This window comes from Curtobacterium sp. MCLR17_058, from assembly GCF_003234705.2.
Taxonomy (GTDB): Bacteria; Actinomycetota; Actinomycetes; order Actinomycetales; family Microbacteriaceae; genus Curtobacterium; species Curtobacterium flaccumfaciens.
Window position 1 is genome coordinate 734178 of record NZ_CP126262.1, and the last position, 56392, is coordinate 790569.

General features: G+C 71.4%; 52 protein-coding genes (2 of these 52 only partly in view). 31 read left to right on the forward strand and 21 right to left on the reverse strand.

Features of this window, described 5'->3' with window-relative positions; translation table 11 throughout:
• The 3 genes from DEJ11_RS03600 to DEJ11_RS03610 all read right to left on the reverse strand — a co-directional run.
• A protein-coding gene (locus tag DEJ11_RS03600) for an FAD-binding oxidoreductase (protein ID WP_111054938.1) crosses the window boundary here: on the reverse strand, positions 1-1193 show its 5' portion. It extends 205 nt beyond the left edge of the window; 1193 of the gene's 1398 nt are visible here — the first part of the coding sequence; it begins with the start codon at positions 1191-1193; the stop codon falls past the left edge of the window.
• Positions 1194-1254: 61 nt separating this feature from the next.
• Positions 1255-1689 carry a VOC family protein gene (locus DEJ11_RS03605; protein ID WP_027464428.1) on the reverse strand — a complete coding sequence of 145 codons (435 nt, stop codon included), beginning with the start codon at positions 1687-1689 and terminating at the stop codon, positions 1255-1257.
• Between the two features lie 132 nt (positions 1690-1821).
• Positions 1822-2697 carry a DUF808 domain-containing protein gene (locus DEJ11_RS03610; RefSeq protein WP_111104251.1) on the reverse strand — a complete coding sequence of 292 codons (876 nt, stop codon included), beginning with the start codon at positions 2695-2697 and terminating at the stop codon, positions 1822-1824.
• Positions 2698-2791: 94 nt separating this feature from the next.
• Here DEJ11_RS03610 and DEJ11_RS03615 point away from each other — a divergent pair, with 94 nt between their 5' ends.
• Positions 2792-3061 (forward strand): hypothetical protein, encoded by a 270-nt coding sequence (locus DEJ11_RS03615; protein WP_111104181.1) that lies wholly within the window; start codon positions 2792-2794, stop codon positions 3059-3061.
• 19 nt (positions 3062-3080) lie between these two features.
• Here DEJ11_RS03615 and DEJ11_RS03620 read toward each other — a convergent pair whose 3' ends face one another.
• Together DEJ11_RS03620 and DEJ11_RS03625 are read right to left on the reverse strand one after the other, a co-directional pair.
• Positions 3081-3491: a VOC family protein gene (locus tag DEJ11_RS03620; RefSeq protein ID WP_111104183.1), complete on the reverse strand. Its 411-nt coding sequence runs from the start codon at positions 3489-3491 to the stop codon at positions 3081-3083.
• Between the two features lie 48 nt (positions 3492-3539).
• The gene (locus DEJ11_RS03625; RefSeq protein WP_111104184.1) at positions 3540-4118 is read right to left on the reverse strand and encodes a TetR family transcriptional regulator; all 579 of its coding nucleotides are present in this window, start codon (positions 4116-4118) and stop codon (positions 3540-3542) included.
• Between the two features lie 68 nt (positions 4119-4186).
• Between DEJ11_RS03625 and DEJ11_RS03630 the strand changes: the two genes are divergently transcribed.
• From DEJ11_RS03630 to DEJ11_RS03640, 3 genes are all read left to right on the forward strand, one after another.
• Positions 4187-4948: an SDR family NAD(P)-dependent oxidoreductase gene (locus DEJ11_RS03630; RefSeq protein WP_111029641.1), complete on the forward strand. Its 762-nt coding sequence runs from the start codon at positions 4187-4189 to the stop codon at positions 4946-4948.
• Positions 4949-5020: 72 nt separating this feature from the next.
• Positions 5021-5626 carry a nucleotidyltransferase domain-containing protein gene (locus tag DEJ11_RS03635; protein WP_111104185.1) on the forward strand — a complete coding sequence of 202 codons (606 nt, stop codon included), beginning with the start codon at positions 5021-5023 and terminating at the stop codon, positions 5624-5626.
• Positions 5623-6045, forward strand: a complete 423-nt coding sequence (locus tag DEJ11_RS03640; protein WP_111104186.1) for a hypothetical protein — start codon at positions 5623-5625, stop codon at positions 6043-6045. Before DEJ11_RS03635 ends, DEJ11_RS03640 begins: the two co-directional genes overlap by 4 nt.
• Positions 6046-6385: 340 nt before the next feature.
• Here the strand turns inward: DEJ11_RS03640 and DEJ11_RS03645 are convergent, their stop codons facing one another.
• The gene (locus DEJ11_RS03645) at positions 6386-6973 is read right to left on the reverse strand and encodes a TetR/AcrR family transcriptional regulator (RefSeq protein ID WP_111104187.1); all 588 of its coding nucleotides are present in this window, start codon (positions 6971-6973) and stop codon (positions 6386-6388) included.
• A 76-nt stretch (positions 6974-7049) separates the two neighbouring features.
• Positions 7050-9269 (reverse strand): MDR family MFS transporter, encoded by a 2220-nt coding sequence (locus tag DEJ11_RS03650; protein ID WP_258375474.1) that lies wholly within the window; start codon positions 9267-9269, stop codon positions 7050-7052.
• A gap of 96 nt (positions 9270-9365) precedes the next feature.
• On the opposite strand from DEJ11_RS03650, the gene DEJ11_RS03655 reads away from it, so the two are divergent.
• From DEJ11_RS03655 to DEJ11_RS03665, 3 genes are all read left to right on the forward strand, one after another.
• The gene (locus DEJ11_RS03655; RefSeq protein ID WP_163343313.1) at positions 9366-9830 is read left to right on the forward strand and encodes a MarR family winged helix-turn-helix transcriptional regulator; all 465 of its coding nucleotides are present in this window, start codon (positions 9366-9368) and stop codon (positions 9828-9830) included.
• Between the two features lie 91 nt (positions 9831-9921).
• Positions 9922-11730, forward strand: coding sequence for a DEAD/DEAH box helicase (locus tag DEJ11_RS03660; RefSeq protein ID WP_071245939.1), 1809 nt, complete (start codon positions 9922-9924; stop codon positions 11728-11730).
• A gap of 304 nt (positions 11731-12034) precedes the next feature.
• The gene (locus DEJ11_RS03665; RefSeq protein ID WP_181440869.1) at positions 12035-13375 is read left to right on the forward strand and encodes a fibronectin type III domain-containing protein; all 1341 of its coding nucleotides are present in this window, start codon (positions 12035-12037) and stop codon (positions 13373-13375) included.
• A 98-nt stretch (positions 13376-13473) separates the two neighbouring features.
• Here DEJ11_RS03665 and DEJ11_RS03670 read toward each other — a convergent pair whose 3' ends face one another.
• Positions 13474-14397: an NAD-dependent epimerase/dehydratase family protein gene (locus DEJ11_RS03670; protein WP_258375475.1), complete on the reverse strand. Its 924-nt coding sequence runs from the start codon at positions 14395-14397 to the stop codon at positions 13474-13476.
• Positions 14398-14519: 122 nt separating this feature from the next.
• Here DEJ11_RS03670 and DEJ11_RS03675 point away from each other — a divergent pair, with 122 nt between their 5' ends.
• From DEJ11_RS03675 to opgC, 4 genes are all read left to right on the forward strand, one after another.
• Positions 14520-15305: a TetR/AcrR family transcriptional regulator gene (locus DEJ11_RS03675; RefSeq protein WP_111104191.1), complete on the forward strand. Its 786-nt coding sequence runs from the start codon at positions 14520-14522 to the stop codon at positions 15303-15305.
• Between the two features lie 190 nt (positions 15306-15495).
• Positions 15496-17568, forward strand: a complete 2073-nt coding sequence (locus DEJ11_RS03680) for a glycosyltransferase (RefSeq protein ID WP_258375477.1) — start codon at positions 15496-15498, stop codon at positions 17566-17568.
• Positions 17565-17975 (forward strand): ATP-binding protein, encoded by a 411-nt coding sequence (locus DEJ11_RS03685; RefSeq protein WP_111047424.1) that lies wholly within the window; start codon positions 17565-17567, stop codon positions 17973-17975. Before DEJ11_RS03680 ends, DEJ11_RS03685 begins: the two co-directional genes overlap by 4 nt.
• Positions 17972-20461: an OpgC domain-containing protein gene (gene opgC, locus DEJ11_RS03690; protein ID WP_146250078.1), complete on the forward strand. Its 2490-nt coding sequence runs from the start codon at positions 17972-17974 to the stop codon at positions 20459-20461. Before DEJ11_RS03685 ends, opgC begins: the two co-directional genes overlap by 4 nt.
• A 139-nt stretch (positions 20462-20600) precedes the next feature.
• Here the strand turns inward: opgC and DEJ11_RS03695 are convergent, their stop codons facing one another.
• The 5 genes from DEJ11_RS03695 to DEJ11_RS03715 form a co-directional block, all read right to left on the reverse strand.
• Positions 20601-21704, reverse strand: coding sequence for a Gfo/Idh/MocA family protein (locus DEJ11_RS03695; protein ID WP_071405201.1), 1104 nt, complete (start codon positions 21702-21704; stop codon positions 20601-20603).
• Entirely contained in the window at positions 21701-22561 is an 861-nt protein-coding gene (locus tag DEJ11_RS03700) for a ThuA domain-containing protein (protein ID WP_111104194.1), read from the reverse strand. The genes DEJ11_RS03695 and DEJ11_RS03700 overlap by 4 nt, the downstream gene beginning before the upstream one ends.
• Before the next feature lie 44 nt (positions 22562-22605).
• The gene (locus DEJ11_RS03705) at positions 22606-23493 is read right to left on the reverse strand and encodes a carbohydrate ABC transporter permease (protein ID WP_111054922.1); all 888 of its coding nucleotides are present in this window, start codon (positions 23491-23493) and stop codon (positions 22606-22608) included.
• Positions 23490-24350, reverse strand: coding sequence for a carbohydrate ABC transporter permease (locus DEJ11_RS03710; RefSeq protein WP_017886802.1), 861 nt, complete (start codon positions 24348-24350; stop codon positions 23490-23492). Before DEJ11_RS03710 ends, DEJ11_RS03705 begins: the two co-directional genes overlap by 4 nt.
• A gap of 148 nt (positions 24351-24498) precedes the next feature.
• Positions 24499-25731, reverse strand: a complete 1233-nt coding sequence (locus DEJ11_RS03715; protein ID WP_111024619.1) for a sugar ABC transporter substrate-binding protein — start codon at positions 25729-25731, stop codon at positions 24499-24501.
• Between the two features lie 153 nt (positions 25732-25884).
• On the opposite strand from DEJ11_RS03715, the gene DEJ11_RS03720 reads away from it, so the two are divergent.
• From DEJ11_RS03720 to DEJ11_RS03735, 4 genes are all read left to right on the forward strand, one after another.
• Positions 25885-26901, forward strand: coding sequence for a LacI family DNA-binding transcriptional regulator (locus DEJ11_RS03720; RefSeq protein ID WP_181440698.1), 1017 nt, complete (start codon positions 25885-25887; stop codon positions 26899-26901).
• A gap of 237 nt (positions 26902-27138) precedes the next feature.
• Positions 27139-28458: an ABC transporter substrate-binding protein gene (locus DEJ11_RS03725; RefSeq protein ID WP_111104196.1), complete on the forward strand. Its 1320-nt coding sequence runs from the start codon at positions 27139-27141 to the stop codon at positions 28456-28458.
• Positions 28455-29423 (forward strand): carbohydrate ABC transporter permease, encoded by a 969-nt coding sequence (locus DEJ11_RS03730; protein WP_181440870.1) that lies wholly within the window; start codon positions 28455-28457, stop codon positions 29421-29423. Before DEJ11_RS03725 ends, DEJ11_RS03730 begins: the two co-directional genes overlap by 4 nt.
• Positions 29423-30271 carry a carbohydrate ABC transporter permease gene (locus DEJ11_RS03735; protein WP_027464448.1) on the forward strand — a complete coding sequence of 283 codons (849 nt, stop codon included), beginning with the start codon at positions 29423-29425 and terminating at the stop codon, positions 30269-30271. The genes DEJ11_RS03730 and DEJ11_RS03735 overlap by 1 nt, the downstream gene beginning before the upstream one ends.
• A gap of 95 nt (positions 30272-30366) precedes the next feature.
• On the opposite strand, the gene DEJ11_RS03740 is transcribed toward DEJ11_RS03735, so the two are convergent.
• Positions 30367-30813, reverse strand: a complete 447-nt coding sequence (locus DEJ11_RS03740) for a MarR family winged helix-turn-helix transcriptional regulator (protein WP_111029629.1) — start codon at positions 30811-30813, stop codon at positions 30367-30369.
• A gap of 121 nt (positions 30814-30934) precedes the next feature.
• Here DEJ11_RS03740 and DEJ11_RS03745 point away from each other — a divergent pair, with 121 nt between their 5' ends.
• A complete protein-coding gene (locus DEJ11_RS03745; protein WP_111029628.1) occupies positions 30935-31918 on the forward strand; it encodes an AraC family transcriptional regulator in 984 nt (327 codons plus the stop codon).
• A 13-nt stretch (positions 31919-31931) separates the two neighbouring features.
• Here the strand turns inward: DEJ11_RS03745 and DEJ11_RS03750 are convergent, their stop codons facing one another.
• Positions 31932-32975, reverse strand: a complete 1044-nt coding sequence (locus DEJ11_RS03750; protein WP_181433144.1) for a LacI family DNA-binding transcriptional regulator — start codon at positions 32973-32975, stop codon at positions 31932-31934.
• A gap of 146 nt (positions 32976-33121) precedes the next feature.
• On the opposite strand from DEJ11_RS03750, the gene DEJ11_RS03755 reads away from it, so the two are divergent.
• Genes DEJ11_RS03755 through DEJ11_RS03770 form a run of 4 tightly spaced genes read left to right on the forward strand, consistent with a single transcriptional unit; the run spans position 33122 to position 38812 of the window.
• The gene (locus tag DEJ11_RS03755) at positions 33122-34417 is read left to right on the forward strand and encodes an ABC transporter substrate-binding protein (RefSeq protein ID WP_071405208.1); all 1296 of its coding nucleotides are present in this window, start codon (positions 33122-33124) and stop codon (positions 34415-34417) included.
• A 2-nt stretch (positions 34418-34419) separates the two neighbouring features.
• Entirely contained in the window at positions 34420-35442 is a 1023-nt protein-coding gene (locus DEJ11_RS03760) for a carbohydrate ABC transporter permease (protein WP_027464452.1), read from the forward strand.
• Positions 35442-36323, forward strand: coding sequence for a carbohydrate ABC transporter permease (locus DEJ11_RS03765; RefSeq protein ID WP_017886791.1), 882 nt, complete (start codon positions 35442-35444; stop codon positions 36321-36323). Before DEJ11_RS03760 ends, DEJ11_RS03765 begins: the two co-directional genes overlap by 1 nt.
• 56 nt (positions 36324-36379) lie before the next feature.
• Positions 36380-38812, forward strand: a complete 2433-nt coding sequence (locus DEJ11_RS03770; protein ID WP_111104259.1) for a beta-xylosidase/alpha-l-arabinosidase — start codon at positions 36380-36382, stop codon at positions 38810-38812.
• A gap of 97 nt (positions 38813-38909) precedes the next feature.
• Here the strand turns inward: DEJ11_RS03770 and DEJ11_RS03775 are convergent, their stop codons facing one another.
• From DEJ11_RS03775 to DEJ11_RS03785, 3 genes are all read right to left on the reverse strand, one after another.
• Positions 38910-39935: a glycosyl hydrolase family 18 protein gene (locus DEJ11_RS03775; RefSeq protein ID WP_146250079.1), complete on the reverse strand. Its 1026-nt coding sequence runs from the start codon at positions 39933-39935 to the stop codon at positions 38910-38912.
• A 55-nt stretch (positions 39936-39990) separates the two neighbouring features.
• Positions 39991-40368 (reverse strand): DUF7882 family protein, encoded by a 378-nt coding sequence (locus DEJ11_RS03780; protein WP_071245963.1) that lies wholly within the window; start codon positions 40366-40368, stop codon positions 39991-39993.
• Positions 40369-40474: 106 nt separating this feature from the next.
• A complete protein-coding gene (locus DEJ11_RS03785; RefSeq protein WP_071405212.1) occupies positions 40475-41233 on the reverse strand; it encodes a helix-turn-helix domain-containing protein in 759 nt (252 codons plus the stop codon).
• Between the two features lie 196 nt (positions 41234-41429).
• On the opposite strand from DEJ11_RS03785, the gene DEJ11_RS03790 reads away from it, so the two are divergent.
• Genes DEJ11_RS03790 through DEJ11_RS03800 form a run of 3 tightly spaced genes read left to right on the forward strand, consistent with a single transcriptional unit; the run spans position 41430 to position 42761 of the window.
• Positions 41430-41597: a hypothetical protein gene (locus tag DEJ11_RS03790; protein WP_163343324.1), complete on the forward strand. Its 168-nt coding sequence runs from the start codon at positions 41430-41432 to the stop codon at positions 41595-41597.
• A complete protein-coding gene (locus tag DEJ11_RS03795) occupies positions 41594-42556 on the forward strand; it encodes a helix-turn-helix transcriptional regulator (protein ID WP_111104200.1) in 963 nt (320 codons plus the stop codon). Before DEJ11_RS03790 ends, DEJ11_RS03795 begins: the two co-directional genes overlap by 4 nt.
• Before the next feature lie 10 nt (positions 42557-42566).
• Positions 42567-42761: a hypothetical protein gene (locus DEJ11_RS03800; RefSeq protein WP_111054918.1), complete on the forward strand. Its 195-nt coding sequence runs from the start codon at positions 42567-42569 to the stop codon at positions 42759-42761.
• Here the strand turns inward: DEJ11_RS03800 and DEJ11_RS03805 are convergent.
• The 3 genes from DEJ11_RS03805 to xylA all read right to left on the reverse strand — a co-directional run bounded on the left by DEJ11_RS03805 (position 42754) and on the right by xylA (position 46556).
• Positions 42754-43755: an acetylxylan esterase gene (locus tag DEJ11_RS03805; protein WP_111104202.1), complete on the reverse strand. Its 1002-nt coding sequence runs from the start codon at positions 43753-43755 to the stop codon at positions 42754-42756. The genes DEJ11_RS03800 and DEJ11_RS03805 overlap by 8 nt on opposite strands.
• An 82-nt stretch (positions 43756-43837) precedes the next feature.
• Positions 43838-45301, reverse strand: a complete 1464-nt coding sequence (gene xylB, locus DEJ11_RS03810; protein WP_111104204.1) for a xylulokinase — start codon at positions 45299-45301, stop codon at positions 43838-43840.
• A gap of 61 nt (positions 45302-45362) precedes the next feature.
• Complete coding sequence (gene xylA, locus DEJ11_RS03815) at positions 45363-46556, reverse strand: xylose isomerase (RefSeq protein WP_111033642.1); 1194 nt, start codon at positions 46554-46556, stop codon at positions 45363-45365.
• A gap of 97 nt (positions 46557-46653) precedes the next feature.
• Between xylA and DEJ11_RS03820 the strand changes: the two genes are divergently transcribed.
• From DEJ11_RS03820 to glmU, 8 genes are all read left to right on the forward strand, one after another.
• Positions 46654-47850: a Gfo/Idh/MocA family protein gene (locus DEJ11_RS03820; RefSeq protein WP_258375481.1), complete on the forward strand. Its 1197-nt coding sequence runs from the start codon at positions 46654-46656 to the stop codon at positions 47848-47850.
• Positions 47847-48554, forward strand: a complete 708-nt coding sequence (locus DEJ11_RS03825; RefSeq protein WP_111104206.1) for a ThuA domain-containing protein — start codon at positions 47847-47849, stop codon at positions 48552-48554. The genes DEJ11_RS03820 and DEJ11_RS03825 overlap by 4 nt, the downstream gene beginning before the upstream one ends.
• Positions 48539-49651 (forward strand): Gfo/Idh/MocA family protein, encoded by a 1113-nt coding sequence (locus DEJ11_RS03830; RefSeq protein WP_111104207.1) that lies wholly within the window; start codon positions 48539-48541, stop codon positions 49649-49651. Before DEJ11_RS03825 ends, DEJ11_RS03830 begins: the two co-directional genes overlap by 16 nt.
• 34 nt (positions 49652-49685) lie before the next feature.
• The gene (locus tag DEJ11_RS03835; RefSeq protein WP_111104209.1) at positions 49686-50735 is read left to right on the forward strand and encodes a sugar phosphate isomerase/epimerase family protein; all 1050 of its coding nucleotides are present in this window, start codon (positions 49686-49688) and stop codon (positions 50733-50735) included.
• A gap of 39 nt (positions 50736-50774) precedes the next feature.
• Entirely contained in the window at positions 50775-52037 is a 1263-nt protein-coding gene (locus tag DEJ11_RS03840; RefSeq protein WP_111104216.1) for an ROK family transcriptional regulator, read from the forward strand.
• Positions 52034-53065: an NAD(P)-dependent alcohol dehydrogenase gene (locus DEJ11_RS03845; RefSeq protein ID WP_111088870.1), complete on the forward strand. Its 1032-nt coding sequence runs from the start codon at positions 52034-52036 to the stop codon at positions 53063-53065. The genes DEJ11_RS03840 and DEJ11_RS03845 overlap by 4 nt, the downstream gene beginning before the upstream one ends.
• Positions 53066-53580: 515 nt before the next feature.
• The gene (locus DEJ11_RS03850; protein WP_111101087.1) at positions 53581-54963 is read left to right on the forward strand and encodes an MFS transporter; all 1383 of its coding nucleotides are present in this window, start codon (positions 53581-53583) and stop codon (positions 54961-54963) included.
• 150 nt (positions 54964-55113) lie between these two features.
• A protein-coding gene (gene glmU / locus DEJ11_RS03855; protein ID WP_111104218.1) for a bifunctional UDP-N-acetylglucosamine diphosphorylase/glucosamine-1-phosphate N-acetyltransferase GlmU crosses the window boundary here: on the forward strand, positions 55114-56392 show its 5' portion. Its footprint extends 149 nt past the window's final position; 1279 of the gene's 1428 nt are visible here — the first part of the coding sequence; it begins with the start codon at positions 55114-55116; its stop codon lies beyond the right edge, outside the window.

The following is a 56392-nucleotide window of genomic DNA, read 5'->3' on the forward strand; positions in this document are numbered from 1 at the left end:
GCGGCGTCGTCGCCCTCGGGCGCGATGATCAGCGGGTGCAGGTTGCCGTCGCCGGCGTGCGCGATGTTGGCGATCGTGACGTCCTGTGCGTCCGCGGTCACCTGGATCCGCCGGAGCATCTCGGGCACCGCGCTCCGCGGCACGCAGATGTCCTCGGTCAGCACCGGACCGAGCCGTTCGAGCGCCGGGTAGGCGAGTCGGCGGGCCTGGAACAGCCGGTCGATGTCCCCGGGGTCGGTGGCCCGCTCGACGTCCGTGCCGCCGGCCTCGGCGAAGACGTCCGCGACGTGGTCGGCGATCGCGTCCCCGGCGGCACCGCGCTCGTCGACCCGGGCGAGCAGCAGGGTGTCGACGTCCGCCGGCAGCCCGAGGTGCATCCAGTCGTCGACGGCGCGCAGGCAGGTGCGGTCGACGATCTCGAGTGCTGCGGGGATGATCCCCGCCCGCGAGATCGCGGCCACGGCGTCGCCCGCGGCGGTCAGCGAGGGGAAGTACCCGATCACCGCCCGTTCGTCACGGCCGGCCAGGGGGAGCAGCTGCACGGTGACCGACACGACGATGCCGAGCGTGCCCTCGGAACCGACCATCAGCCCCGTGAGGTCGTACCCGGCGACGCCCTTCGCGGTCCGGCGGCCGAGCTCCACCACCGACCCGTCGGCAAGCACGACGGTCATGCCGAGCACGTAGTCGCGGGTGACCCCGTACTTGACGCAGCAGATGCCGCCGGCGTTCGTCGCGACGTTGCCGCCGATCGTCGAGATCGCCGAGCTCGCGGGGTCCGGCGGGTACCAGAGGCCGTGCTCGGCGACCGCGGCGCGGAGCGCGTCGTTGATGACGCCGGGTTCGGTGACCGCGTACCGCTCGTCGGTGTTCACCTCGAGCACCCGGTCCATCCGCTCGAGCGACACGACGATCGAGTCGGCCATCGCGTTGGCGCCGCCGGACAGGCCGGTACCGGCACCGCGGGGGACGACCCGGAGACCGGCGGCGGCTGCCCAGCGGACGGCGGTGACGACGTCGTCGGTGCTGCGTGCCAGGACGACGGCGAGCGGTGCCGTGGAGTCTGCCCACTCGGCGTCGTCGTGGCGGTAGCGCTCGAGCGACTCCGGGTCGCGGAGGACCTGGTCGGACCCCAGCAGGTGTTCGAGGGCGGTGGCGTCGGCTGCGGTGGCGGATGCGGCGGTGACGGTCATGCGGGGTGGGGGTCCTTCCGGGGCGCGGCGGTGCGGTTCGGGTCCGTCGACGATACGCCGGTCAGTCCAGGCAGAACTCGTTGCCCTCGACGTCCTGCATGACGATGCACGACTCGTTCACCTGGTCCGCCGTCATCCGACGGACCTGGGTGGCGCCGAGCCCGACCAGACGGGCGCTCTCGGCGTCGAGGGCCGCGAGCCGTTCGGCGCCGGTCATCCCGGTGCCGACCCGGACGTCCAGGTGCACGCGGTTCTTCACCGTCTTGCCCTCCGGGACGCGCTGGAAGAACAGGCGGGGGCCGGCGCCGGTCGGGTCGACGCACGCGAAGGCCGAGCCCTGGTGCTCCGGCGGCAGCGACCGGTCGAACGCGTCCCAGTCGGCGAACCCCGGTGGGGGCGGTGGCACCACGTACCCGAGGACCTCGCACCAGAACCGGGCGACACGCTCCGGCTCGGCGCAGTCGAACGTCACCTGGACCTGTCGCACCGTTGCCATGGCGCCGAGGATACGACGATGCACGACCGGCGTCCGCTCAGCGTCCGCCCCGTCAGCGGTGGGCGCACGGTGCGCCGGACGGGAGGCGCGGTGCCGGGCCGCCACGGGCCTCCCGTCCGTCGCGCAGCCGCGTCAGTGCTGCGTGCCGCGCAGGCGGCCGATGCCCAGCACGATGCCGACGACGACCATGCCCAGCGCGAGGCCGGCCACGGCCGAGACGGCGGTGTCGGCGATCCAGACGACGACGGCGCCTGCGGCCTCGAGCGCGTGCTCGATCACGTGCAGCAGGTCGTACGGTCCGTGCCAGACGGTCTCGGCGAGGTTCGCGATGACCAGGTGTCCGCCGACCCACAGCATCGCGACCGTGCCGATGACGCTGATGACCCGGAAGACCATCGGCATCGCGCGGACGATGCGGGCACCGATCCGACGGGTGCGGCGGACGGAGTTCTTCATCATCTGCAGGCCGATGTCGTCGACCTTCACGAGCAGTGCCACGGCGCCGTAGACGACGGCCGTCATGACCAGACCGATCACGATCAGGGCGCCGAGCGTCGGCCAGAGCCCCAGATCGGGGTCGAGGCCCGCCAGCGCGATGAGCATGATCTCGGTGCTCAGGATGAGGTCGGTGCGGATGGCGCCGAAGACGAGCTTCGGTTCGGTGACGGCCTCGTCGGACCCGCCCTCGTGGTGGACACCGAACCACTCGGTGACCTTCTCGGCGCCCTCGAAGCACAGGTACGTGCCACCGAGCAGCAGCAGCCACGGCAGCACCCCGGGTGCGAACGCCGTGAGCAGCAACGCCAGCGGGATAATGATGATGAACTTGTTGAACAGGCTGCCGAGGGCGATGCGCCCGACGACCGGGAGTTCACGAGCGGGCTCGAGGCCCTGCACGTACTGGGGCGTGACGGCGGCGTCGTCGATGACGACCCCGGCGGTCTTCGCGCTGGCCTTGAGGGCTGCGGAGAGGATGTCGTCCACCACGGCGAGCAATCCGACTGACAATGCGTTCTCCACTCGTCTGACCTGTGACCGTGCACAGCGTAGTGGCCGCGGGGCATCCTGAACGCCAGCCGCGGGGCGTCCGTAGGCTCGCGGCATGGCTGACTTCACCGCATCCCAGGCCGCCGTCGTCCGGATCGAGCGTTCCGAGCAGGGGCGCTGGGACCTCTCCGTCATCAGCGACGCCGGTGTCGCGATGGGGCACGGCGTGTACCTGTTCGACGCGGCCCACGACGACGCCGAGGACGAGCAGGCCGCGGCCCTCGACTTCGTGCGCGACTACGGGTTCCGGTTCGAGCGCGACGCCGTGCAGGCCGACGGGCCCGACGCCTTCTGGGCGCCGCTGCTGCCGTCCGACCAGCAGTAGGCGCTGCAGCGCGCGAGAGTCAGCGCGCGGAGTCCTCGAACCCGATCAGCCAGGTGACCCCGTGCGCGTCGCGGACGGTGCCGTCCCAGTCGCCCCACGGGCGCTGCTGCAGCGGGTCGATCACCATGCCGCCCTCGGCGAGCTGGTCGAACCACCGACGCAGGACGTCCGGTTCCGCAGCGCCGAGCAGTGAGAAGAGCAGCCCGGTCGCCGAGAACGGGGTGTCGCCCTCGCTCGCGTCCGCGGCGAACAGCTGCAGCTCGCCGGTGAGCTGGCCGTGCGCGACAGCGTCGGCCGGGCCGTCCGTGCGGGAGAAGTCCGCGTAGGTCGCGATCTGCACGTCGCCGCCGAACACCCGCTGCCAGTGCTCGAGGGCCTGCCTGGCGGTGCCGGCGAACTGGAAGTACGGCGCGGGTCCGGTCGTGTGCATGCCCGGCAAGGTACTCCGGAGTGCGGCGTGCGGGAACCCCGGGGCTCGTCAGTCGAGCAGCGCGAGTGCGCGCTCCAGGACGTCCTCCGGACGGCCGTCGCCGTGCAGTGCCCACCAGGTGAGTGCGGCGCTCGCGGCGGCGGCCAGCGTGTGGGCGCGCACGGCGACGGCGAGGTCGTCGGCGGTGACCCCGTCCCGCTCGGCCACGTACCGCAGGATCTCGTCGGTCAGGGCCGTGACCGTGGCGGCGCCGACGTGCTCGAGCGACGGGTTCGCGCGGATGACCCGGAGCCGGTGTCGTGTGACCTCGACCGCGTCGTCCGGGAACGTCGCACCGATCCGGTAGGCCGCCCGGAGCGCCACCGCCGAGGGCTCGTCGGCCGGCCGTGACCGCAAGGCTTCGCGGAACCGTGCGGCGAACTCTTCGAGACCGCCCCACACCAGCGCCGCCTTGTTCGGGAACAGCCGGAACAGCGATCGGCGACTCACCCCGGCCGCCGCGGCGACGTCGTTCATCGACACCGCGTCGAAGCCCTGGTCGTCGAACAGCCGGAGTGCGACGAGGGACACGGCGTCGGGGTCGATGGTGCGCGGGCGCCCCGTCGGACGGTCGTTCGTCGAGCTCATGGAGACCTTTCGGCACTGAGTGCTATAACCGGTGTGGCGCAGCGAGCGCCTCTCATCGAGGAGACGACATGACCGACACCACCACCGCCGGACGGTTCACCGGCAGGACCATCATCGTCACCGGAGCGGGTTCCGGCATCGGACGCGCCACGGCGACGCGCATCGCGAACGAGGGCGGCCGCGTCATCGCGACCGACGTCGTGGCCGAGCGACTCGACGCACTCCGCACGGAGCTCGAGGGCTTCGCCGTGGAGACCGTCGTCGGTGACGTCGCCGCGAGCGAGACCATCGACGCACTCATCGCCGCCGCCGGCGACCGGGTGGACGGGCTCGCCAACGTCGCCGGCATCATGGACGCGTTCCTGCCGCCGGACGAGGTCGACGACGCCACCTGGGAGCGTGTCTTCAGCGTCAACGTCACCGGCCCGATGCGCCTGACCCGGGCGGTGCTGCCGCTGATGATCGCCGCCGGCAAGGGCTCGGTCGTGAACGTCGCGTCCGAGGCCGCCTTGAAGGCCTCGGCCGCCGGTGCCGCCTACACCTCGTCGAAGCACGCCATCGCCGGGTACACCAAGAGCGTCGCGTTCTTCCACGGGCCGCAGGGCATCCGGGCGAACGCCGTGGCGCCGGGTGCGGTCGCCACGAACATCGAGGCACCGATGCGCAGCGAGTACGCGGCTCGCCGGGTCGGTCCGATCATGCAGACCACCATCCCGCCGGTGGCCCAGCCCGAGCAGCTCGCCGCCGCCATCACCTGGCTGCTGAGCGACGACTCGGCGAACGTCAACGGTGCGGTGCTGCCGAGCGACGGTGGCTGGTCAGTGGTCTGACGGATTTGCTCAGATACGAGTAGAAATCTACCTGGAGTGGTAGATTTCTACTCGATCTGATCGGACATCTCCATGCAGTTGCAATCTCCCCTCGCGACGGTCACCACCTCCGTGGACGGCGATGTCCTCGCGGTGTTGGCACTGGCCCCAGGGCCGTTGACTATCGCGGGCATCTGCAACCTGGTACCGGACCGGTCGTACGCCGGGGTCCGGAACAGTGCGGATCGGCTGGTCGAGCAGGGCCTCGTCGACGGGCATCGGACCGGACGGACGAAGTCCTTCACCCTGAACCGAGAGCACCTCGCCGCCGATGCGGTCACCGCCCTGGCCGACCTCCGGCGTGCCCTGCTCGAACGACTCAGATCCGGCTGTCGGTCGATCCCCCTCCGGTACGCCGCGCTCTTCGGATCCGGGGCCCGCGGTGCGATGCGCCCGGACAGCGATCTCGATCTCTGCTTCGTCGTCACTCGCGGCCGACGCCCGGACGCCGAGGACCAGATCCACGCCTTGTGCCGCGCAGCCGGTCGTTGGACCGGCAACGCCGTGCGGCCGGTCGTCTTCGACGAGGACGAGATCGAGGGCACCGATCCGCTCCTCGCGTCCGTTGCTCGGGACGGGATTCCCATCGCAGGTGACGGTCGTTGGCTGTCTCGGAAGCTCCGTACGCTGAACGGATGACCCCGCGAACCGGCACCACCGCACCGGGCGACGATTCGTTCCGGAGGGGCCGGCTCGCCAAGGCGACGGAATTCCTCGACGCCGCTGACGTCCTCCGCGCGTTGGGTGGTGACGGAGGGGTGTTCAGCGCCGGGTCACAGTTCGCGAACGCGTTCGTCACACAGTGCGTCCTCAGCGGCATCGCTGCGGCTGATGCGATCTGCGTGGCTCGGACCGGCAACTACTCGCGATCGGGAGCGCACCACGAGGCGGTGCCCGTGCTCCGCGCAGCTGCCGGGCCGGCGGTCGCGAAGCACCTCGAGGTGCTGTTGGCGGTGAAGACCAAGGCCGAGTACAACGCGAGGTCGGTCAGCGACGGTGACATCGTGCGCGCCGGCGAAGCCGCTGAGGCACTCGAGGCAGCCGCGCGGTCGGTCTGACGCGCTGGTCGAGCGGGCGACCACGACATCGTCGTACTGCGCGTGCTCCGGTTCGCCCGCGACCGCTCGCGTGACGCACTCGTGTGGCACCGACCGGCGCGGCGGCGTCAGGGCGTGACCACCTGACGGACGGGAGGCCCGTGGCGACGCCGCCACGGGCCTCCCGTCCGCCCCTCGGTCGCGTCGACGACGCGCGGTTCCTTCCCAGAGTGCGTGCGCTGGAAAGCGGAATCGGGCGTACCTGGCAGGAAGTTCCTGCCCGGTACGCCCGATTCGACCAGGTACGCCCGATTCGACCAGGTACGCCCGATTCGACCAGGTACGCCCGAAGGCCCCCGCGTCAGGAGACGAGCGCCGCCATCTCGCGCACGACGGCACGGAGCCGGTCCGCGAGCTCGTCGTTGCTCCGCACGGTCTCGCGGTGCGCCACCTCGCTGAGCGCGGACATCACCAGGGTCACCGCGGTGCGGGCGGTCTGCGCGTCCGTGCGGGTGCCGACGACACTGAGCAGGGACTGGCGTGACTCGGCCATCCACTGCATCACCATCGAGGACATCTCCGGCCGGAGCACGAGCAGCTCCTTCATGCGACGGCGGTCCTGCGAGAGCGGGACGGTGGCCGCGACCAGGGCGCACAGGTCGTCGACCAGGGCACCGTCGGCCTCGGCGAACCAGGCCGCTGAGCGCTCCGGGACCTCGACGGAGTCGAGCCCGAGCGCCGCGTGCGCCTTCGACGAGAAGTAGTTGAAGAAGGTGCGGGGGGAGACGTCGGCGTCGGCGCAGATCTGCTCGACCGTGACGCCGTCGAGCCCGTGCGCGGACACCAGCGTGAGCGCTGCGTTGTGCAGTGCCTGCCGGGTCTGCTGCTTCTTCCGTTCACGCAGCGTGCACGGCTCCGTTGCCGCAGCCGCTGCCGGGGTGGTGATCACGTGGACTCCTGCTGGGTTGGTGTGTGTGGGAGGGGCGCCCGCCCGGAAAGGGGGCACGGACGGACGCCCCGGTCGGTCACCGACGGTGCGTCGGCGTGGATCCGGTCGAACCCGAGCCGGTCGAACCCGAACCGGTCGGCACGGACCCGGTCGGCACGGACCCGGTCATCGGGCCCGTGAACGAGCCGGCCTCGGCTGCGGCGGCGCCCGCCTCGGCCTCGAGCTGCGCCTCGGCGGACATGTCGGCCTGCTCCTGCAGTGCGGACCGCTGGCGCAGCGGCGGCACCCGGAAGAACCAGGTCAGCACGAACGCGAGCAGGATGACGCCGAGACCGACCCAGTAGATCGTCACGGACGAGGCGTTGAAGCCCGCCATGAACGGCCGGGTCAGGCGGCTGTCCGCACCGGTCAGGAACGAGGTGTCGTTCGTGCTGGTGGCGCTGTCGCTCGTGGTGTTGCCGTCGTCGATCTTCTTCGCCAGCTCCGGGGTGAGCTCGTCGACCCAGTACGAGCGCTGCGAGGCATTCGACCAGTCGACGGACACGGTGTCGCCCTGCACGCTGGCGTGCGCCTGGTCGGCGACCTGCTCGAGTGCGGACTGCTCGGCGGCCGGCGTGGCCGCGGCGACCTGCTGGTCGATGACGGTCTGCGCTGCTGCGGCGGGCACGGCACCGGCGGTGACCTGCTGCTGCACGGCCGCGGTGACCTGCTCGGTGACCGCGGCGTCGGCGGCCTGCTTCGCCTTGGCCGAGGCTGCGTCGAGCTGCGACTGCACGGTCTTCGTCAGCGGGGTGACGACGGGCGTCCAGATCTTGTCCATGGCGCCCTGGTTCGCCTTCGCGCTGGCGACGGTCGGGTTGAGCGCGGCGTCGAGCGCCGGACCGAGGTCCTTCTGGTTCGCGGTCGCGGTCAGGATGTTCGCCGGCATCACCGAGAACAGGATGGACAGCAGGACGGCGGTGCCGAGCGTGCCACCGATCTGGCGGAAGAACGTGGCGGAGGACGTGGCGACGCCCATGTCACGAGCCTCGACGGAGCCCTGCGACGCCAGGGTCAGCGACTGCATGACCGAGCCGAGACCGAGACCGATGAGGAACATGCCGATCATCAGGAACCAGAGCGGCTTGTCGATCGACATGAAGGTCAGGACGACGTAGCCGGCGGAGACGAGCGCGGTGCCGATGACCGGGAAGATCCGGTACCGGCCGACGCGGGCGACGATCTGACCGCTCGTGATCGAGGCGATCATCAGACCGCCGACGAGCGGCAGGGTCGCGAAACCGGACTCGGTCGGGGTGAGCCCGACGACGATCTGCAGGTAGAGCGGGATCGTGAGCATCGCGCCGAACATCGCGAAGCCGACCAGGAACCCGATGACGGTCGCCATCGAGAACGTGCCCGAGCGGAACAGCTTGAGCGGGATGATCGCCGCGTCGCCCATCTTCGACTCGATGAGCAGCAGACCGATCAGGCCGACGACACCGACGACGTAGCAGGCGATGGCGGCGGGGGAGCCCCAGCCCCAGATGCGGCCCTGTTCGGCGACGAGCAGGAGCGGCACGAGGGTGACGATGACGGCGGTCGCGCCCCACCAGTCGACCTTCGGCTTCGCGTCGCCGGTGCCGTGCACCTTCGGCAGGTGCAGGAACACGATGACCATGAGGAGCGCCGCGACGCCGATCGGCACGTTGATCAGGAGCACCCAGCGCCAGCCCGTGATCCACAGGATCTCGGAGGAACCGGCGAGCAGACCGCCGATGAGCGGGCCGATCACGGACGAGATGCCGAACACGGCGAGGAAGTACCCCTGGTACTTGGCACGCTCACGCGGGGCGAGGATGTCGCCCATGATCGCGAGCGGCAGCGACATCAGCGCGCCGGCACCGATGCCCTGCACCGCGCGGAAGGCGGCGAGCATGAGCATCGAGGTGGACATCGACGACAGGACGGCGCCGAGGATGAAGACGACGATGCCGAAGATGTACAGCGGGCGGCGGCCGAAGATGTCGGACAGCTTGCCGTAGATCGGCGTCGCGATCGTCGAGGTGATGAGGTACGCGGTCGTCACCCAGGCCTGCTGGTCGAGCCCGTGCAGGTCGTCGCCGATCGTGCGGATCGCCGTGCCGAACACCGTCTGGCCGAGCGAGGACAGGAACATGCCCGCCATCAGGCCGTAGATCACCAGGAGGATCTGACGGTGGGTCATCAGCGGCTGCTGGCCGGCGCCTCCGGAGGCCGCGGGGGCCTCGGCGGTGTGCCGACCGTGCTGCACCGAGACGGGTGCGGTGGCGGTCATCGAACTCCTTTTTCTGGCTGTGAAACTTTGCAGACCGCGCAACGATACATCTGTTGCTTCCGGCAAGCAACTAAATGTGCCCGCTACGCTGAGCGCGTGACCGACGACCGGCGTGCCGCCGAGCGACTCCTGCGATCCCAGCTCGACCGGCTGTGGGTCCGGCAGACCCTGCGCTCCTCGCTCATCGAGTCCCGGGGCGGCCTCGACCCGACGGCCCGCGTGATCCTGCGCGCCGTCGCCGGGCACGGCCCCGTCCGGGCGACCGCGATCGCCGACGCGACGGGGCTGTCGCGCCCGGTGATCAGCCGCCGGGTCGCCTCGCTGATCGAGGCCGAACACCTGATCGGGTCGCCGGACCCCGCGGACGGCCGCGCCACGCTCGTCACGCTCGCCCCCGCCGGCCGACGGCTGCTCGACGAACTGGACGCCGCCGGTGCCGAGGTGTTCGACGACCTGACGGAGGAGTTCGCCTCGGACGAGCTGCGCTCGCTCGCCGAGATGCTGACGCGACTGAACGACCGGGCGGACGCGGTCCTGGGGATCGGCACCACGCGCTCCTGACGTGACCAACACGGCGGACGGGAGGCCCGTGGCGGCGCCGCCACGGGCCTCCCGTCCCTGCGGAGCGCGCATTCGAGATACCGTTGGTGGTATGAGCACGGACACCACCCCCACCACTGAGACCCTCGACGACGGGCCCGTGGTGACGTTCGCCGATCTCGGCCTGAGCGACGCTGTGCTCAAGGCCGTCAAGGACATCGGTTACGAGACCCCTTCCGCCATCCAGGAAGCCACCATCCCCACCCTCCTCGCCGGGCGCGACGTCGTCGGCCTGGCACAGACCGGTACCGGCAAGACCGCGGCCTTCGCGCTGCCGATCCTGTCCCGCATGGAGTCCGGCAGCAAGAAGCCCCAGGCGCTCGTGCTGTCCCCGACGCGCGAGCTCGCCCTGCAGGTGTGCGAGGCGTTCGAGCAGTTCGCGTCCCACATGAAGAACGTCCACGTCCTGCCGGTCTACGGCGGCCAGGCGTACGGCGTGCAGCTCTCCGCCCTGCGCCGCGGCGTCGACGTCATCGTCGGCACCCCCGGTCGCATCATGGACCACCTGGCGAAGGGCACGCTCGACCTGTCCGAGCTGAAGTACCTGGTGCTCGACGAGGCCGACGAGATGCTCAAGATGGGCTTCGCCGAGGACGTCGAGACGATCCTCGCCGACACTCCGGACGACAAGCAGGTCGCGCTCTTCTCGGCGACCATGCCCGCGCAGATCCGCCGCATCTCGCAGCAGTACCTGACCGACCCGGCCGAGATCACCGTCAAGACCAAGACGAAGACCGCCGCGAACATCACGCAGCGCTACCTGATGGTCTCGTACCCGCAGAAGGTCGACGCGCTCACCCGCATCCTCGAGGTCGAGGACTTCGAGGGCATGATCATCTTCGTCCGCACCAAGAGCGAGACCGAGACCCTGGCCGAGAAGCTCCGTGCCCGCGGGTACGCCGCCGCCGCGATCAGCGGTGACGTCGCCCAGGCCCAGCGTGAGCGCACGGTCAACCAGCTGAAGTCGGGCAAGCTCGACATCCTGGTCGCCACCGACGTCGCCGCCCGTGGCCTCGACGTCGACCGCATCACGCACGTCGTGAACTTCGACATCCCGGTCGACATCGAGTCCTACGTGCACCGCATCGGTCGGACCGGCCGCGCCGGTCGTTCGGGTGACTCGATCAGCTTCGTCACCCCGCGTGAGCGTCGCCTGCTGTCCGCGATCGAGCGCCACACCAAGCAGCCGCTCACGCAGATGCAGCTGCCGACCATCGACGACGTCAACGAGACGCGCCTGACCCGCTTCGACGACGCCATCACCGCGGCGCTCGAGGACCAGGGCCGGATCGCCGCCTTCCGCGACGTCATCGCGCACTACGTCGAGCACCACGACGTCCCCTCGGACGACGTCGCCGCCGCCCTGGCCGTCGTGGCGCAGGGCGACTCGCCGCTGCTCCTCACCGCAGCCGACGACGCCCTCCGCAGCCAGATGGAGCGCGACGCCCGCCGCAGCGAGCGTGACGAGCGTGGTGCCCGCGACGACCGTGGCGGCCGCAACGACCGCGGCGACCGTGGTGGCGACCGCGACCGTGGCGACCGCGGCGACCGTGGCCCGCGCCGTTCGCAGCCGATGTCGCCGTACCGCATCGAGGTCGGCCGTCGTCACCGCGTCGAGCCGCGCCAGATCGTCGGCGCCCTGGCCAACGAGGGTGGCCTGCGCCGCGACGACTTCGGTGCGATCCAGATCCGACCGGACTTCTCGATCGTCGAACTGCCGGCCGACATGGACCCCGGTGTGCTCGACCGCCTGACCGACACCCGGATCAGCGGCAAGCTCATCGAGATCCGTGCGGACCGCCGTGGGGGCGGCCGCCGCGACGACCGCGACGACCGTCCGGAGCGCAAGCCGCGCTACTGAGACGCGACCCCCTTTTTGACGGGAGGCCCGGTGCCAGCTGGCACCGGGCCTCCCGTCCGTCGTCGGTGCGGGTCCCGTGCCCGCGAGACGCCGTCGTGTCGGCTCCACGCCGCCGAGTCGGCGAGACGCCGTCGGATTCGGTGGCGTCTCGGGAACACGACGGCGTCTGCCGGTCGAGCCCTGCGGCATCTTGCGGTGCGGGGAACCGCAGATCCGACCCGCAAGCGTTCCCCTGGGGGCGGCGCGGTGCTGTGATACGTGGAGCCGTGACGCAGGGAGCCGCGGGGAAGGCAGGGGAACCATCGTGTACCGAGCACTCATCACCGCGGTCGCCGCCGCGGCGCTCGTCTTCGGAGGTGCGGTACCGGCGACGGCGCACACCTCTCCGTCGGTGCCGGGCGCACCGACCGCCGTCCGCGTCACCGGCGACGCGGACAGTGCCACGCTGACGTGGCGCGGCCCGAAGCACGGCGCGAAGGTGACGGGCTGGAAGGTCGCGGTCGCCGCCGTCGCGAACCGGCACGACCGTCAGGTCGACCGACTCCACCCGCGTGCCCGCTCCGACCGCTTCGACGAGCTCTCGCCCGCGACCACGTACCGGTTCTCGCTGCGTGCCCTCGGACACCGGGGGACCGGACGCACGATCACGCTGCGCTGGACGTCACCGTCGGTGCCCGAGCCGGAGACGACGCAGTCGCTGTTCGCGCTCGACGGCAACGGTGACGTCGTGCGGTTCGCGGACTCCGGCAGCGGTGCGGAGACCGTCGTCGCGACGGACGGCGAGGGCTTCACCGCGAACGCCGACGGTGACGTGTTCACCCCGTCGGCGGACGGCACCGAGATCCTGCGGGACCCGGCCGACGGCAGCGGGGTCTCGATCATCGCGTCCGGCCTGCACCTGACCCCGGACCTGCGTTCCGACGCCGACGGCAACCTGTACTGGGTGGACTCGGTGAGCGGTGCGGTGCAGAAGCTGTCCGTCGGCACCTCGACCCCGAAGGTCGTGCTGGACCTGGGTGGCAAGGCCGTCGGGAGCGATCAGCGTTTCTGGACGGTCACCCCGGACGGCAAGGTCGTCGTGCTCGGCGGAACGGTCAGCCAGCCGTACGTCAAGGGCACCGGCATCGCGCCCCGCACGTTCACCGGGCCCGCCGGCTCGACCGTCGGCTACCCCGCCGGTGTGCTCGCGGACTCGCAGGGCAACGTCTACGTCGACATCCGCTCGCCCGGTGCCGCCGGGTCGTGGATCTGGTACCAGCTCAAGCCCGGGGCGACCGAACTGACGAAGATCGAACCGCGGTACGCGTTCGAGTACGCCGCCGCGAACGCGGACGGCTTCTCGCTCCTGCAGTCGGCGCAGTTCTGCCCCGCCCCGTCGGAGTACCCGACCAGCCCGACCGGTTGCACGATCGACCGCGGCATCCCGGACAAGCTCGTGGTGGGCAGCGGCGGGACGTCGACCGTGCCGGTCACCGGGCTGACCGCCGGGTCGCGTGGCGAGCACCTGGGTGCCGCCTCCGCCGACGGGGACGTGTTCGTCTCCATCGACAGCGGCCCCTCGGTCGGGCTGTGGAAGGTCCCCGCCGCGGGTGGAGCTGCGCAGCAGCTCGACGCGGCGCAGTACTCGAGGCTGCTGGTGATCTGACCGGCGGTGCGAGGCGGAAGGGGGTGGGACGCAACGGCGCGTCCCACCCCCTTCCGTGTGTGGTGGCAGCGGGTGGCGGCGGTGTCGGCGGCGGTGGTTCAGGCCGCGCCGGCGGCCGTCCGGCGGCAGACCTCGTCCCACGGGGTCGGTTCGATGCCGAAGTGCGTCCGGCTCTCGCGGTCGTCGACCACGTACGGCGCGGTCCACTGGTAGGACATCTCGGCCAGCTCGCGGAGCATCGGCGACACGAGCCCGCCGACGCGGAACAGTGACGCGGGCATCCGCCGCACCGGCACCGCGGGCTTCCCCGCCGCGGCGAGCACGTCGGTGAGCGCCTGCCGCTGCGTACGCGGCGCGTTGCTCGGCACCATCCACGTGCGGCCGTGCGCGCCCTGGTCCTCGGCAGCGGCGACGAGGGTCCGAGCGACGTCGAGCACGTCCGTGAAGGTGTGCGGCAGGTCCGTGCGACCGACCATCGACACCGCCCGTCCGCGCAGCGCCGCCGGCAGCACGCGCGTGACGTGCCCGTTCGCGCCGATCCCGGGGCCGAGGTAGTCCGAGGCGCGGACCTCGACGGCCCGGACGCGGCCAGCGTCGTGCGCGGCGAGGGCATCGGCCCACAGGGTCGCCCGGAGCACCCCCTTGTGGTCGGTGGCGGCGTCCGGCAGTCCCTCGTGCATCGGCCTGTCGACCGGGCCGTACGGGTACAGGTTCCCGGTGATGGCGTAGGTCGCCCCGGTGCGTTCGACCGCCGTGAGCAGTGCTGCGGCGAGCGGGGGCCAGGTGCGCTCCCACTGCGTGTAGTCGCCGGGGTTCGCGCAGTTGTAGAGGGTGGCTGCTCCCTCGGTGGCGCGGGAGAGGGCGTCGGCATCGGAGGCGTCGAGCGCGAGGTGCTCGACACCGGCGATGCCCGTGCTGCGACCGGAGCGGGAGACGACGGTGACGCGGTCGCCCCGGACGGTCAACAGCTCCGCGACGTGCCGGCCGACGGGGCCGGCGCCGACGATGAGGTGGTGGGTCATGGTCTCCTGCTTCCTGGTTACGAGAGCACCGCTCTCGAAAACGAGCATGACGGTTCGTCGACGTGAAAGCAAGAGCAGTGCTCTCCTTTGTGTGCGCTGCTCTCCCGTGCCAGGATCGTCGGATGGCACCCACCGCCCGAGCACTCGCACGGCAGACGGTCACCGCGGACATCCTGGCCGCGGCACGCACCCGCCTGACCGACGAGGGTCCGGCCGCCCTCAGCCTGCGTGCCGTCGCTCGTGACGTCGGGATGGTCTCGTCGGCCGTGTACCGGTACTTCCCGAGCCGGGACGACCTGCTGACGGCCCTGCTCATCACCGACTACGACGAACTCGGCGCCGCGGTCGAGGCCGCCGGTGCCGCGGCCGGACCGGCTCCCGGTGCACGCTGGGTCGCGATGTGCCGGGCGATCCGCGACTGGTCGATCGCGCATCCGGGGGACTTCGCGCTGCTGTTCGGTTCGCCTGTGCCCGGCTACGCGGCGCCGCGCGAGACCGTCGTGCCCGCGTCGCGGACGGCGCTGGCGCTGGTGCGCGTGGTCGCGGACGCCGTCGGGTCCGGTGCGCCCGGTACGTCCGGTGCTCCTGGTGCGTCCGGTGCGGCGGGCTCGTCCGTCACGTCGACGCCGGGGGCGGCCGGGAGGCCCGGATCACCCACCGCGCCCACGGCGGCTCCCGGGGTGGCCGGTCCGGCCGTCGCGGACGGGGTCGCCACCCTGCGCTCGTTCGGCATCACCCTGCCCGACGAGGTCCTCGTCCGCACCCTGATGGCCTGGACGACGGTGTTCGGGACGATCTCGTTCGAGCTCTTCGGACACTTCGTCGGTTCCGTGTCCGACCCGGCCGCCTACTTCGACCAGGTCATCGTGCGCCTGGCGGATGACCTGGGGTTCACTGCCACGTTCTGACGCGCGTGCTGTCCCCAGATCGGGTGCGCAGCCTGACACAGGCCCCGCCCGTGCGGTAGACAGGTCGTCACGCCGAGGTCGTGCCCGATGACCGGAGCGGACGACCGGCACGGTGCCCTCGGGGCAGCTGCCGGCCGGAACCACACTCGGGCGTGTGCGACGCGGCCGGGGCCCGCGCTGATCAGGAGGCATGCTTGCGACGCAGCACGTGCGGCGGCACGACGGACGGGGCGACCCGGTGACCGCGCTCGACGTCAGCCGACAGGACCGCCGCCGCCTGACCACCGGCACCGCCCGCCGACGCCTGGTGACCGTGCGGACGGTGGCGCTCCTGGCGTCCCTCGCCGGGGTGAACTACATCGTCTGGCGCTGGGCGGCCTCGGTGAACTGGCACTCGTGGTGGATCGCGGTGCCGCTCATCCTCGCCGAGACCTACAGCGTCATCGACTCCCTGCTCTTCGCCCTCGGGGCCTGGCGGCTCCGGGAGCGCGGCGAACCACCGGCGAAGCCGTCGACCGACGTCACCGTCGACGTCTTCATCACGACCTACAACGAGCCGATCGACCTGGTCGAGCGCACCGCCCGGGCGGCGAAGGCGATCACCCACCCGCACACCACCTGGATCCTCGACGACGGCAACCGCCCCGAGATGCGTGCGGCGGCCGAGGCGCTCGGCATCGGCGTCATCACCCGCGGTGCCGACTGGGTGGACCGACCCCGGCACGCCAAGGCCGGCAACCTCAACAACGCCCTGCTCGCGACCCAGGGCGAGTTCCTGCTCATCCTCGACGCCGACCAGGTGCCCGACCCGGCGATCCTCGACCGCACCCTCGGCTACTTCAAGGACCCGGAGATGGCGCTCGTGCAGACGCCACAGTGGTTCGAGAACGTGCCGGACGACGACCCCCTCGGCAGCCAGGCGCCGCTGTTCTACGGTCCGATCCAGCAGTCGAAGGACGGCTGGAACGCCGCGTTCTTCTGCGGGTCCAACGCCATCCTGCGACGCGAAGCGCTCATGCAGCTCGGCATCTCACGCTACGTGGCCGAGGTCGAGGCGTCCGTGCAGCGCACCCTCGCCACCTCGCGCAAGCTCCTCGCCCGCTCCCGTGAGACCGAGACCGACCCGCGCGTGCTCGCCGCCCTCGACGACGCCGAGGCCGTGGTGGACCAGGCGCGCGAACAGGTCCGCGCCGGTGAACCCCTCGGTGACGTGACGTACGGGTTCCAGCGGGGGATCGACGCCATCGCCTTCCGGTTCGCCGCCGCCGACCTCGAGTCCGTGCGGAACGACCTGCAGGAGCTCGCGGCGATGTCGACCGACGCCAACACCTTCGCCGGTCTCGACGACGCCGCGCTCGACGTGCTCGGCCGGCGCGAGGCTTCACCGGTCGCTGCCATCGAGTCCATCGCGGTGCTCGCCCGTGCCCTCGACGTCAACCGCGACGACGAGGCGCAGCCGATCATGCCGCTGGCGACGATCTCGGTGACCGAGGACATGGCCACGGCGATGCGTCTGCACGGCCTCGGCTGGAAGTCGGCGTACCACGACGAGATCCTGGCGAAGGGCCTGGCCCCCGAGGACCTGCCGACGATGCTCGTGCAGCGACTCCGCTGGGCGCAGGGCACCATGCAGGTGTTCTTCCGCGAGAACCCCCTGGTGCAGAAGGGGCTGTCGTGGGGGCAGCGGCTCATGTACTTCTCGACGATGTGGAGCTACCTGTCGGGGTTCGCCGCGATCGTCTACATCGCCGCCCCGGTGCTCTGCCTGTCGTTCGGGGTCATCCCGGTGCAGGCCTACAGCGTCGACTTCTTCGCCCGGCTCATCCCGTTCCTGGTGTGCAACCAGCTGCTCTTCTGGGTGGTGGCCGCCGGCAGACCGACCTGGCGCGGGCAGCAGTACTCGCTCGCACTCTTCCCGGTCTGGATCGAGTCGGTGACCAGCGCCTTCCAGAACGTCTACCGGGGCAAGCCGCTCGGGTTCCGCGTCACCCCCAAGGTGCGCGACGAGACCGAGCAAAAGCCGCGGTGGGACCTCGTCAAGCCGCAGCTGTACGCGATGGGTGCCCTGGTCGCCGCCCTGGTCATGATCGGCATCCGCTACCTGACCGGCCAGGCCGAAGGGATCGCGCCGCTCGTGAACACCGCGTGGGTCGTCTTCGACCTGTTCATCTTCAGCATCGTGATCCGGGCCGTCCGGTACCGGGGTCCGGCCACCCCAGCCCAGTCCGAACACGAGTCGAGCACCGCCGGAGGACCCCTGTGAGCACCGAGACCACGTTCGAGGTCGCCGCGACGCCCGACTCCCTCGACGAGGTGCAGGACCGCTTCGCCGCGTGGTGGGACGGCCTGGGCATCGACGACGTGCGGCTCCGGTTCGCACTCGAGACCGCGTTGGCCGAGGTCGCCGCGAACATCGTCGAGCACACCGTCCGTGCCGACCGGGGGACCGGGCGCCGGTACTCCGTGCGCCTCGAGGCCACCGACCAGGCCCTGACCGCGGTGCTGACCGACAACGGGATGCCCGTCGACATCGACCTGAGCGCCGTGACGATGGCGGACGTCGAGCAGGAGAGCGGCCGCGGGTTGGCGCTCGCCATTGCCGCCCTCGACCGCCTCGAGCACCGGCACGAGCCCGGCCACAACGTCTGGACGCTTGCGTGCGACCGGTGAAGCAGCCGGTGGTCCGCGCGGTCGCCCTCCTCGTCACGATCGCCACGCTCCTGCTCGGTGGTGCGCTGCCGGCGTCGGCTGCGTCCGTGCACCCGGCGGCCGCCGTACAGCCGGCCGAGGGGTCGACGTGGTTCGGCCCCGACCTCGACTGGGCCAGCGATTCGCCCGAAGGGTACGAGGGACGGCTCGGCGCGACGCCGTCGATGTACGGGGTCTCCGTCGACTACCCGCTCGACCGCACGGCGAAGCAGGAGCTCCTCCGCTCGGCGCGTGCGGCGGCGACCCAGGGCGCGGTGCTCGTCGTGAGCCTCGAACCCGACCGCGAACTGCGGTCGCTCGACACCGCGGACACCCGTGCCGTCAACACCGTGTTCGAGGACCTGCACGACCAGTACGACACCCAGGTACTCGTCCGGTTCGCACCGCAGATGAACGGCACGTGGGTCCGCTGGGGCCAGCAGCCGACGGAGTTCGTCCGGGCGTTCCGGGCGCTCGGGACGACCGTGCACGCGGGCACGTCGGACGCGCTCATGGTCTGGTCGCCGGGGTACGGTGCCGGCTACCCGTTCGGCGAGTCCGCCGGGCGGCTGCGGAACCTGTCCCCGGTCGACGTCGCGAAGGCTGACACGAACGGCGACGGACAGCTCACCGGTGCCGACGACCCGTACGGGCCGTACTGGCCGGGCGCCGAGGCCGTCGACTGGGTCGGGCTCTCGATGTTCTCGTACGGCAAGGGCGACCCGACCGAAGCCGCAGGTCGCGCCGTGCCGCTCACCCGCAGCGGTGAGGTCGAGTCGCGGTTCGACGAGGACTGGGGTTACGACCAGCCGCAGTCGGGCACGTTCTACGACCGGTTCGCGGCGGCCGACGACCGTCCGATGCTGCTCGACACCGGTGCCCTGTACAACCGTGAGCTGCAGGGCGACACCGAGCTCCAGGTCAAGCGGAGCTGGTGGCGGCAGGTGCTCGCGGCCGTGCAGGAGCGCCCGCTGATCCGGGGCATGACCGTGCTCGAGGCGGAGCGACGCGAGCCCGAGGCCGGCAACCGCGTGGCCGACTGGCGGCTCACCGCGGACCCGGACGTCGCGGAGGCCTTCCGCGCCGATCTCGAGCGGTCCGGTGACTTCGCCTTCGGCCCGGTCACCGACCGCGTGACCGTGCAGCAGGGCAACGCCGCGATCTCCCAGGAGTACGAGACCGGCGGCGACCAGATGGCGTGGATCGTCTGGCTGGCCGCCGGCCTGGCGATCGTGTTCCTGCTGAGCGGGGTGTTCGGACGGCTCCTGCCGAGCTGGCGCTACCCCGACGACGGCAAGCCCGGCCGTGACCTGCGCCTCGACCTGTTCCGCGGGTTCATCATCCTCGCCGTGGTGATCACCCACATCGAGATCGGCGGGCCGTACTCGTACCTCACGCTGCACGCCGTCGGGGCGATCACCGGCGCCGAGATGTTCGTGTTCCTGTCCGGCATGGTCCTCGGCATGACGTACCCGTTCGCCGTGAAGAAGTTCGGCGAGTGGGCGGCCGCGATCGGGGCGTGGAAGCGCGCGCGCAAGCAGTACATCGTCACGCTCGTGGTGATCCTGGTGGTCTTCGCGCTGAGCTTCGTCCCGTTCCTGAACACCGACGCCATCACGACGTTCACCGACCGCGGCACGGGCACCGGCGGCGTCGAGGCCGAGGGCCGGGTCTACGACCTGTACCCGAACGCGATGCAGCTGCTCGCCTACCCGCCGCCCTGGTACGCGATCCGGCAGTTCCTGCTGCTCGAGATGGGGCCGTGGCCGTTCAACATCATGGGCCTGTTCGTGGTGCTGAGCCTGTTCATCCCGGCGTTGATCTGGGTGATCCGCCGCGGGTTCTGGTGGGTGGTCCTCGCCGCCAGCTGGGCGCTGTACGTGTTCCAGGCGCTCAACCCCGACTTCCGTCCGCTGAACTCGCAGTTCGAGGCGGTGTTCCCCCTGTTCACCTGGCAGGTGGTGTTCACCCACGGGCTCGTGCTCGGGTACTACCGGCGGCAGATCGTCGGCGCGCTCACCGGGCGTCTCGGCAAGGTCCTGGTCGGCATCGCCGTCGGCGGGTACGCGGCGTTCCTGGTCTACGTGTGGGCCGGCGACCACTTCGGGTTCACCCCGGTGCCGTTCCCGGCGACGATGTACGAGTCCCTGTACAACACGGCGTACCAGCGGGTGGACCTGCAGTGGGGCCGCCTGGTGGACATCGCGTTCTTCGCGGTCGTGTCCTACGCGATCCTCACGGTGTTCTGGAAGCCCATCGCCGCGGCCATCGGCTGGCTCTGGATCCCGCTCGGGCAGGCGAGCCTGTACGTGTTCGTCTGGCAGGTGTTCTTCGCCCTGGCGATCGCGTCGATCCCCGGTGTGCCGTGGGGCGACTTCTGGATCGGGTTCGTGGTGCACACGGCGCTGATCCTGCTGGCCTGGTACATGGTCCGCAAGAAGTTCCTGTTCTCGGTCATCCCGCGCTGACCGCGTGCACGGATGGTGAGCAGGAATGGTCGGGTCCGACGTGCGGACCCGACCATTCCTGCTCACGAAGCGAGGGCGGACGGACGGGAGGCCCGTGGCGGTGTCGCCACGGGCCTCCCGTCCGTCCTGCGGTCGCGTCTCAGGACGCGGGCAGGCGCTCGCGCAGGGCGCCGCGGACCGACTCCCACCCGGCCAGGCGGTCGCGGATCGCGTCGTCCTGCTCGGCGGCCAGGGCGTCCCGGTGCGCCTGTTCGAGCACCTCGTCGATGACGACCCGGCGCCCGCTGCGCGCCGACGTGATGGCCGCGTCGACCATGGTCAGGCTCATCACGTTGCCGTGCACCTCGCCGTCCGGCACCTCGCCGGAGCGGACCGCCCGGACGAAGGACGCCAGCGACCCGGCGATCTCGTGCCCGACCGACGGCGCAGCGGCAGGGGAGCCGGGGGTGCCGTCGAGGTCGCTCGACGGGTCGTGGTCGCCGTCCCAGAGCGCCGTGCCGGCCGCTCCGGAGGCACGCCAGTCGCCGTTCCACGAGGTCTCGGCACCCGGCGCGCACCACGAGCCGTCGTAGACGTAGCGGACGTCGTCCTCGAACGTGAAGACGGCTGCGGCGGCCGCGTCGCCCCGGTACCAGGACCACGACGGGTTCCACGACTCGCAGTACACCGACACCGGGTCGCGTTCGAGCACGTACCGGGCGGAGTCGAAGGCGTGGATGGCCATGTCGAGCAGCAGGACGTCGTCCATCTCCTCGCGGAACCCACCGAAGTGCGGCGCCTTCGCGAACCGGGTGCTCAGCCCGCCCACGGCACCGAGGTCGCGGACGTGCTGCCGGAACGCGACGAGCTGGTCGTTGTAGCGGCGGGACTGCGACACCATGAACAGCTTGCCGGTGGCCTCGGCGGCGGCGGCGAGCGAGAGCGCCTCGGCGACGGTCTGCGCGGCCGGTTTCTCGCCGAGCACGGGGAGCCCGGCACGGAGTGCCTGCAGTGTGACCGGGTGGTGCGCGACCGGCACGGTGATGTCGAGGACGGCCTCGGCACCGGTCTCGGCGGCCAGCACGGTCAGGTCCGTGCCGACCGGGATCGACGGGTCACCGGCGTGCTCCGCCCCGGCGCGGGCGGCGTCGAGGTCGAGGTCGACGATGCCGACCAGCTCGACCTCGGGGTCGGCGGCGACGGTGGCGAGCCAGGCCCGTCCCATCCCGCCGGCGCCGACCTGCAGGACGCGGAGCGGGCTCACGCCTGCGCCCCGTCGCGCTCGGCCACGGGCTCGGCGGTCTCGGGCTCGGTCGCCGGCTCGCTGGCTGCCGGCTCGGCGGTCTCGGGCTCGGCGTCGTCGAACGGGCCGCGGTAGTGCTGCCCGTCGAAGTACTCGCCCAGGTCGTAGCGGCGGAGCGTCGGGATCTCCCGTTCCCGCTCGGGCCGGGCCCACTCGGCGCCGTTCGCGATCACGCGGCGGACGTCCGGGTGGTGGTAGACGGGGAAGTCCTGGTCACCGGGGGAGAAGTAGAAGATCTTCCCGAGGCCGCGGCGGTAGGTCATGCCGCTCCGGAACACCTCGCCGCCCGTGAAGCCCGAGATGAACACGAGCTCGTCGGGCGTCGGGACGTCGAAGTACTCGCCGTACATCTCCTGCTCGGGGATGACGATCGGGTTCGGCACCCCGCGGGTGATCGGGTGCTGCGGGTTGACGGTCCAGACGAGCTCCTGGTCGTGCTCGCTGCGCCAGCGGAGGGTGCAGGTGGTGCCCATCAGCTTGCCGAAGATCTTCGACCAGTGGCCGGAGTGCAGGACGAGCAGCCCCATGCCGGAGAGCACGTGCTTGTGCACGCGGTCGACCACGGCGTCGTCGACGTCCTGGTGTGCGGCGTGCCCCCACCAGGTGAGGACGTCGGTGTTCGCGAGGACCTCGTCGGTGAGGCCGTGCTCGGGCTCCTGCATGGTGGCGGTCCGGACGACGGCCTCGGGCAGGTGCTCGCGGATGCCGTCCGCGATCGCGCCGTGCATGCCGTCGGGGTACCGCTCGGCGACGTGCTGCTCGACCTGTTCGTGGACGTTCTCGCCCCAGACGGTGATGCGGAGCGGGGTGCTGGTCATGGTGTGCCTTTCGGGGGATGCGTGGCGGCGTCGGTCCGGTGCCGTCACTTGACGGCACCGCCGAGGGCACCAGCGGAGATGTACTTCTGCGCGAAGATGAGCAGGACAGCAGCGGGCAGGGATGCCAGCACCGAGGTCGCCATGACGGGCCCCCAGTCGGTGACGTTCGACCCGATGTAGTTGTAGATGCCGAGCGTGATCGGTCGGACCGCGGTCGTCGACGTCAGGGTCAGTGCGATGAGGAAGTCGCCCCACGCGCCGAGGAAGGTGAAGAGCGCCGCGGTGACGATGGCGTTCCGGCTGATCGGCACGACGATCGACACGAACGCCCGGAAGTCGCTGGCGCCGTCGACCAGTGCGGCCTCGACCAGGCTCGGCGGGATCGACTCCATGAACGCCCGCATGAGCAGGATGGCGAAGGGCACCTGGACCGCGCTGTCGGCCAGGATCAGGCCGACGTAGCTGTTGAGCAGCCCGATGTTGTTGAACAGCGTGTACAGCGCGTTCGCGATGACGATCGCCGGGATCATCTGGGTGATCAGCAGCACGAGCAGGAACACCCGGCCGCCGCGCATCCGGAACCGTGCGAGCCCGTACGCGGCGGGTGTCGCGATGGCCAGCGTCAGCAGGACGGTACCGAGTCCGATGATCATGCTCGACACGAAGTTCTGCCCCTGCTGGGCGAACGCGGCCTGGTACCCGGCGAAGGTGGGGGAGAACGGGAACCACGTCGCCGTGGCGGCCCCGGACGTCGCCTGCAGGCTGGTGTTCACCATCCAGTAGACGGGGAACACCATGATCGCGAGGAACACGCAGCCGAGGATCGTGAACGGGACGCCCTTGGCCGAACCGCGTGGCCGGGGAGCACGGGCGCTCTTGGTCGTGATCGCGCGGGTGGCGGTGACGGTCTGGTTCGCGAGTCCGACGCTCATTCGTCGACCGCCTTCCGTGAGATCGCGATGTAGACCATCGCGAAGACGAACGAGACGACGATCAGCACGTTGCTGACCGCGGCTCCGATGCCGAACTGGAAGTTGATGAACGACTGGTGGTAGGCGTTCGTGGCCAGGGTCTGGGTCGAGTTCGCCGGGCCGCCGCCGGTCAGGCCGAGGATGATGTCCACGACCTTCAACGTGTAGACGACCCCGAGCACGATCACGACGCTGACCACCGACCGGATGCTCGGCCACGTGATGTACCAGAACGCCTTGAACCCGGTGGCGCCGTCGAGCGAGCCGGCCTCGTAGAGCTCCGGGGGCACGGACTGCAGACCGCTGTACAGGATCGTCGTGTTGAACGGGATGCCGAGCCAGACGTTGACGCCGATCACGGCGATGAGCGCCAGGCTCGGGCTGACCAGCCACGGCACGGGGGCGATGCCCACCACTCCGAGGAGCTGGTTGAGCGCGCCGCTGTCCTGGTCGAGCAGCCACTTCCACACCGCGCTCGACGCGATGAGCGGCAGGAGCCACGGCAGGAGCAGGAGCCCCCGCAGGAAGCCCGACAGCGGGAAGTGCCGGCGGAAGAACAGCGCCAGGCTCAGCCCGATGACGAACTGCAGGATGATCGAGCCCGCCGTGAACAATGCGGTGTTCACGAGGCTCGTCGTGAAGACCGAGCTCTGGAACACCGAGATGTAGTTGGCGAGTCCCACCCAGGGGGCCTCGCCGGTGAAGAAGGTCGCCGTCGTGTAGTCCTGGAAGGACATGACGATGTTCTTCACCACCGGGTAGCCGAAGAAGACGGCCACGAAGACCGCCGCTGGCACCACGAAGAGCCATCGGGTCACGCCGGATCGGAACCGGGCTCGTCGTTGCCCGGGTCGTGGTGTCGTCACGGGCGGGATCGTCCGTGGTCGTGTCTGTGTCGAGGCGCTCACGCCGGGGTCCTTTCCTCGTCGCCGGAGGGAGCCGACCGGTCGGCCGGCTCCCCGTGGACTACTGCTCTTGGGACTGCGCCTGCTTGAGCGCTGCCTCGGGGCTGGCCTTGCCGGTGAGGGCGAGCTGGACGGCGGTGTAGATCTTCGTGGCGGCCTTGGGCCAGTCGGGTCCGAGCTCACCGGTGCGGGCGCGAGCGGTCTGCACCGTGGTCACGAAGGACGCGACCTGCGGGTGGTCCTTCGCCCACGCGGCGCCGGCCTCGAGGTTCGTCGGCACGTTGCCGCTCACCTCGGACAGGGCCTTCTGCATCTTCTGGGTGTGCAGGCAGCCGACGAACTTGCCGGCGAGCTGCATCTTGTCCTTGTCGCCGGTCTGCGGGACGGTGAAGGCCTCGCCGCCGAGCGGTGCGACCGTGGCCTCGCCGGTGCGTGTCGGGATCGGCACGCTGTCGAACTCGAGGCTCTTCTTCTCGTTGAGCGCCGGGAGCTGCCAGGGGCCGTTGATCATCATCGCGGCCTTGCCGGCCAGGAACTGGTTGTTGACGTCCGCCTGGGCCCAGTTGATCGAGCTCTTGGACATCGAGCCGTCGTCCTGCAGGTCCTCGACGAGCTGCAGGGCCTGGGTGGCGTCCGCGGTGGCGATGTTCTTCTCGTCACCACCGTTCGACCAGAAGAAGGGCAGGAACTGCCAGGTGCCCTCGTACGTGTTGATGTTGCTCATCGCGAAGCCGTAGGTCGAACCCTTGGTGAGCTTCTTCGCGGCGGCCTTAAGTTCGTCCCACGTCTTGGGCGGCTGGACACCGGCGTCCGAAAGCAGCTTCTTGTTGTAGTAGAGCGCGATGGAGTTCGTGTTCGACTGCAGGCCGTAGAGCTTGCCCTTGTAGGTGCTCGCCGCCTTCACGCCGGGGACGTCGCCGTCGGCGTCGAGCCCGTAGGCCGACAGGTCGGACAGCGCACCAGACGAGGCGATCTGCTGCACGTCGGGGTTGTCGAGCATGAGGACGTCGGGCAACGTCTTCGACGACGCCTGCTGCAGCACCTTCGAGATCAGGCCGGCACCGGCGACGTGGTTGATCGTGACCGTCGCGCCGACCTCCTTGGCGCACTGCTTGTAGACCGGGTTGTAGTTCGCGTCGTAGTAGTCCTCGATCGTCAGGGCCTTGCTGCCGCCCGACGAGGCCGAGCCGGAGCCGGAGCACCCGGACAGGACCAGGGGGACCGTGGCGAGCACGGCGACGGCGCCGACGAGGGCGCGGGTCCGGCGCGACTGGGAGGGGAATCTTTGCTTCATTGCAGAGCTCTTCTCTTGACGGATGCTGGGACAGGCACGCATCGACGAGGCCGCTGACGTCATCGTCGCTGTGCTCCTGGGGCGAGAAGCTAACAGATAAGCGCTTCACCTGTAAAGCGCTTTTCTGACTTGACGAGCGCTAGGATCGGCGGCATGGCCACGATGCAGCAGGTCGCCGATCGGGCGGGGGTCTCGATCGCCACCGTGTCCTTCGTGGTGAATGGGACGAAGTACGTGACCCCCGGAACCACGGCGCGGGTGCGGACCGCGATGCGCGAGCTGAAGTTCCGCGGCAACGTCGTCGCCCGTGCGCTCGCGAGCCGGCGGACCCGGATCATCGCACTGCTGTTCCCGACCACCGGCAACCGCTTCAGCCCGACCACCTCGCAGTTCTTCATGAGCGCGGCGGAGCGTGCGTCCGAGCGGGGGTACCACCTCGTGCTCTGGCCCGTGGACCCCGCGGGAGACGACCTCGACGACCTCGTGTCCGGCGGGCTCGTGGACGGCGTCATCCTGATGGAGGTGCGGATGGACGACCCTCGCGTCGCCGTCCTCACCGACCTGGACGTGCCGTTCACCCTGATCGGCCGGACCCGCGACAGCAGCGGGCTGCCCTTCGTCGACATCGACTTCGAGACGACGATCGAGGACAGCCTCGACCACCTCCAGGCCCTCGGGCACCGGCGGTTCGGGCTCGTCCTCGAGGACCTCGAGGGCACCCCGATGGCCGGCTACGCACCGCACCTGCGCGTCGATTCGACGTTCCGGCAGGCGATGGTCGAGCGCGGACTGTCCGGGACGATCGTCACGGCTGGGCCCGGCAGTGACGGCGGGCGGCAGGCCACGAGTGACCTGCTCGCGGCGGACCCCGACGTCACCGCCGTGCTCGTGATGAAGGACGACTCGTCCGCGGGCGTCCTGGTCGGGCTCTACACCGCTGGGCGGCGGGTCCCCGAGGACGTCTCGGTGCTCAGCATCGCGTCGTCCGAGGCGAACGCGGACCAGCACTACCCGCGGCTGTCGACGATGGTCGCTCCCGGCCCGGAGCTCGGTGTGCGGGCGGCCGACGCCCTCATCGAGCAGCTCGATGGCACCTCCGAGGACCTGCCGCACTTCCTGCTGCCGTGCACGCTGCGGATCGCCGAGTCCACGGCCCCCGCCCCGGCCTGACCACCCGCCGGTCTGGAGGCGCGGGGCGGCCCCGCCACGCGCCTCCCGTCCGCCGCCCCGCGGTCCCGCGCACCCGCCCGCGAAAGCGACAGATCCCTGCGGACGTTCCGCGGCAGGGTGTCGCTTTCGCGACAGCGACCGCGCAGGCGCCCCGCCATCGCCCCCTGGCGGACAGCCCAGGCTCCGCCTGGTTGTGTGGATGCACAGGTTCGCAGCACCACACGTCGAGGAGGACGGATGGCAATCGACCGGAGGACGTTCATGCTCGGGGGAGCGGGGGTGCTGCTGCTCGCCGGCTGCTCCACCCGACCCGAGCGCACCCGGGTCGAGGACTGGCCCACCGAACCGCCCGAGGGCGAGGCGACGATCAGCTGGTGGGCCGGCCAGGTCGCCTCGAAGGACGGCGGTGACCTGCGGCGAAGGCTCATCGCGGAGTTCCAGAAGGAGCACCCGAACATCCGCGTCCGGATCGTCAGTGCCCCGAGCGACACCGACACGAACCGCACCAGCCTGACGACCCAGATCGCGGCCGGCAGCAGCACGCCGGACGTCTACCTGGGTGACGTCGCCTGGCCCGGGCAGTTCGCGAAGAACAAGCTCGCGACCCCCGTGAACCAGCTCGTCGGCGAGGACTTCTTCGACCAGTTCCCCGAGGGCCTGCGGCTGGCGGCGAGTGTCGACGGCACGTACTACATGTTCCCGCTCTACATCGACGAGTCGTTCTTCCTGTACCGGAAGGACCTGCTCGCGAAGCACTCCCTGCAGGTGCCGGGGTCGTGGGAGGAAGTGCGCGAGACCGCCGCGAAGCTCGTGGACACCGGCGACGTGTCGTACGGGTTCGCGTTCCAGGGCGACGTGTACGAGGGACTGACCTGCAACGTCACCGAGTTCGTCGCCGACGCGGGCGGATCGCTGCTCAACGACGACCTCACGAAGCCCGAGACGACGAGCTCCGAGACCAAGCGCGCGTTCGAGTTCATGCGGTCGCTGGTCACGTCGGGGGCATCGCCACGGGCCACCCTGACGTACCAGGAGCAGGACACCAACGACGCCTTCTCCGGCGGCCGCGCGGCCTTCCTCCGCAACTGGTCGTACGCGTGGGGGATCGCGAACGGCCCGGACAGCAAGGTCGCCGGCAAGGTGGGGCTCGCCGCCCGGCCGACGTTCGACGGCATGGACGAGCACCACTCGACGATCGGTGGGTGGGGGAACTACATCAATCCGCACACCCAGGAACCCGCGGCGGCACTGACCTTCGCGCGCTGGATGTCGAGCGAGACCGCACAGCAGTTCCTGACCCGCGAGGGCGGGGTCCTGCCGGCCCGGTCGTCGAGCCTGGTCAGTGCGGACGCGAAGCGGCAGGAGCGCCCGACCTACGACACGGCGGCGGGCATCACGCTCGTGCCCCGCCCGACCTCGACCGCTTACTACCCGAAGGTCTCGCAGGGCGTCTACCAGAACGGCAACAGCATCCTCGGCGGGCAGGCGTCCGTCGACGGCGGCACCAGCGCGATGGCCTCAGCCATCTCGCTCGCCCTGCAGGGAGCAGCGCTGTGAGCGCCGGCACCGCGACACGACCGGCACGGCCTGGAGGCACGGGTCGCGTCGATCCGCCGCCCCGGCCTTCGGGGCGGTCACGTCTCGACCGCATCCGCTCACGGGGCGCGTGGGGCTTCGCGGCACCGGCGCTCCTGGTGGTCGCGGCGGTGACGATCTTCCCGATCGTGTACTCGGTGGTCCTGAGCTTCGCGGACGTCGAGGTCGGCTACGAGGGCTTCACGATCCAGTCGTTCGGGTTCGACAACTACGCGGCCCTGCTGCAGAGCGCCGACTGGTACCGGGCGCTGGGCTTCACGGTGCTCTACACGGTGGTGACGGTGTCGGTCGAGCTCGTGCTCGGCATGCTCGTCGCGCTGGTCCTCGAACGGCTCGGCGCCACCCGCGGGTGGATGCTCGCGCTCATGCTCATCCCGTGGTCGCTCGTGACCATCGTCAACGCGCAGCTGTGGAAGTACATCTACGACAGCACCTACGGCGTCGCGACGTGGTTCTTCGGGTTGTTCGGGGACGCCCCGGTGATCCTCGGCGAACCGGTGCCCGCGATCACCGGGCTGATGGTCGCGGACATCTGGAAGACGACGCCGTTCGTCGCGATCATCCTGCTCGCCGGACTCGTGCAGATCTCCGAGGACCACTACGAGGCCGCCGAGCTCGACGGTGCGAGCACCTGGCAGACGTTCTGGCGCGTGGTGCTGCCGCAGCTCACTCCGACCCTGACGATCGCGGTGCTGTTCCGCATCCTGCAGGCGTTCGGGGTGTTCGACCTGCCGTTCGTGCTGACGAACGGCGGACCGGGCACCGCCACCCAGTCGCTCGCGATCATGGGCTACAAGGTGCTCTTCCAGGACATCAACATCGGACCGGGCGCGGCGATCGCGACCTCCACCGCGGTCATCGTCGCGGCCGGGTGTCTGCTGTTCCTCCGGGCGTTCCGGAACCAGGCGAAGGGAGGGGACGACTGATGCCCCGTCAACGTGTGCGCAAGGGTTGGCGCAAGTGGGTCAACACCGTCAACGTCAGCGGTGTCGTCATCGCGGTGCTCACCGCGCTGCCGCTCTACTGGCTCGTCACGACGTCGCTCAAGCCGGCGTCCGAGATCGGGCAGTCGCCGCCCACCGTCTGGCCGCAGTCGTTCACCTTCGACAACTTCGTGGTGGCCTTCCGCGACAACGCGCTCGGCCAGTACATGGTGAACAGCGTCATCGTGTCGGTGTCGACCACGGTGATCGTGCTCGCGCTGGCGTTCCTCGCCGGGTACGCCCTGGCCGGCCGGTTCATCCGGGGGCGCACGGCGATCATGACCTCGCTGCTCATGCTGTCGGTGTTCCCGGCGATCGCGGTGCTGACGCCGCTGTACCTGCTCGAGCGCAACCTCGGGCTGCTCAACTCGTACCCGGGTCTGATCGTGCCGTACGTGGCGTTCAACCTGCCGTTCGCCATCTGGATCATGCGGAACTACCTGCAGGGGATCCCGTCGACGATCGAGGAGGCGTCCGAGATCGACGGCGCCGGGGCCTGGCGGACCGTGCTGTCGGTGATCCTGCCGATGGCGAAGCCGGGCCTGTTCACGGTCGGCGTCTTCACCTTCACGGCCTCGTGGAGCGAGTTCCTGATGGCCCTGACGTTCAACAGCGAGAACTCGTTCCGGACGATCCCGGTCGGCATCGCGCTCTTCGGGACGCAGTTCACGGTGCCGTTCGCGCAGATCTTCGCCGCGAGCGTCGCTGCGACGGTGCCGATCGTCATCCTGGTGCTGGTGTTCCGCCGCTCGATCGTGTCCGGTCTGACCTCCGGAGCCGTCAAGGGGTGACGGGTGTCCGGCATGCGGAGATAGGTAGAGAACTTACCTAGCTGCGCATGCTGGACATTCGTCCGAGCGCCGTCCTGACCGCCCGTACCCTGCCGTCAGGGGCTCGGTGCGCCGAGATCGACGGCTGCGACGATGCGGTCGATGATCCGCACGAACCTGGCCCGCTCCCGTTCCGAGAAGGAGGCCATCAGGTCGTGCAGGTGCTTGTTCGTGCCGTCCATCGCGCGCGCGTAGTCGCGGCGGGCAGCATCGGTGAGCTCGATGTACCGGCTGCGGCCGTCGTCGGGGTTCGGGACACGGCTGAGGTGTCCGCTGTGCTCGAGGCGGTCCACCATGCCGGTGACCGCCGGGCCGGTGAGGCCCAGGTGCTTCGACAGGTCCTTCACGCGCACCGTCCGACCCGCTTCCTCGGCGCGCGAGACGAACTGCAGCAGCGTCAGGTCGCCGCCGGAGACGCCGAGCTCGTCGCGCAGTCGACCGCGCAGTTCGGAGACAGCGGCCTCGAGCCTGGTCAGCGCCGCGTTCAGGTCGACATCGCTCACGACAACGTCCCCTCTGCACGGGTCTCGTCCGGGTCACGATACGCCGCAGTCACCGCACCAGCGTATCCACATAACGCGGAGCGTGGAACGGTGCGGGTGACGGCATCGGGAGCGGGGCACCGTGGCTGACCCCGTCCCGAGTCCACAGTCCGCTGCACCCGCCGGGGAACCGGTCCGTTTCGAGGTCTCCGGCGGGGACCCTGACGCCGCCGAGCGCGACCTCGCCGCCGTCCACGGCGCCGATCGGTGGTCCGTCCGGCGCATCGACGAGGACTTCTCGTACCGGTACACGGCCGTCGGGGACTCCGACGTGAGCATCCGGCGTTCGCAGCTCCGCGGTGCCGTGCGCGGCTCGGTGCCCGTCGGTGCCGACTACGTGGTGACGTGGATCACCAGCGGGACCGCGCACCTGGACTCCGGGCGCGTCCGGATGGAGTTGCGCCGGGACGTCCCCGTGCTCCTGCCCCCCGAGGACGACTTCGTGTTCACGGCCGAGGACCACGACCAGCGGCTGGTGCACTTCGGGCGGGAGTACGTGCACCGCGTCGCGTTCGAGCACCTGGAGGTCGAAGCGGCACCGCTGCGGTTCGACCCGACCCGCATGCCGGAACCGGAGACCGCCGAGCGCTGGCAGGGGGCGCTCGTGGCGCTGTCCCGCGCCTTGCGCGCCGAGGGCCCCGACTCGGACGCTTGGCACGAGGCCAAGCGGTCGGCGGCCACCGCGTTCCTGGACACCTTCCCGCCGCAGGCCGACGACCTGCCCGCGGTGCTCGGCCTGCCCCGGAACGCCCGGCTGCGGGCAGCGGTGGAGTACATCCACGCGCACGCTGCCGAGCCGGTCACGGTCCAGGAGTTGTCCGAGGTCGCCGGCCTGAGCGTGCGGTCGGTCCAGGAGTCGTTCCGCCGGGTCTTCGACGTGTCGCCGCTGACCTACCTGCGCGAGGTCCGGCTCGACCGGGTGCGCGGCGAACTGCTCGAGCTCGACCCGCAGGCCGGGGTCGTCGGCGACGTTGCCCGCCGCTGGGGGTTCGCCCACCTCGGCCGGTTCTCGGCGGCCTACGCGGCCCGGTTCGGCGAGTACCCGAAGCAGACCCTGCGCCGCTGACGGCGGCGGGTGCTCAGCGGCCGGGCGTCGGCCTCGGCGCGGGGCCCGTGCTTGCCCGAACCCGCAGGGTCGTGGGGAGCCGGACGTGGTCCGTGGTCGGTTCGCCACGGAGCATCGTCAGGAGCATCTGCACGGCGTGCGACCCGAGTTCGGCGAGCGGCTGCGACACCGTGGTGAGCGGCGGGGTCGTGGTGGACGCTTGCGGCACGTCGTCGAAGCCCACGACGGACAGGTCCTGGGGGACGCGGAGCCCGACCTCGGCCGCGGCGCGGAGCACACCGATCGCCGACGAGTCGTTCGCGGCGAACACCGCGGTGGGGCGGTCGGCGAGGGTCAGGAGCTCGCGGGCGACGGCCGCGGACTGGTCCTCCTGGTAGCCGCCGTCACGCAGCAGGCACTCGTCGACCGTGATGCCCGCGGCGGTCAGGGCCGAGCGGTACCCTGCCGCGCGCAGCTGGGCGGAGGCCAGGTCGGCGCGTCCCTGCAGGTGCGCGATGCGGGTGTGCCCGAGGGACAGCAGGTGTTCGACGGCCTGCACCGCGCCGGCCTCGTTGTCCGCGTCGACGGTGGCGTGCCCCTCCGGCCCGGTGTGCGGGTCGATCGCCACGACGGGGATCGACGAGCTCGACAGTGCCGTGGTCGGGGTGACGACGATCGCGCCGTCGATCAGGGTGCCGGACAGGCGGGACAGCGACCGGCGCTCCCACCCGGGTCGGTCGGCGCCGGTCATCAGGCCGGCGTAGGCGAGGAGCTCGTAGCCGGTGCCGGTGGCCGCCCGCGAGATGCCGCGGAGCAGCTCGGTCGAGAACGGCTCGAACTCGGGCACCAGGATGCCGACGACCCCGGTCCGCGAACTCCGCAGGCTCCGGGCGACCAGCGACGTCTCGTACCCCAGGTCGTCGACCACCTGCTGCACGCGGAGCATCGTGGCGGGTGCGACCCCGTCGCGCTGGTTGATCACCTTGGAGACCGTCGGGATCGAGACCCCGGCCACCCGCGCCACGTCGCCGATCGTCACCCGGCCGGCACCGGGACGCGCGCCCAGTGCCGAGTCCATGTGCACACCGTACCGCTGCGGCACCATGCCATCGGTAAAGAAAACGTTATCGATATCGATTGACATGGGCCCGGAGCAGCAGGCATGCTCTCCGCAGCGGCAGTCGATGTCGCGCATGTCAACGACGACACTTCAGGAGTTCCACGATGACGAGGAAGATCCGTGCCGCGGCAGCCATCGCGCTGATCGGGGCCACAGCACTGGTGGCCAGTGGGTGCTCGGCGGGCAGCGATGCCTCCGAGGACGGCGGGAAGGTCACGATGACCTTCTGGCACAACTCGACCACCGGACCGGGCAAGGCCTACTGGGCCTCGACGGTCAAGGCGTTCGAGGAGAAGTACCCGAACGTCACCATCAAGACCCAGGCGATCCAGAACGAGGACCTGGACGGCAAGCTCCAGACCGCCCTCAACTCCGGCGACGCCCCCGACGTGTTCCTGCAGCGCGGCGGCGGCAAGATGGACGCGATGATCGCTGCCGGGCAGCTCATGGACATCTCCGACTCCATCAGCGCCGACGCGAAGAAGTCCATCAGCGCGGGCACGTTCGCCGGGTACGAGAAGGACGGCAAGACCTACGCCATGCCGGGCGCGGTGCTCCCCGAGGGCATCTGGTACTCGAAGGACCTGTTCAAGGAAGCCGGCATCGAGGGCACGCCCACGACCATGGACGAGCTGAACGACGCGATCACGAAGCTCAAGGCCAAGGACATCGACCCGGTCGCCGTCGGCGCGAAGGACGCCTGGCCGGCCGCCCACTGGTACTACAACTTCGCGCTCCGCGAGTGCAGCCAGAAGACCCTCGAGGACACGGCGAAGTCGCTGAAGTTCGACAACGCCTGCTGGACGAAGGCCGGCGAGCAGCTCGAGGACTTCAACGCCACCAAGCCCTTCAACAACGGCTTCCTGACCACCGCAGCACAGCAGGGCGCCGGCAGCTCCGCCGGTCTCCTCGCCAACCACAAGGCGGCCATGGAGCTCATGGGCGCGTGGGACCCGGGCGTGATCGCGTCGCTGACGCCGGACGCCAAGCCGCTGCCCGACCTCGGCTGGTTCCCGTTCCCCGCGATCGACGGTGGCAAGGGTGACCCGAAGTCGATGATGGGTGGTGTCGACGGCAACTCCTGCTCGGCACAGGCCCCGAAGAAGGCGTGCACCGACTTCCTGAACTTCATCGTGCAGAAGGACAACCAGGAGGCCTACTACAAGGCCTTCAACGCCATCCCGGTCAACAAGGAGGCCCAGTCGGTCGTCGACTCGGACTACCTGAAGTCGGCCCTGGCCGCCTACCAGGAGGCGCCGTTCGTCTCGCAGTACCTCGACACCCTGTACGGCCAGAACGTCGGCAACGCGCTGAACACCAGCGTCGTCGACCTGCTCGCCGACAAGGGCAGCGCGAAGGACATCGTCGAGACCACCAACCAGGCTGCGGCCAAGGGCTGAGCATGACCCTCGACACCTCGCTCGGTACGACTCCGACCACCGGGTCGGACACGGCCGCGGGGACGTCCCCGGCGGGGAGCGGTTCGCCGCTCCCCGCCGGTCGGCGGACCAAGCGCCGCATCGCGGACTGGCGGAAGCGCGTCGAGATCGCGGTCCTCGCCGGACCCGCGGTCATCGTCTTCGTCACGTTCGTGATCCTGCCCGTGGCGCTCGCCGCCTACTACGGGTTCTTCAAGTGGCAGGGCTACGGCCCACCCACCGACTTCGTCGGGCTGCAGAACTACCTGATCATCTTCCAGGACAAGGCGTTCCACGCGGTCCTGATGCACAACGGCTTCATCGTCGTGCTCTCCCTGGTGCTGCAGGGGCCGATCGCGATCGTGCTCGCGCTGCTGCTCAACCAGAAGATGCACGGCCGCGGGCTCGTCCGCGTGCTCGTCTTCGTGCCGTACGTCATCTCCGAGGTGATCGTCGGCACCGGGTGGAGCCTGATGCTCCAGTCGAACGGCGCCGTGAACGACCTGTTCCAGAGCATCGGCCTCGGCGGACTCCGTGCGGACTGGCTGTCGAACCCCGACATCGCCATCTGGACGCTGCTCGTGATCATCTCGTGGAAGTACATCGGCTTCGCGGTGATCCTGTTCCTCGCCGGCCTGCAGAGCATCCCCGAGGAACTGTTCGAGGCCGCCGCCATCGACGGCGCCGGCTACTGGCAGATCCAGCGGCGCATCACGCTGCCGCTCCTCGGTCCGACCATCCGCATCTGGGCGTTCCTGTCGATCATCGGCTCGCTGCAGCTGTTCGACCTCGTCTACATCATCTGGGGGCAGTACATCGCGTCGACCGCGGGCACCTCGACGATGGCGACGTACATGGTCGCCAACGGCCGGACCTCGGGCAACTTCGGCTTCGGCAGCGCCGTCGCGGTCGTGATGTTCGTGATCTCGCTCGTGGTCGCCCTGATCTACCAGCGCTTCGTGCTCCGCCGCGACACCGCGGGTGCACTCACCGAGAGGAAGAACTGATGGCCACCACGAGCATCGTCGCCCCCGGGCGCCGGGCCGTGCGGGAGCGCCGGTCCAGTGCCGCGATCGGACGCGCGAACCCGCTGACGTACGTCGTCGCGATCCTGTTCGTCGCCGCCAACCTGGCACCCGTGCTCTACATCGTGCTGGGCGGCTTCCGGACCAACTCGCAGATCACCACGAGCCCCGCCGGACTGCCGGCACCGTTCGAGTTCGGCAACTACGGGTCCGTGCTGTCCAGCGGCATCTTCTGGCAGCAGCTCGGCAACTCCACGATCAGCGCCGTCACGACCACCCTCGGGGTCGTCGTGCTCGGGCTGATGGTGAGCTTCGTGCTCGCCCGCTACCGGTTCGCCGGCCGCGGGGCGCTCTACGCCCTGTTCGCCGCTGGTCTGATGTTCCCGATCACCGTCGCGATCACCCCGCTGTACCTGCTCGTCAAGGACCTCGGTCTGACGAACAGCTTGGCCGGCGTGATCCTGCCGCAGATCGCGTTCGCGCTGCCGACCACCGTCATCATCCTGGTGCCGTTCCTGCGGGCGATCCCCGACGAGCTCGAGGAGGCGGCGTCGATCGACGGAGCGAGCCGTCTCGGGTTCTTCTTCCGGATGGTCGTGCCGCTGTCGCTGCCCGGCGTCGTCACGGTCGGCATCCTGGCGTTCATCGCCAGCTGGAACAGCTACATCCTGCCGCTGTTCATCCTGAACAACGAGGCCGCGTACACGCTGCCGCTCGGGGTCCAGTCGTTCTCGTCGCAGTACTCCGTCGACACCGCCAAGGTCCTCGCGTTCACCTCGATGTCGATGATCCCGGCGCTCGTGTTCTTCACGATCTTCCAGCGCCGGATCGTCGGCGGCCTGACCGGGGCGGTGAAGGGGTGACCGCGACCGACGCGACGCGGACCGCCGGACGCGATCCGCGCCTCCAGGCCGACAGCATGACGGACGCGACGACCGCGTCCGACGCGACCGCGACCACCGCCGGACCCCGCGCCGACGCCCTGCTCGCCGTGATGACCCTCGACGAGAAGGTCGCCCAGCTCGTCGGCTACTGGCTCGACCAGAACGGCGTCGTCGCCCCCATGCAGGGCGAGATGGCGGCCGTGCAGCAGGGCAGCACCCTGGCGGACATCACCCGCGACGGCATCGGGCAGTTCACCCGCGTCTACGGCACCCGCCCCGTCGAACCCGACGAGCGTGCCGCCTGGCTCTGGGCCGAACAGCGCCGCCTGCAGCGCGAGACCCGGCTCGGGATCCCGGCGCTCGTCCACGAGGAGTGCCTGACCGGCCTCGCCGCGTGGAAGGCCGCGACGTTCCCGACCCCGCTGGCGTGGGGCGCGTCGTTCGACCCGGAACTCGTCGAGCAGGTCGGCGCCGCGATCGGTGCGTCCATGCGCCAGCTCGGCGTCCACCAGGGGCTCGCACCGGTGCTCGACGTGATCCGCGACCCGCGTTGGGGGCGGGTCGACGAGTGCATCGCCGAGGACCCGTACCTGGTCGGCACGGTCGGCACCGCGTACGTGCGCGGGCTGCAGTCGGCCGGGGTCGACGCGACCCTGAAGCACTTCCTCGGGTACTCGGCGTCGCAGGCGGGGCGCAACCACGCCCCCGTGCACGCCGGTGCCCGCGAGGTCGCCGACGTGTACCTGCCGCCGTTCGAGATGGCGCTGCGCGACGGCGGCGCCCGGAGCGTCATGAACTCGTACGCCGAGATCGACGGCGTGCCCGTCGCGGCGAACGGCGAGCTGCTCACCGACCTGCTCCGCGACCGGCTCGGCTTCGACGGCACGGTCGTCGCGGACTACTTCTCGGTGGCGTTCCTCGAGGTCATGCACGGCATCGCCGCCGACCGTGGCGAGGCCGCGGCGCTGGCGCTCGAGGCCGGCATCGACGTCGAGCTCCCGACCGGTGACGCGTACCTCGCGCCGCTGGTCGAGCGGGTCCGCAGCGGGCAGGTGGACGAGGCACTCGTCGACCGTGCCGTGCTCCGGGTGCTCCGGCAGAAGGAGCGGCTCGGCCTGCTCGAGCCGGACGCGTTCGCCGAGGACGCTCCCACCGGGATCGACCTCGACACCCCGCTGCACCAGGCACTCGCACGCCAGCTGGCGGCGAAGTCGCTCGTGCTGCTGTCGAACGACAGCGGCACCGCCGACGGTGGCACCGTCGACAGCGCCACCCCCGTCCTCCCGCTCGCACCGGGGGCGTCCGTCGCCGTCATCGGCCCGAACGCCGACCGCGCCGAGGCCCTGCAGGGCTGCTACTCGTTCGCCAACCACGTGCTCGCCTCGCACCCCGACCTGCCGCTCGGCTTCGCGATCCCGACCGTCCGCGAAGCCGTCACCCGGGCCCTCGGCCCGTCGGCGGTCCGCTTCGCCGCGGGCTGCGGCGTCACGGGCGACGACCGGGCCGGCTTCGCCGACGCGGTCGCCGTGGCCGCCGCCTCGGACGTCGCTGTGGTCGTCATCGGCGACCAGGCCGGACTCTTCGGCCGCGGCACGGTCGGCGAGGGCAACGACACCGAGTCGCTCGACCTGCCCGGCGTGCAGCGCGAGCTGGTCGAGGCCGTCGTCGCGACCGGCACCCCCACCGTGATGGTGCTGCTGACCGGCCGGCCGTACGCGATCGGCTGGGCGCTCGACGGCGATCAGCCGCGTCCGGCCGCGGTCGTGCAGGCGTTCTTCCCGGGCGAGGGCGGCGGGTTGGCGATCGCCGACCTGCTCACCGGCGCGGCCTCGCCCTCGGGCCGGCTGCCACTGTCCCTGCCCCGGTCCGCCGGCGCGCAGCCGTTCACGTACCTGCACCCGCGGCTCGGCGGTCCGTCCGACGTCACGGCCGCCGACTCGACGCCGGTGCGACCGTTCGGCTTCGGCCTCGGCTACACCGACTTCGGCTACGACGAGCTCGTCGTCGACCCGGACGTCCGCTCCGACGGCGTCTTCACCGCGTCGGTGACGGTCCGCAACACCGGGTCCCGTGCCGGCGAGGACGTCGTGCAGCTCTACGGGCACGACGTGCACGGCAGCGTCACCAGGCCCGAGGTGCAGCTCCTCGGCTACGCGCGGGTCGCGCTCGCCGCGGGGGAGTCCGCGCGGGTCCGCTTCCGCGTCCCGGTGCAGCGCTTCGCGTTCACCGACCGACGGATGCGCAAGGTGGTCGAACCCGGCGACGTGCAGGTCTGGGTCGCGTCGCACGCGGCGGCGTCCCGGCCGGGAGGCCCGGTGGCAGCGGGTGGGATCGTCGCCTCGGGCGACGGGCCGGTCCGACACCCCGTCCCCGGCACCGCCACGGAGCGCGCCACCGTCGCGGTCACGGGCGCGGTGCACGAGGTCACCCTCGACGACCCCCGCCTGGTGGAGTGGTCGCTCGTCTGACCTGGTGACGGACCACGCGCCCTGAGCGTGACCGGGTGACGGACGGGAGGCGCGGTGCGGGCTCGCACCGCGCCTCCTGTCCGTCAGTGGGTCGGAATCACCCGACCGGTTCGATCCGGTCGGACAGGTCCAGCGACCAGACGGCGACGCCCGTCAGGCGGAGCCGCTCCGCCAGGGCGACCCGTTCGCGCAGCGAGCGTGCGTCGGACCACCAGAGCGCCTCACCGCTCGGCAGGGTCGCGGTCCACTCGCCGACCGTCGCGTCCCACCGGGCGGTCGCGCCCGCCTTCCGGACCCGGAGCCGGGCCTGGGCGTCGGACAGCTGACCGGCCGGGCGCGTGCCCTTCCAGTGGTAGCCGTACCCGGCGACACCGAGCACGATCTGGTCGGCGGGAGCGAGGGTCGCGAGTGCACGGGCGGCCTTCGACGACCACGCGAGCGATCCGACCGGGCCGGGTGCGTCCGGCTCCCAGGGGCCGTGCTGGTCGTAGGCCATGAGCGTCAGGTGGTCGAGCGGGGCGCGGAGGGCGCGGACGTCGTAGCCGAGGCGGGCGTACCCGGTGGCGGTGGTCGACGCGGACAGGGCGATGTCGAGCCGGACGCCGTCGCCGACGGCGGCCCGGAGCTCCCGGGCGAAGGCGGTCAGACCGGGCTTCTCGGCCGGGGTCAGCGCCTCGAGGTCGATCATGACCGAGTCCCAGCCGCCCGTGGCCACGTCGGCGGCGAGCGATCGGACGACCCGGGCGCGGTTCGCGGGCGAGGTGAGCAGCTTCCGCGCGATCGGCTCGCTGAAGTCCCCGTCGGCCTCGGAGTAGTTGCTGACGAGCAGCTGCGCGGTGAGCCCGTTCGCGTGCGCCCGGTTGCGCTGGGCCTTGGCGGCGCGCGACGGTGCGGTGACCTTCGTGCCGGTGCGGTTCACCAGCAGCCCGTCGACGCCGACCACGTCCATCGCGATGGCGTTCGCGTCCACCAGGGCGGTGTCGGCGTTCTCGGGCTGGAAACCGGTCACGTCGAACCCCTCAGCGTGGGCGGCGGCCGGGGCCGTGCAGCCGGCGAGTGCGAGTCCTGCGGTGAGCGCGGCGGCGAGCAGCGCGGAGCGGCGTCGACGCGGGGTGGTGGTCACGGGGAGGGGCATCCTGTCGTTCGTGCCCGGTCGGGGCGCGTCGTCAGCGCTCCGGTCAGGAGGCGCTGATGGTCGTGGTGGGTCGTGCCGGTGGGGCGCCGGCGACGTCGTCGGCGGAGACCGGCCCCTCGGCGTCCGTCGGTTCCGGGCTCAGGACGAGGCCGGAGCCGCTCGCCGCGCTGGCGTAGAGCTCGTCGAGCCACGAGCGGTTCACGCTCGGGGACTTGCCGCCGGCGAACTTGAAGTGCAGTCCACAGTACGGGTGGATCCAGATGCTGCTGCGGCCGCCCCCGACGGCGGGGTCGTCCTTCCACGAGAACACGAAGCTCTCCCCGCGGCGGATGAGGTTCACGATGACGATCTGCAGGTGCGTGAGGGCACGGTCGTCGAGGCGGAGTTCGAGGGGTTGCGAGTCGTAGATGAGCTGGCCCATGGCGCTGCCTTCCGTTTGCTGGGGCCCGCCGCACGTGCCGGGCCCGCGGGGTCCATCCTCCCGCGGATCCACGAAGTGTGGCGCATTCCGTCCATCGACGGCGTGATCAGTCCCGTTCCGTGCCGGTGCCCGACGGCGGGACGGCCGGTGCCGACCACGGCGGGAGCTCGGCCGACGGGTACCCGCCGTGCTCGTCCGGCGCCCGCAGCATCGGGTTGACCGCACGCAGCCGGATGCCGGAGGTGTCCTCGGCGACCCCGCGGACGGCGTTCGCCAGCAGGAACGCGACGACGTCGGCCGTGCTGCCGTCGGGGTCGTAGCCGTGCCAGGGGCGGTCGTCGCCCTGGGCGCGGCGCAGGGCATGGGCGAACGTCGCGTCGGCGTCGTCGACCTCCACCTCGCAGTCGAGCACGATCCGGAAGCGTGATCCCTCGCCCGGGGACCCGGCGAGGTCCGACGTGGCGCGGGGGTCCGGGTCCTCCGGGTCGAACGACCGGAGCGCCGCCGACGGTGCGGTGCCGAACGCGGCGCGGTACTCGGCCGCCATCCGGCCGGCGTTGCTGAAGTGCCAGTGCTTGGCGACGTCCGCGATGGTGCGACGGTCGGCCGGTGTCATCGACAGCAGGTCGCGGCGGACGCCCTCGAGCCGCACCCCGCGCAGGTACGACGCGGGTGAGGTCTGCAGCTCCCGTCGGAACGCGCTCTGCAGGCCGCGGGTCGACAGGTGTGCGGCGGCGGCGATGTCCGGTACGGAGATCGCTTCGCGGGCGTGGGCGTGCACGAACCGCAGCGCCTCGTGCACGGTGCGGGACAGCCGTGCTCCGCCGTGCTCGGGACCACTCGCCGTGGTCGGTGCCTGGTCCATACGTGGAGAGTACGAGTCGGTCGGGCCGATCGGCCTCCGACGCCACGACGCCGCCGTTATCCGGCGTGCGCGGATGTGGATCGCACCCGTTCGGGGGTCATTGTGGACCCCGGTGAGGGCGCTTATCGTCCAAGAGGTACTCAAACTGTCCCCCTCCGAACAGGGTCGGAGGCACGGGGACAGATCGGAGGATCTGATGAGTGGTTACGAGCGTGCACCGGGGGTCGCCCCGGTCCACATCACCTCCTACCGGGCTCGCGCACGCGCTGCCCGACGCGGGTGGATCGTGCAGTCCGAGGACGACGTCGACCGTGAGCGGTTCACCTTCGCGGACCTCCGCGCCCGGCGAGGGTCGGGCCAGTGAGCAGCGACACCGTCCCGCGGGTCGCCGTCGGCAACGCGCCCCGGACCGCCGAGCGGTGCGGCCGGACCACCGCGGACGCCGTCCGGACGGTGCGTGCCGTGTACGACGGCCGCGACGTCCGGTTCGCGCCCACCGACCGGTTCGCGTTCCGCCACCGGACGGTGCGCCACCACAACGTCGCGCTGCTGTCGTCGGCGGTGTCGACCGCCGCCGCCGCCTCGTTCACGCCGGACGGCACGCCGGTGCTGGCGTGGTCGACCGCGGGGTGCCTGCGGGTCGACGACGACGCGCCCGCCCGGCCCGGTGTGCCGGTGCTCCTGCCGACGGACCGGCCGTTCACGCTGCTCGTGCCGGCGGGGACCGTCCAGGTCCTGCGGGTCGACCGCGGATTCCTCGACGCCGTCAACGGGGTCGTGTTCGACCACCGCTTCGCCGGCCGACTGCGATCCCGCCCGGCCGAGGCCGAGGTGTCCTACCTGGTCGCCCGCATCGACGCGGTCGCCGTCAACGCACTGCACCCCGACCGCAACCCGGGCGGGCACCTGTCGGCACAGGTGCTGCTGGCCGAGTCCGTGCTGCGGGCCTTCGGCGGGACGGACGCCGAACCCGACGCATCGCCGGTCCGCCGGACGGTGAACACCGTGCAGCTCGCACAGGCCTGGCTCGCGGAGCACTGCGACCGGCCGCTCCAGCTCGCGGACGTCTGCGGGGCCGTCGGGGTCAGCTCCCGCACGCTGCAGGAGAACTTCGTGCAGCACGTCGGCGTGAGCCCCATGACCTACCTGCTGCAGGTCCGCCTCGACCGGGTCCGGATCGCGCTCCAGCTCGCCGACTGTGCGCAGACGACGGTGGCCGAGGTCGCGCACCGGTGGGGGTTCCGCCACATGGGGCGGTTCTCGAGCACGTACTTCCAGCGCTTCGACGAGTACCCGAAGAAGACGCTCCAGACGAGCACCTGAGCGCCGATCCGTGCGTACCCGACAACAGCGGCTGATCGGGCTGGCGGAGCGGGTCCTGCTCCACCAGCCGGACGTCGTGCCGGACAGCATCCTGTTCGAGTGGGGCGACCACCGCGGACGCGACTGGGAGCAGACCCTCACCGTGCACTACGACGTCGGTGGCGGGAGCGCCGGCCCCCACCACCGGCACCACTACTTCATCTGACGGAGCGCTGCAGCCGGTCCGCCAGGAACGCCGCCTGACGCTCCCAGTGCCGGAAGCCGCCACCCTCGTGCCCGTTGTACGGGTACACGACGATCTCGCGGTCGGTGGAGCCGAGGGCGTTGAACGCGGCGAAGGTCGTGCGCGGCGGCACGACGTCGTCCATCAGCGCGACCGAGAACAGCGCCGGGGCGGTGATGCCGGCGGCGTGGTTCACCCCGTCCAGGTACGCGGCGGTCGCCCACACGGTGTCGGCCGCGTCGCGGTGGACGGCGAGGTACTGCGCGAGCTCCAGGTACGGCCCGCCGACCGCGACGTCGGTGCCGTTCCGCCAGTCGGCCAGGAACGCCACGTCGGGCAGCACCGCGGCGACCGGTCCGACGTGTGCCTCGACCAGGGCCGCTGCGGCGATCGTGATGCCGCCGCCCTGGCTGCCGCCGGTCAGGGCGATGCGCTCGGGGTCGATCCCGGGCAGCGTGCGCACCGCCTCGACGAGCCGCACGGCGTCGGTGTAGACGCGGCGGTAGTAGTGGTCGGCGGGCGAGCCGATGCCGCTCGTCATCCAGCCGCTGGCGTGCGGTGCGGAGCCGTGCGGGTCCGGGGTGTCGCCGCCGGCCCACCCGGAGCCCTGGCCGCGGGTGTCCATCACCACGTGCACGTACCCGGCGAGGGCCCAGTGCACGCGCTCGCCCGGGCGACCACGGCCACCGCCGTAGCCGAGGAACTCGACGACGACCGGCAGCGCGCCCGGGTCGTCGGTCACGGGACGGTTGACCCACGCCCGCACCGGGTCACCGGCGAACCCGGGGAACGTCAGGTCCTCGACGACGAGCCCGGTCACCGGGGTCTCGGCCGGCACGAGGGTCGTCTCGAACCCCTCGCCCGCGGTCCGGGCGGCGGCGATCGTGTCCGCCCAGAAGGCGTCGAAGTCGGCGGGACGACGGACGTCCGAGTGGTGGGCGCGGAGCGCGTCGAGGGGCAGGTCGGTCAGTGGCATGGGTGTCCTCCGGGGACGATGATGCCCCCGGCGCCCTGGTGGAGGGCGCCGGGGGCGGGGAGTGTCGGATCCGGTGCGTCGGTCAGCGCGCCGCAGCGCGGTACTGCTCGAGCACCTCGGGGCGCGGGTCGGACGGCACGGTGGTCGTCGCGGTGTCCCACGTCGGCAGGGCACCGGTGAGCGCCCACGCGGCCTGCTTCGCAGCACCCGCGGCGACGTACTCGCCGGGCTCCGGCACCAGGACGTCACGGCCGAACACCTGCGCGGCGACGGCGCGGACCGCCGGGTTCCGCGCAGCGCCGCCGATGAGCAGCAACCGCTCGACGGTCACCCCGGTGTCCTGCACCGCGGCCAGTCCGTCGGCGAGGGCGCAGAGCATGCCCTCGACGGCCGCCCGGGCCAGGTGCGCCCGGTCGGTGGTCGCCGGCGTCATGCCGAGCAACGATGCGGTCGCGTCCGGCCGGTTGGGCGTGCGCTCGCCGACGAAGTACGGCACCAGCACGAGGCCGTCGGCCCCGGCCGGCGCCTGCAGCGCCAGCTCGCCGAGTGCGTCGTGGTCGACGCCGAGCAGGCCGCCGATCACCTCGAGCACGCGGGCCGCGTTGAGCGTCGTGACGATCGGGAGGCGCGACCCGGTCCCGTCGGCGAAGCCCGCCACGGTCCCGCTCGGGTCACGCACCTCGGCGTCGCTGACCCCGAAGACCGTGCCGCTCGTGCCGAGGGACACCGCGACGTCACCCGGGCCGAGACCCAGGCCGAGCGCTGCCCCGGCGTTGTCGCCGAGTCCGGCACCGACGACGAGGCCGGACCGGGCGACCGCGCCGCCGGGCAGCTCGACGTCGGTGGACAGGGTGCCCATCGCCTCGTCGGGAGCGACCACGCGGGGCACGACCACGGCGTCGTCGTCACCCATCGACGCCGGCCGCATCGGCCGCCCGAGCGCGAGCTCGAACAGCTCCGGGTCGTACTCGCGGCGCACCGGGTCCCAGTACGCCGTGCCGCTGGCGTCGGACGCATCCGTCACCAGGGCGTCGAGGTCGGGGCCGAGCGGGCTCTCGTCCGCCGGTCCGTACCCGCGGAGCCGCCACGACAGCCAGTCGTGGGGGAGCGCCACGGCCGCGACGCGGGCCGCGTTCTCGGGCTCCGCGTCACGGAGCCACCGCAGCTTGGTACCGGTGAACGACGCGACCGGCACCAGCCCCGTCCGGGCGACCCATGCCTCCTGGCCGAGCTCGTCGACCATCTGCGCGGCCGCGTCCGCACTGCGGACGTCGTTCCAGAGCAGGGCGTCGCGGACCACGCGGCCGTCGGCGTCGAGCGCCACCATGCCGTGCTGCTGCCCGGCGATGGCGACGGCACCGACGTCGTCGAGGCCACCGGCATCCGCGACGGCGGCACCGAGGGCGTCCCACCAGTGACGGGGGTCGACGGCGGTGCCGTCCGGGTGGGACGCGCGTCCCTCGCGGACGACCGCACCGGTCGCGGCGTCACGGATGGTGACCTTGCAGGACTGGGTCGACGAGTCGACCCCCGCGACGAGTGCCATCAGTTCTCCTCGGCGGCAGGCCGCCTCGGCGCGCAGAATGCGGCCGCTGGCGCGTCCGCGTTCAATTCCGCGCGCCCATGAGGTGCTCCATCGCGAGCTGCTGCAGGCGGACGAAGCCGAAGCCCTTGCCGCCGAAGTACGCGTCGGCGTCGAAGTCCTCGTAGGCGGAACGGTCGGCGAGGAACGTGTCGTACGACTCGCCGTCGTTCAGCGTCGGCGTCGACAGCTCGCCGACCTTGGAGGCCTCGAGCGCTGCCTGCACCTCGGGGTCGGCACGGAACGCCTGCGCACGCTCCTTGAGGAGCAGGTACATGCGCATGTTGGCCGACGCGGAGTCCCAGACGCCGGTGATGTCCTCGGTGCGGCTCGGCTTGTAGTCGAAGTGGCGCGGGCCGTCGTACGCCGGGCCGCCCTGCGGGGCGCCGTGCTCGAGCAGGTCGACGAGCGAGAACGCGTTCTGCAGGTCGCCGTGACCGAACACCAGGTCCTGGTCGTACTTGATGCCGCGCTGACCGTTGAGGTCGATGTGGAAGAGCTTGCCCTGGTAGAGCGCCTGGGCGATACCGGCGGTGAAGTTCAGGCCCGCCATCTGCTCGTGGCCGACCTCGGGGTTGATGCCGAACAGCTCGGGGCGCTCGAGCGTCTCGGTGAAGGCGATCGCGTGGCCGAGGGTCGGCAGGAGGATGTCGCCGCGGGGCTCGTTCGGCTTCGGCTCGATGGCGAACCGGATGCCGTAGCCCTTGTCGGTGACGTACTGGGCGAGCAGGTTGACGGCCTCGCGGTAGCGCTCGAGCGCGGCCTGCACGTCCTTGGCGCTGTCGTACTCGGAGCCTTCGCGGCCACCCCACATCACGAACGTCGACGCGCCGAGCTCGGCGGCGAGGTCGATGTTGCGGAGCACCTTGCGGAGCGCGAAGCGGCGGACCTGCCGGTCGTTCGAGGTGAAGCCGCCGTCCTTGAAGACCGGGGCGGAGAACAGGTTCGTCGTGACCATCGGCACGACGAGCCCGGTCGACTCGAGCGCACCCTTGAGGCGGTCGATCTGGGTCTGGCGTTCGGCGTCGGTCGAACCGAACGCGAACAGGTCGTCGTCGTGGAAGGTCAGGCCGTAGGCCCCGAGCTCGTCGAGCTTCTCGACCGCCTCGACCACGTCGAGGGCGGGTCGGGTCGGCCCGCCGAAGGGGTCGGAGCCGTTGTAGCCGATGGTCCAGAGACCGAAGGAGAACTTGTCTGCACGGGTGGGCGTCGTTGCCATGGTGGTCACCGTTCGTCGTCGAAACAAAATGTTGCCGCGCCCAACATAAGCGGTAGTGTTGGCTGTGGCAAGCACGTGATCGCAAAGGAGCGAGCGGATGGCAAGTGAGTCGACGGTGCAGCAACGACTGCGGGTCGCGATGGTGGGGCACGGCTTCATGGGAGCCGCACACTCACAGGCGTGGCGGACCGCCCCCAGGTTCTTCGACCTCGGCACCGAGCCGGAGATGGCGGTGATCGTCGGGCGTGATCCCGAACGCACCGAGGCCGCTCGGCAGCAGTACGGCTGGCAGGCGGCGTCCACCGACTGGCGCGCCGTCGTGGCCGATCCGGACATCGACGTGGTCGACGTCGTGTCCCCGGGGTCCTCGCACGTCGAGATCGCGATCGCCGCGCTCCAGGCCGGCAAGCACGTCCTGTGCGAGAAGCCGCTCGCGAACACCGTCGCCGAGGCCGAGGCGATGACCGCCGCCGCCGACGCGGCCCGTGCACAGGGTGTCCGGGCGATGGTCGGGTTCAGCTACCGCCGGGTGCCGGCCATCGCGTTCGCGCGGCAGCTGGTGCAGGACGGCCGGATCGGCACCGTGCGTCAGGTCCGTGCGCTCTACCTGCAGGACTGGCTCGCCGACGCCGACGGCCCGATGACCTGGCGCCTCGACAAGTCGCTCGCCGGCTCGGGGGCGCTCGGGGACATCGGCGCGCACGCGATCGACCTGGTCGAGCACGTCACCGGCGCGTCGCTCGCCACCGTGTCCGGCACCCTCGAGACGTTCGTGACCGAGCGTCCGCTGATGGCCGAGGGGGTCGGGCTCTCCGGCACCGCGTCGAGCGAGCGCGGGCAGGTCACCGTCGACGACGCCGCGTTCTTCACGGCGCGGCTCGACGGCGGCGCGGCCGACGGTGCGATCGGCACGTTCGAGGCCACGCGCTACGCGACCGGGCGGAAGAACGGTCTGACGCTCGACATCAGCGGTTCCGAGGGCGCGATCCAGTTCGACCTCGAGGCGATGAACGAGCTCCGGCTGTACGAGTCGAACGCCCCGGCGGGGGAGCAGGGGTTCCGCCGCATCCTCGTCACCGAGCCCGAGCACGACTACATGGCCGCGTGGTGGCCGACCGGGCACCTCATCGGGTACGAGCACACCTTCAGTCACCAGGTGAAGGACTTCGTCGACGCGATCGTCGCCGGCACCGACCCGTCGCCCTCGTTCGCCGACGGCCTGCACGTACAGCGGGTCCTCGACGCGGTCGAACGCAGCGCCGCCGCCGGCAGCACCTGGACGGCGACCTCGTGAGCGCCGCCGAGCAGAGCCGCCAGGCGCTCGTCGTCCGCGGCGGGTGGGACGGCCACCAGCCCGTCGAGACCACCGACCTGTTCATCCCGTTCCTGCGCGAGAACGGGTTCGAGGTCCGGGTGTCGGACTCGACGGCCGTCTACGCCGACGCCGCCGTCATGGACGAGGTCGACCTGATCGTGCAGGTCGTCACGATGTCGACCATCGCCGACGACGAGTTCGCCGGGCTGCAGCGCGCGGTCCTGGGCGGCGCCGGACTGGCCGGCTGGCACGGCGGCATCGCGGACGCGTTCCGGAACACCGCCGACTACCTGCACATGATCGGCGGGCAGTTCGCGCACCACGCGGGCAAGCACCCCGACGAACGGGTCGGGGAGCAGTCGGACAACTACATCCCCTACACGGTGCACCTCACCGACCTCGGGCACGAACACCCGATCACGCAGGGCATCGAGGACTTCGACCTCGTCACCGAGCAGTACTGGGTGCTGTCCGACGAGTACAACGACGTCCTCGCGACCACCACCCAGGACGCGCGCGACTTCGACGCCTGGAACCGACCGGTCACCGCACCGGCGATCTGGACACGGCAGTGGGGCGAGGGCCGCGTGTTCGTCTCCGCACCAGGGCACCGCCTCGAGGTCGTCGAGTCGCAGCCACTCCGCACCATCATCGAACGGGGACTCCTGTGGGCAGCACGGTGAACGAAGGGGTGCTCCGCGTCGGTGTCGTCGGCGTCGGGGTCATCAGCCAGCAGTACTTCGAGCACTTCCCGGCGCTGCCCGGGCTGTCGCTCGTGGCGGTCGCCGACCTCGACGTCGCCCGTGCCCAGCAGGTCGGTGCGGCACAGGGTGTTCGCGGCACCACCGTCGAAGACCTGCTCGCCGCCGACGACGTCGACGTGGTGCTCAACCTGACGATCCCGGCCGCGCACGCCGACATCGCCACCCGGGCCCTCGCCGCCGGCAAGCACGTCTACGGCGAGAAGCCGCTCGCGATGTCCACCGCCGAGGCCGCACCGGTGCTCGAGGCCGCCCGAGCCGCCGGCCTGCGCGTCGGCAGCGCCCCGGACACCGTCCTCGGCACCGGCATCCAGACCGCACGGGCCGCCCTCGACGACGGCGCGATCGGCACCCCGGTCGGTGCCGCCGTCGCCTGGAGCGCCCCCGGGCACGAGCTCTGGCACCCCGCGCCGGCGTTCTACTACCAGCCGGGCGGCGGACCGCTCCTCGACATGGGGCCGTACTACCTGACCAGCCTCGTCACGTTCTTCGGGCCGGTCGTCCGGGTCAGCGGCAGTGCGACACGCTCCACCCGCGAACGGACGATCGCGACCGGACCGAACGCCGGCACGTCGATCCCGGTCGACATCGACACCCACGTCGTCGCGATCCTCGAGCACGAGGGCGGCGTGGTCTCCACCGTGACCGTCTCGTTCGAGGTCTGGGCCACGCGCGCCCCGCTGTTCGAGGTGTGCGGCACCGCCGGCACCCTGTCCGTCCCGGACCCGAACCGGTTCTCGGACACCGTGTCGATCGCCACCGCCGACGACCGCTCGTGGCGCGACCTGCCGGTCGCCGCCGGGTACGCCGACGCCGGCCGCGGCTACGGCCTCGCCGACATGGCCCACGCGATCGCGACGGACCGGCCGCACCGAGCCTCCGGTGACCTCGCGTTCCACGTGCTCGAGGTCATGGAGGCGGTCTCCGCCGCCGCCCGAGACCACTCGGTCGTCGACGTGCACTCGCGCGTCGAGCGACCCGCCACCGTCCCCGCCGGGTCCGCACCCGGATCCTGGTGACGGAACCCGACCACCGCGAAGAAGGACGACGACGATGACGACGACGGACGCGATCGACACGACGGAGACGACCCGGGCCTCCAGGCCGGTCACCCTGTTCACCGGACAGTGGGCCGACCTGCCCTTCGAGGAGGTCGCCCGGCTCGCCGGCGAGTGGGGCTACGACGGGCTGGAGATCGCCTGCTGGGGTGACCACCTGGACGTCCGGCGCGCCGCGACGGATCCCTCGTACGTCGCCGAGCGCAAGGCGATCCTGGAACGCAACGGGCTGCAGGTCTGGACGATCGCCAACCACCTGGTCGGCCAGGCCGTGTGCGACGACCCCATCGACCAGCGGCACGAGGACATCGTCCCGCCGCACGTGTGGGGCGACGGCGACCCCGAGGGCGTGCGGCAGCGTGCGGCCGAGGAGCTGCAGTGGACCGCCCGTGCCGCCGCGGCGCTCGGCGTGGACACCGTCACCGGCTTCTCCGGCTCGTCGATCTGGAAGACCGTCGCCGGGTTCCCGCCCGTGCCCCCGGGGATGATCGACGCCGGGTACCAGGACTTCCACGACCGCTGGTCACCGATCCTCGACGTCTTCGAGGAGGTCGGGGTCCGGTTCGCACTCGAGGTCCACCCGTCCGAGATCGCCTACGACTACTGGACCGCTGCGCGGACCCTCGAGGTGTTCCGCGACCGGCCGGCGTTCGGGTTCAACTTCGACCCGTCGCACTTCGTCTGGCAGGACCTCGACCCCGCGGCGTTCCTGCTCGACTTCGCCGACCGGGTGTACCACGTGCACTGCAAGGAGTCGGTGAAGCAGCTCGACGGGCGCAACGGTCGGCTGTCCTCGCACCTGCCGTGGGGCGACCCCCGGCGCGGGTGGGACTTCGTCACCGCCGGCCACGGGGACGTGCCGTGGGAGCGGGTGTTCCGCGTGCTGAACCACATCGGGTACACCGGACCGACCAGCGTCGAGTGGGAGGACGCCGGCATGGACCGGCTCGTCGGCGGGCCCGAGGCGCTGGCGTTCGTCCGGCAGCTCGGTACCATCGCGCCGCCGGACGCTTCGTTCGACGCCGCGTTCTCGCAGTCGCGCTGACCGGCCGACCACGACCGCACCCACCACCGAGGAGGACCCATGGCACGGCAGCCCACGGCGACGCCGGGCAACGCCGCGCGCGTCCTCCGGCTCGTCCACGAGGACGGCCCCGTCACCCGCGCCGAGCTCACCCGGCGCACCGGCCTGAACCGCTCGACGATCCTCGCGCTCGTCGGGGAACTCGTCGACGCCGGGCTCGTGCACGAGGAGACCCCCGCCGCGGGGACCCCCGGTGCCGGTGTCGGACGGCCGAGCGGGGTCGTCCGGGCGTCCGCCGACGTCCTCGCCGCCGCGGTCACGGTCGAGATCGACGCCGTCGGGGTCGCCCTCGTCGGCCTCGACGGCACCGTCCGCGACCGGCTGGTCGAGCCGCAGACCACCGTGCCGACCGCGGCGCAGGCGATCGACGCCGTCGCCCGGGTCCTCGCAGCACTGCTCGCCCGCACCGGACCGGCGGCCCGGATCGTCGGGGTCGGCGTCGCCGTGCCCGGCATCGTGCGGGTCGAGGACGGCACCGTGCGCGACGCCCCGCACCTCGGCTGGCGTGACGAACCCCTCGCCGCACCGCTCGCGGAACGCCTGGGGCTGCCGGTCCGGGCCGCGAACGACGCCAACCTCGGTGCCTGGGCGGAACGGCTGTACGGGAGCGCCCGCGGCGTCGACGACCTCGTCTACCTGAACGGTGGCGCGAGCGGCATCGGTGGCGGGATCGTCAGTGCCGGTCGACCCTTCAGCGGCGCCGACGGGTACGCGGGGGAACTCGGGCACACCTTCGTCGCGGCGAACGGGATCCGCTGCCACTGCGGTGCGGTCGGCTGCCTGGAGACCGAGGCCTCACGCTCCGCCCTCACCGCCGTCACCGGGAGCCCGCCGGACGACCTCGACGCGCTCGCCGCGGCGCTCGCCGAGGGCCGCCCCGAGGTCGAGCGGGTCGTCGACCGACAGGTCACCGCACTCGCGACCGCACTGCGGAACGCCATCCACACCGTCGACCCCGAGGTCGTGGTGCTCGGCGGGTTCCTCGGTGCACTGCTCGGGCACGTCGGCGACCGGGTCGAGACCGACGTCCGGGCGCAGACGATGGCCGCCATGACCGATCGGCTCCGGATCGTCCCGGCGGCACTCGGCCGCGACGTCCTGGTCCGTGGCGCCGCCGAGATCGGCTTCGCGGAGCTTCTGCGCGACGCCACGATGCCGGCGGCACCGGCACCGGCGACCATGTCCTCGGCGCCCGCAGCCGCCCCCTCCACCACCCTCACGTCCGGCCGCGACGACGCGACCGAGGAAGCGAGAACCGCATGACCTCCACCCAGCGCACCAGCGTCCTGCTCGGCACCCAGGACCTCACCGTCGAGGACCGCCCCGTCCCCGCCGTCGACCCCGGCGACGTGCTCGTCCGGGTCGCCGCCGTGGGTGTCTGCGGCTCCGACGTGCACTACTACCGCCACGGCCGCATCGGCGACTTCGTCGTCGAGGAGCCCCTCGTCCTCGGGCACGAGCTGTCCGGCACGATCGAGGCCGTCGGCGAGGGCGTCGACCCGTCCCGCGTGGGGGAGCGCGTGGCCATCGAGCCGCAGCGCCCCTGCCACCGCTGCGCGCAGTGCCTGGCCGGCCGCTACAACCTCTGCCCGCACATGCGCTTCTACGCGACGCCGCCGGTCGACGGGGCCTTCACCGAGTTCGTCACCATCGAGGCCGAGTTCGCGCACGTCCTGCCCGACGCCGTCTCGTTCGAGGCCGGCGCGCTCCTCGAGCCCCTGTCCGTCGGCATCGCCGCCGTCCGCAAGGCCGGCATCGTCCCCGGTTCGTCGGTGCTCATCGCCGGCGCGGGTCCCATCGGCATCATCTGCGCCCAGGTCGCGAAGGCCTTCGGTGCGTCGCGCATCGTCGTCAGCGACCTGGTGCCGGAGCGTCGTGCGCGGGCCCTGGAGTACGGCGCCACCGAGGTCGTCGACCCCACCGCCGTGTCCGTCGCGTCCGACATCGTCCCCGTCGACGCGTTCATCGACGCCAGCGGCGCACCCCGAGCGGTGTCGGACGGCATCAAGGCGGTCGGTCCGGCGGGTGCAGCGGTGCTGGTCGGGCTCGGCAACTCCGAGATGACACTGCCCGTCGAGCACATCCAGAACCTCGAGGTCACGGTCACCGGGATCTTCCGGTACACGAACACGTGGCCGGTCGCCATCGAGCTGGTCGCGTCCGGGCAGGTCGACCTCGACTCGCTCGTCACCGGTCGCTTCGGGCTGGACGACGTCCGCGAGGCCCTCGAGAGCGACACCGACCCGGAGTCGCTCAAGTCCGTCGTCTACCCCGGCGGCGTCCCCGCCTGAGCGAGCACGGTGCGGGCTTCGCCGGCCCGGGCCGCGTTGCGCGCCTGGTGCGGCGTTGCAGCCGGGCACGGTGCGTGGAAGCTCGCACCGGGTGAGGACGCACGCACGGTGCGGACTGGAGGCATGGGGCCGGGCCGCCCCGCGCCTCCCGTCCGGCACGGTGCACGGCTTGTCGGACGGTGCGGTGTCGGCCGCCTGGTGCGGCGTTGCAGCCGGGCACGGTGCGTGGAAGCTCGCACGGGGTGGCGACGCACGCACGGTGCGGACGGGAGGCGCGGGGCCAGGCCGCCCCGGTCCTCCCGTCCGGCACGGTGCACGGCCTGTCGGACGGTGCGGTGTCGGCCGCCTGGTGCGGCGTTGCAGCCGGGCACGGTGCGTGGAAGCTCGCACCGGGTGACGACGCACGCACGGTGCGGACTGGAGGCGCGGGGCCAGGGCCGCCCCGTGCCTCCCGTCCGGCACGTGACCCGGAACGGGGCCACCGCCGCGTCACCGGGACGCGCTACGGTTCGCGCATGACCGCTTCACCGGCCGCCGTCGTGCCGCAGCGCACCGACCGGCGCGCGCTCGTCTCCTGGGCGCTCTGGGACTGGGGTTCCGCCGCGTTCAACGCGGTCGTCACCACCTTCGTGTTCAGCACGTACCTGGCCAGCCGGGCGTTCGTGGACCCGGCGCTCGTCGGCGACACATCCGCGGCCGGCAAGGCGATCGTTGAACGCGAGCTCGCGCACAACGCGGCCGTCGTGTCCACCGCACTGACCATCGCGGGCATCGTCGTGGCCCTGGTGGCGCCGGCCATGGGGCGGCTCGCGGACTCGTCCGGACACCGCCGTCGGTCGGTCCTCATCGCCACGATCGGCGTCGCGCTGTCGATCGGGGGCATGGTCTTCGTCGCGCCGAGCCAGCCGTACCTGCTGCTCGGAGCGGCCCTGCTCGGCATCGGGACCGTCGCCTACGAGATCGCGAGCGTCGGCTACAACGCCATGATCGGGCAGGTCGCCTCCGGGGAACGCACCGGCCGCGTCTCCGCCATCGGCTGGGCGGCCGGGTACTTCGGCGGGATCGTGCTGCTCGTCCTGCTGCTCGTGCTCTGCATCCAGGACTTCCGGGGTGACGGGGTCGTCGGCGGGCTCCTGCAGTTGCCGGCCACCGTCGCCACCGGGCAGTGGGACGTCCGCGTCGCGATCGGCATCGCCGCCGTCTGGCTGGCCGTCAGCTCGATCCCGCTGTTCCTCACCGTGCCCGAGGCGGTGCCCGACCGCACCCGCGGCGGCGGCGTGTTCAGTGCCTACGCGGACCTCGGCCGGGACATCGCGCGGCTGTGGCGCGAGCGCCGCAACGTCCTCGCGTTCCTGCTCGCCAGCGCGGTGTTCCGCGACGGCGTCGGGGCCGTCTTCACGTTCGGCGGGATCGTCGCCGCGCAGGTGTTCGGGTTCACGCCGTCGCAGGTCATCCTGTTCGCCATCGCCGCGAACGTCGTGGCCGGCATCGCGACGTTCGTCTCCGGACGCCTCGACGACCGGTTCGGGTCGCGTGCGCTCATCATGGTCTCGCTCGTCGGTCTCGCCGTGTGCGGGGTCGGGGTCTTCGCCGCCGGCAACGAGACGCAGTGGTTCTGGGTGCTCGGGCTGACCCTCGCCGTGTTCGTCGGCCCGGTGCAGTCGTCGTCCCGCGCGTACCTGGCGCGGCTGACGACCCCCGGCCGCGAGGGCGAGCTCTTCGGCCTCTACGCCACCACCGGCCGGGCCGCGTCGTTCCTCGCGCCGGCGCTGTTCGGCGTCGCGGTGACCGTCGGTGGGTCGACCCGGTTCGGGATCCTCGGCGTGGTCGTCGTGCTCGTCGCCGGGCTGGTGCTGATGGCGTTCGTCAAGCGGGAACCGCAGGGCGCGCGGGCCTGATCCTCGGCGTGCGGGGTCTGCCAGAGCTCCCCGTCAGGCGGCCTGGAGGCGCGGTTCCCGTCCGTCCACAGGCTGCGGTTGTGCGCACGGTTCCGCACAGGGCCGTGGTCGCGTCGGGCGGCCCGGGCTGCGGTGCGCCAGGATGGGTGCATGACCGACCAGCGCATCGCCGTCGTCGTCCTCGCCGCCGGGCAGGGCACGCGCATGAAGTCGTCCACGCCCAAGGTGCTGCACCGGCTCGCCGGACTGCCGCTCATCGGGCACGTCCTGCGCACGGCGTCGTCGCTCAGCCCCGAGCACGTCGCCGTCGTCGTGCGGCACGAGCGTGACCTCGTCGCGGCCGAGGTCGTCGAGCGCGCCCCCGACGCGATCGTCGTCGACCAGGACGACGTCCCCGGCACCGGCCGTGCGGTCGAGGTCGCGGTCGAAGCACTGCCCGCCGACTTCGACGGCGCCGTCGTGGTGCTGTCCGGCGACGTCCCGCTGCTCGACGCCGCATCGCTCCGGCTCCTCGTCGACGCCCACGTCGGCGGCGGCAACGGCGCGACCTTCGTGAGTGCCATCGCCCCGGACCCGACCGGCCTCGGACGGATCGTGCGCGATGCCTCCGGTGCCTTCGTCAGCGTCGTCGAGCACAAGGACGCGACGGCCGAGCAGCTGACCATCACCGAGGCGAACGCGGGCATCTACGCGTTCGACGTGGCACGCCTCCGGGCGGCCCTGCCGTCGCTCACCACGGCGAACGCCCAGGGCGAGAAGTACATCACCGACGCTCCCGCGCTGATCAGCGAGCGCGGCGGGCGCATCGACGTGGTCACCCTGACCGACCCGTGGCTCGTCGCCGGCATCAACGACCGTGCCCAGCTCTCCGACGCCGCGCGGGAACTCAACGCCCGTATCGTCCGCCGCCACCAGCTCGCCGGCGTCACCGTGCAGGACCCCGCGTCCACCTGGATCGACCTCGACGTCACGATCGAGCCCGACACCGAGGTCCTGCCGGGCACCCAGCTCATCGGCGCCACCGCGATCGCCGCCGGCGCCGTCGTCGGGCCGGACACCACACTGCGCGACACCGAAGTCGGCGCGCGCGCCACCGTGAACCGCGTCGACGCCACCCTCGCCGTGATCGGGGACGGTGCCTCGGTGGGCCCGTTCGCCTACCTGCGGCCGGGCACGATCCTCGGTGACGACGGCAAGATCGGTACCTTCGTCGAGACGAAGAACGCCCGGATCGGCCGGGGCAGCAAGGTCCCGCACCTGTCCTACATCGGCGACGCCGAGGTGGGCGAGGACTCGAACATCGGCGCGAACACCATCACCGCGAACTACGACGGTGTGCACAAGCACCGCACCGAGGTCGGCTCGAACGTCCGTACAGGCTCGCACAACGTGTTCGTCGCCCCCGTTAGGATTGGTGACGGTGCGTACA

Bases quoted from the DNA above. Each gene is read 5' to 3' on its own strand.
- DEJ11_RS03620 (WP_111104183.1), bottom strand. From the start codon at position 3,491: ATGCACACGACCGGACCCGCGCCGTACTTCCAGTTCGCCGGCACCGCC.
- DEJ11_RS03790 (WP_163343324.1), top strand. From the start codon at position 41,430: ATGAGTGGTTACGAGCGTGCACCGGGGGTCGCCCCGGTCCACATCACC.
- DEJ11_RS03770 (WP_111104259.1), top strand. From the start codon at position 36,380: ATGACGGACGCGACGACCGCGTCCGACGCGACCGCGACCACCGCCGGA.
- DEJ11_RS03670 (WP_258375475.1), bottom strand. From the start codon at position 14,397: ATGACCCACCACCTCATCGTCGGCGCCGGCCCCGTCGGCCGGCACGTC.
- DEJ11_RS03630 (WP_111029641.1), top strand. From the start codon at position 4,187: ATGACCGACACCACCACCGCCGGACGGTTCACCGGCAGGACCATCATC.
- DEJ11_RS03675 (WP_111104191.1), top strand. From the start codon at position 14,520: ATGGCACCCACCGCCCGAGCACTCGCACGGCAGACGGTCACCGCGGAC.
- DEJ11_RS03680 (WP_258375477.1), top strand. From the start codon at position 15,496: ATGCTTGCGACGCAGCACGTGCGGCGGCACGACGGACGGGGCGACCCG.
- DEJ11_RS03650 (WP_258375474.1), bottom strand. From the start codon at position 9,269: ATGACCGCCACCGCACCCGTCTCGGTGCAGCACGGTCGGCACACCGCC.
- DEJ11_RS03615 (WP_111104181.1), top strand. From the start codon at position 2,792: ATGGCTGACTTCACCGCATCCCAGGCCGCCGTCGTCCGGATCGAGCGT.
- DEJ11_RS03780 (WP_071245963.1), bottom strand. From the start codon at position 40,368: ATGGGCCAGCTCATCTACGACTCGCAACCCCTCGAACTCCGCCTCGAC.
- DEJ11_RS03765 (WP_017886791.1), top strand. From the start codon at position 35,442: ATGGCCACCACGAGCATCGTCGCCCCCGGGCGCCGGGCCGTGCGGGAG.
- DEJ11_RS03840 (WP_111104216.1), top strand. From the start codon at position 50,775: ATGGCACGGCAGCCCACGGCGACGCCGGGCAACGCCGCGCGCGTCCTC.
- DEJ11_RS03660 (WP_071245939.1), top strand. From the start codon at position 9,922: ATGAGCACGGACACCACCCCCACCACTGAGACCCTCGACGACGGGCCC.
- DEJ11_RS03805 (WP_111104202.1), bottom strand. From the start codon at position 43,755: ATGCCACTGACCGACCTGCCCCTCGACGCGCTCCGCGCCCACCACTCG.
- DEJ11_RS03845 (WP_111088870.1), top strand. From the start codon at position 52,034: ATGACCTCCACCCAGCGCACCAGCGTCCTGCTCGGCACCCAGGACCTC.
- DEJ11_RS03715 (WP_111024619.1), bottom strand. From the start codon at position 25,731: ATGAAGCAAAGATTCCCCTCCCAGTCGCGCCGGACCCGCGCCCTCGTC.
- DEJ11_RS03750 (WP_181433144.1), bottom strand. From the start codon at position 32,975: ATGGACTCGGCACTGGGCGCGCGTCCCGGTGCCGGCCGGGTGACGATC.
- DEJ11_RS03755 (WP_071405208.1), top strand. From the start codon at position 33,122: ATGACGAGGAAGATCCGTGCCGCGGCAGCCATCGCGCTGATCGGGGCC.
- DEJ11_RS03605 (WP_027464428.1), bottom strand. From the start codon at position 1,689: ATGGCAACGGTGCGACAGGTCCAGGTGACGTTCGACTGCGCCGAGCCG.
- DEJ11_RS03820 (WP_258375481.1), top strand. From the start codon at position 46,654: ATGGCAAGTGAGTCGACGGTGCAGCAACGACTGCGGGTCGCGATGGTG.
- DEJ11_RS03725 (WP_111104196.1), top strand. From the start codon at position 27,139: ATGGCAATCGACCGGAGGACGTTCATGCTCGGGGGAGCGGGGGTGCTG.
- xylB (WP_111104204.1), bottom strand. From the start codon at position 45,301: ATGGCACTCGTCGCGGGGGTCGACTCGTCGACCCAGTCCTGCAAGGTC.
- DEJ11_RS03635 (WP_111104185.1), top strand. From the start codon at position 5,021: ATGCAGTTGCAATCTCCCCTCGCGACGGTCACCACCTCCGTGGACGGC.
- DEJ11_RS03720 (WP_181440698.1), top strand. From the start codon at position 25,885: ATGGCCACGATGCAGCAGGTCGCCGATCGGGCGGGGGTCTCGATCGCC.
- xylA (WP_111033642.1), bottom strand. From the start codon at position 46,556: ATGGCAACGACGCCCACCCGTGCAGACAAGTTCTCCTTCGGTCTCTGG.
- DEJ11_RS03760 (WP_027464452.1), top strand. From the start codon at position 34,420: ATGACCCTCGACACCTCGCTCGGTACGACTCCGACCACCGGGTCGGAC.
- DEJ11_RS03705 (WP_111054922.1), bottom strand. From the start codon at position 23,493: ATGAGCGTCGGACTCGCGAACCAGACCGTCACCGCCACCCGCGCGATC.
- DEJ11_RS03735 (WP_027464448.1), top strand. From the start codon at position 29,423: ATGCCCCGTCAACGTGTGCGCAAGGGTTGGCGCAAGTGGGTCAACACC.
- DEJ11_RS03835 (WP_111104209.1), top strand. From the start codon at position 49,686: ATGACGACGACGGACGCGATCGACACGACGGAGACGACCCGGGCCTCC.
- DEJ11_RS03785 (WP_071405212.1), bottom strand. From the start codon at position 41,233: ATGGACCAGGCACCGACCACGGCGAGTGGTCCCGAGCACGGCGGAGCA.
- DEJ11_RS03850 (WP_111101087.1), top strand. From the start codon at position 53,581: ATGACCGCTTCACCGGCCGCCGTCGTGCCGCAGCGCACCGACCGGCGC.
- DEJ11_RS03700 (WP_111104194.1), bottom strand. From the start codon at position 22,561: ATGACCAGCACCCCGCTCCGCATCACCGTCTGGGGCGAGAACGTCCAC.
- DEJ11_RS03640 (WP_111104186.1), top strand. From the start codon at position 5,623: ATGACCCCGCGAACCGGCACCACCGCACCGGGCGACGATTCGTTCCGG.
- DEJ11_RS03625 (WP_111104184.1), bottom strand. From the start codon at position 4,118: ATGAGCTCGACGAACGACCGTCCGACGGGGCGCCCGCGCACCATCGAC.